General features: G+C 59.9%; 46 protein-coding genes and 2 pseudogenes (1 of these 48 running past the window's edge). 22 read left to right on the forward strand and 26 right to left on the reverse strand.

Annotated elements, in window-relative coordinates; translation table 11 throughout:
• The 5 genes from MLD24_RS16405 to mtgA all read left to right on the forward strand — a co-directional run.
• Nucleotides 1-554: the 3' end of a bifunctional protein-serine/threonine kinase/phosphatase gene (locus MLD24_RS16405; RefSeq protein ID WP_248168128.1), read on the forward strand. Its footprint begins 1,198 nt before the window's first position; the window shows 554 of its 1,752 coding nt (coding positions 1,199-1,752); the start codon falls outside the window, past its left edge; it ends in the stop codon at nucleotides 552-554.
• A 30-nt stretch (nucleotides 555-584) separates the two neighbouring features.
• Nucleotides 585-1,034 (forward strand): cyanase, encoded by a 450-nt coding sequence (gene cynS, locus MLD24_RS16410; RefSeq protein WP_248168063.1) that lies wholly within the window; start codon nucleotides 585-587, stop codon nucleotides 1,032-1,034.
• Between the two features lie 156 nt (nucleotides 1,035-1,190).
• The gene (locus MLD24_RS16415) at nucleotides 1,191-2,195 is read left to right on the forward strand and encodes an alpha/beta hydrolase family protein (protein ID WP_248168065.1); all 1,005 of its coding nucleotides are present in this window, start codon (nucleotides 1,191-1,193) and stop codon (nucleotides 2,193-2,195) included.
• Nucleotides 2,188-2,538, forward strand: coding sequence for a DUF1294 domain-containing protein (locus tag MLD24_RS16420; RefSeq protein WP_248168067.1), 351 nt, complete (start codon nucleotides 2,188-2,190; stop codon nucleotides 2,536-2,538). Before MLD24_RS16415 ends, MLD24_RS16420 begins: the two co-directional genes overlap by 8 nt.
• Before the next feature lie 3 nt (nucleotides 2,539-2,541).
• On the forward strand, nucleotides 2,542-3,237 hold the full coding sequence (mtgA, locus tag MLD24_RS16425; protein ID WP_425562347.1) for a monofunctional biosynthetic peptidoglycan transglycosylase: 696 nt from the start codon (nucleotides 2,542-2,544) through the stop codon (nucleotides 3,235-3,237).
• A gap of 21 nt (nucleotides 3,238-3,258) precedes the next feature.
• On the opposite strand, the gene MLD24_RS16430 is transcribed toward mtgA, so the two are convergent.
• Genes MLD24_RS16430 through MLD24_RS16440 form a run of 3 tightly spaced genes read right to left on the reverse strand, consistent with a single transcriptional unit; the run spans nucleotide 3,259 to nucleotide 4,892 of the window.
• A complete protein-coding gene (locus MLD24_RS16430; protein ID WP_248168070.1) occupies nucleotides 3,259-3,438 on the reverse strand; it encodes a hypothetical protein in 180 nt (59 codons plus the stop codon).
• A 13-nt stretch (nucleotides 3,439-3,451) separates the two neighbouring features.
• Entirely contained in the window at nucleotides 3,452-4,453 is a 1,002-nt protein-coding gene (locus tag MLD24_RS16435; RefSeq protein WP_248168072.1) for a ribonuclease Z, read from the reverse strand.
• Between the two features lie 10 nt (nucleotides 4,454-4,463).
• A complete protein-coding gene (locus MLD24_RS16440) occupies nucleotides 4,464-4,892 on the reverse strand; it encodes an HIT family protein (protein ID WP_248168074.1) in 429 nt (142 codons plus the stop codon).
• A gap of 227 nt (nucleotides 4,893-5,119) precedes the next feature.
• On the opposite strand from MLD24_RS16440, the gene MLD24_RS16445 reads away from it, so the two are divergent.
• Nucleotides 5,120-6,895 carry an acyl-CoA dehydrogenase C-terminal domain-containing protein gene (locus MLD24_RS16445; protein ID WP_248168076.1) on the forward strand — a complete coding sequence of 592 codons (1,776 nt, stop codon included), beginning with the start codon at nucleotides 5,120-5,122 and terminating at the stop codon, nucleotides 6,893-6,895.
• A gap of 234 nt (nucleotides 6,896-7,129) precedes the next feature.
• Here the strand turns inward: MLD24_RS16445 and MLD24_RS16450 are convergent, their stop codons facing one another.
• The gene (locus MLD24_RS16450; RefSeq protein WP_248168077.1) at nucleotides 7,130-7,732 is read right to left on the reverse strand and encodes a cysteine hydrolase family protein; all 603 of its coding nucleotides are present in this window, start codon (nucleotides 7,730-7,732) and stop codon (nucleotides 7,130-7,132) included.
• A 154-nt stretch (nucleotides 7,733-7,886) separates the two neighbouring features.
• Between MLD24_RS16450 and MLD24_RS16455 the strand changes: the two genes are divergently transcribed.
• Nucleotides 7,887-8,876, forward strand: coding sequence for a GlxA family transcriptional regulator (locus tag MLD24_RS16455; RefSeq protein ID WP_248168079.1), 990 nt, complete (start codon nucleotides 7,887-7,889; stop codon nucleotides 8,874-8,876).
• A gap of 142 nt (nucleotides 8,877-9,018) precedes the next feature.
• Here MLD24_RS16455 and MLD24_RS16460 read toward each other — a convergent pair whose 3' ends face one another.
• The gene (locus MLD24_RS16460) at nucleotides 9,019-9,762 is read right to left on the reverse strand and encodes a substrate-binding periplasmic protein (protein WP_227174746.1); all 744 of its coding nucleotides are present in this window, start codon (nucleotides 9,760-9,762) and stop codon (nucleotides 9,019-9,021) included.
• A 213-nt stretch (nucleotides 9,763-9,975) separates the two neighbouring features.
• Here MLD24_RS16460 and MLD24_RS16465 point away from each other — a divergent pair, with 213 nt between their 5' ends.
• Complete coding sequence (locus tag MLD24_RS16465; protein ID WP_227174749.1) at nucleotides 9,976-10,416, forward strand: hypothetical protein; 441 nt, start codon at nucleotides 9,976-9,978, stop codon at nucleotides 10,414-10,416.
• Nucleotides 10,417-10,460: 44 nt separating this feature from the next.
• Nucleotides 10,461-11,495, forward strand: coding sequence for a hypothetical protein (locus MLD24_RS16470; protein ID WP_227174751.1), 1,035 nt, complete (start codon nucleotides 10,461-10,463; stop codon nucleotides 11,493-11,495).
• 240 nt (nucleotides 11,496-11,735) lie between these two features.
• Here MLD24_RS16470 and MLD24_RS16475 read toward each other — a convergent pair whose 3' ends face one another.
• From MLD24_RS16475 to bfr, 3 genes are all read right to left on the reverse strand, one after another.
• Nucleotides 11,736-12,176, reverse strand: coding sequence for a hypothetical protein (locus tag MLD24_RS16475; RefSeq protein ID WP_248168081.1), 441 nt, complete (start codon nucleotides 12,174-12,176; stop codon nucleotides 11,736-11,738).
• Between the two features lie 279 nt (nucleotides 12,177-12,455).
• Nucleotides 12,456-13,097, reverse strand: a complete 642-nt coding sequence (locus tag MLD24_RS16480; protein WP_227174758.1) for a hypothetical protein — start codon at nucleotides 13,095-13,097, stop codon at nucleotides 12,456-12,458.
• A 221-nt stretch (nucleotides 13,098-13,318) separates the two neighbouring features.
• Nucleotides 13,319-13,789, reverse strand: a complete 471-nt coding sequence (bfr, locus tag MLD24_RS16485) for a bacterioferritin (protein ID WP_248168083.1) — start codon at nucleotides 13,787-13,789, stop codon at nucleotides 13,319-13,321.
• A gap of 177 nt (nucleotides 13,790-13,966) precedes the next feature.
• Here bfr and MLD24_RS16490 point away from each other — a divergent pair, with 177 nt between their 5' ends.
• The gene (locus tag MLD24_RS16490) at nucleotides 13,967-15,550 is read left to right on the forward strand and encodes an ankyrin repeat domain-containing protein (protein ID WP_248168085.1); all 1,584 of its coding nucleotides are present in this window, start codon (nucleotides 13,967-13,969) and stop codon (nucleotides 15,548-15,550) included.
• Between the two features lie 17 nt (nucleotides 15,551-15,567).
• Here MLD24_RS16490 and MLD24_RS16495 read toward each other — a convergent pair whose 3' ends face one another.
• Nucleotides 15,568-16,266 (reverse strand): FMN-dependent NADH-azoreductase, encoded by a 699-nt coding sequence (locus MLD24_RS16495; protein WP_248168087.1) that lies wholly within the window; start codon nucleotides 16,264-16,266, stop codon nucleotides 15,568-15,570.
• A gap of 121 nt (nucleotides 16,267-16,387) precedes the next feature.
• On the opposite strand from MLD24_RS16495, the gene MLD24_RS16500 reads away from it, so the two are divergent.
• The 3 genes and pseudogenes from MLD24_RS16500 to MLD24_RS21750 form a co-directional block, all read left to right on the forward strand.
• Nucleotides 16,388-17,305, forward strand: a complete 918-nt coding sequence (locus MLD24_RS16500; protein WP_248168130.1) for a LysR substrate-binding domain-containing protein — start codon at nucleotides 16,388-16,390, stop codon at nucleotides 17,303-17,305.
• Between the two features lie 236 nt (nucleotides 17,306-17,541).
• Nucleotides 17,542-18,264, forward strand: a pseudogene (locus MLD24_RS21745) (PAS domain-containing protein); the annotation flags it as partial.
• A 102-nt stretch (nucleotides 18,265-18,366) separates the two neighbouring features.
• A pseudogene (locus MLD24_RS21750) lies at nucleotides 18,367-18,807 on the forward strand (methyl-accepting chemotaxis protein); the annotation flags it as partial.
• A 7-nt stretch (nucleotides 18,808-18,814) separates the two neighbouring features.
• Here MLD24_RS21750 and MLD24_RS16515 read toward each other — a convergent pair.
• Both MLD24_RS16515 and MLD24_RS16520 read right to left on the reverse strand, forming a co-directional pair.
• Nucleotides 18,815-20,530 (reverse strand): extracellular catalytic domain type 1 short-chain-length polyhydroxyalkanoate depolymerase, encoded by a 1,716-nt coding sequence (locus MLD24_RS16515; RefSeq protein WP_248168089.1) that lies wholly within the window; start codon nucleotides 20,528-20,530, stop codon nucleotides 18,815-18,817.
• A gap of 167 nt (nucleotides 20,531-20,697) precedes the next feature.
• A complete protein-coding gene (locus tag MLD24_RS16520) occupies nucleotides 20,698-21,888 on the reverse strand; it encodes a multidrug effflux MFS transporter (protein WP_248168091.1) in 1,191 nt (396 codons plus the stop codon).
• 232 nt (nucleotides 21,889-22,120) lie between these two features.
• On the opposite strand from MLD24_RS16520, the gene MLD24_RS16525 reads away from it, so the two are divergent.
• On the forward strand, nucleotides 22,121-22,984 hold the full coding sequence (locus MLD24_RS16525; RefSeq protein ID WP_248168093.1) for a hypothetical protein: 864 nt from the start codon (nucleotides 22,121-22,123) through the stop codon (nucleotides 22,982-22,984).
• A gap of 6 nt (nucleotides 22,985-22,990) precedes the next feature.
• Here MLD24_RS16525 and MLD24_RS16530 read toward each other — a convergent pair whose 3' ends face one another.
• From MLD24_RS16530 to MLD24_RS16560, 7 genes are all read right to left on the reverse strand, one after another.
• Nucleotides 22,991-24,577 carry a flavin-containing monooxygenase gene (locus MLD24_RS16530; protein WP_248168095.1) on the reverse strand — a complete coding sequence of 529 codons (1,587 nt, stop codon included), beginning with the start codon at nucleotides 24,575-24,577 and terminating at the stop codon, nucleotides 22,991-22,993.
• 59 nt (nucleotides 24,578-24,636) lie between these two features.
• Nucleotides 24,637-25,488 (reverse strand): SDR family NAD(P)-dependent oxidoreductase, encoded by an 852-nt coding sequence (locus MLD24_RS16535; RefSeq protein ID WP_248168097.1) that lies wholly within the window; start codon nucleotides 25,486-25,488, stop codon nucleotides 24,637-24,639.
• 46 nt (nucleotides 25,489-25,534) lie between these two features.
• A complete protein-coding gene (locus tag MLD24_RS16540) occupies nucleotides 25,535-26,473 on the reverse strand; it encodes a metal-dependent hydrolase (RefSeq protein WP_248168099.1) in 939 nt (312 codons plus the stop codon).
• Nucleotides 26,474-26,868: 395 nt separating this feature from the next.
• A complete protein-coding gene (locus MLD24_RS16545) occupies nucleotides 26,869-27,714 on the reverse strand; it encodes a DUF72 domain-containing protein (protein ID WP_248168101.1) in 846 nt (281 codons plus the stop codon).
• A 51-nt stretch (nucleotides 27,715-27,765) separates the two neighbouring features.
• The gene (locus MLD24_RS16550) at nucleotides 27,766-28,251 is read right to left on the reverse strand and encodes a DUF6942 family protein (RefSeq protein ID WP_248168102.1); all 486 of its coding nucleotides are present in this window, start codon (nucleotides 28,249-28,251) and stop codon (nucleotides 27,766-27,768) included.
• Nucleotides 28,252-28,354: 103 nt separating this feature from the next.
• Nucleotides 28,355-29,971, reverse strand: a complete 1,617-nt coding sequence (locus tag MLD24_RS16555) for a M28 family metallopeptidase (protein ID WP_248168103.1) — start codon at nucleotides 29,969-29,971, stop codon at nucleotides 28,355-28,357.
• 195 nt (nucleotides 29,972-30,166) lie between these two features.
• Complete coding sequence (locus tag MLD24_RS16560) at nucleotides 30,167-31,048, reverse strand: LysR family transcriptional regulator (RefSeq protein ID WP_248168104.1); 882 nt, start codon at nucleotides 31,046-31,048, stop codon at nucleotides 30,167-30,169.
• Nucleotides 31,049-31,268: 220 nt separating this feature from the next.
• On the opposite strand from MLD24_RS16560, the gene MLD24_RS16565 reads away from it, so the two are divergent.
• Complete coding sequence (locus MLD24_RS16565; protein ID WP_248168105.1) at nucleotides 31,269-31,940, forward strand: type 1 glutamine amidotransferase domain-containing protein; 672 nt, start codon at nucleotides 31,269-31,271, stop codon at nucleotides 31,938-31,940.
• A 60-nt stretch (nucleotides 31,941-32,000) separates the two neighbouring features.
• Here the strand turns inward: MLD24_RS16565 and MLD24_RS16570 are convergent, their stop codons facing one another.
• The gene (locus tag MLD24_RS16570; RefSeq protein WP_227174810.1) at nucleotides 32,001-32,207 is read right to left on the reverse strand and encodes a cold-shock protein; all 207 of its coding nucleotides are present in this window, start codon (nucleotides 32,205-32,207) and stop codon (nucleotides 32,001-32,003) included.
• Between the two features lie 254 nt (nucleotides 32,208-32,461).
• Entirely contained in the window at nucleotides 32,462-33,535 is a 1,074-nt protein-coding gene (locus MLD24_RS16575; protein WP_248168107.1) for an AraC family transcriptional regulator, read from the reverse strand.
• A gap of 159 nt (nucleotides 33,536-33,694) precedes the next feature.
• Between MLD24_RS16575 and MLD24_RS16580 the strand changes: the two genes are divergently transcribed.
• A complete protein-coding gene (locus tag MLD24_RS16580; protein ID WP_248168108.1) occupies nucleotides 33,695-34,570 on the forward strand; it encodes a metal-dependent hydrolase in 876 nt (291 codons plus the stop codon).
• A gap of 12 nt (nucleotides 34,571-34,582) precedes the next feature.
• Here MLD24_RS16580 and MLD24_RS16585 read toward each other — a convergent pair whose 3' ends face one another.
• Both MLD24_RS16585 and MLD24_RS16590 read right to left on the reverse strand, forming a co-directional pair.
• The gene (locus MLD24_RS16585; RefSeq protein WP_227174816.1) at nucleotides 34,583-34,987 is read right to left on the reverse strand and encodes a VanZ family protein; all 405 of its coding nucleotides are present in this window, start codon (nucleotides 34,985-34,987) and stop codon (nucleotides 34,583-34,585) included.
• 186 nt (nucleotides 34,988-35,173) lie between these two features.
• On the reverse strand, nucleotides 35,174-36,304 hold the full coding sequence (locus MLD24_RS16590) for a hypothetical protein (RefSeq protein ID WP_248168109.1): 1,131 nt from the start codon (nucleotides 36,302-36,304) through the stop codon (nucleotides 35,174-35,176).
• A 201-nt stretch (nucleotides 36,305-36,505) separates the two neighbouring features.
• Here MLD24_RS16590 and MLD24_RS16595 point away from each other — a divergent pair, with 201 nt between their 5' ends.
• Together MLD24_RS16595 and MLD24_RS16600 are read left to right on the forward strand one after the other, a co-directional pair.
• A complete protein-coding gene (locus MLD24_RS16595) occupies nucleotides 36,506-37,522 on the forward strand; it encodes an MBL fold metallo-hydrolase (RefSeq protein ID WP_248168110.1) in 1,017 nt (338 codons plus the stop codon).
• A 140-nt stretch (nucleotides 37,523-37,662) separates the two neighbouring features.
• Nucleotides 37,663-39,303, forward strand: coding sequence for a BCCT family transporter (locus tag MLD24_RS16600; protein ID WP_248168112.1), 1,641 nt, complete (start codon nucleotides 37,663-37,665; stop codon nucleotides 39,301-39,303).
• Nucleotides 39,304-39,329: 26 nt separating this feature from the next.
• Here MLD24_RS16600 and MLD24_RS16605 read toward each other — a convergent pair whose 3' ends face one another.
• On the reverse strand, nucleotides 39,330-39,500 hold the full coding sequence (locus MLD24_RS16605; protein ID WP_248168114.1) for a DUF2897 family protein: 171 nt from the start codon (nucleotides 39,498-39,500) through the stop codon (nucleotides 39,330-39,332).
• A gap of 62 nt (nucleotides 39,501-39,562) precedes the next feature.
• Between MLD24_RS16605 and MLD24_RS16610 the strand changes: the two genes are divergently transcribed.
• The 3 genes from MLD24_RS16610 (at nucleotide 39,563) to MLD24_RS16620 (ending at nucleotide 42,092) form a co-directional block, all read left to right on the forward strand.
• Nucleotides 39,563-40,228, forward strand: a complete 666-nt coding sequence (locus MLD24_RS16610; RefSeq protein WP_248168115.1) for a DNA-3-methyladenine glycosylase I — start codon at nucleotides 39,563-39,565, stop codon at nucleotides 40,226-40,228.
• A 42-nt stretch (nucleotides 40,229-40,270) separates the two neighbouring features.
• Nucleotides 40,271-41,152 carry an oxygenase MpaB family protein gene (locus MLD24_RS16615; protein WP_248168117.1) on the forward strand — a complete coding sequence of 294 codons (882 nt, stop codon included), beginning with the start codon at nucleotides 40,271-40,273 and terminating at the stop codon, nucleotides 41,150-41,152.
• A gap of 178 nt (nucleotides 41,153-41,330) precedes the next feature.
• Nucleotides 41,331-42,092: an SDR family oxidoreductase gene (locus MLD24_RS16620; RefSeq protein WP_248168119.1), complete on the forward strand. Its 762-nt coding sequence runs from the start codon at nucleotides 41,331-41,333 to the stop codon at nucleotides 42,090-42,092.
• A gap of 5 nt (nucleotides 42,093-42,097) precedes the next feature.
• Here the strand turns inward: MLD24_RS16620 and MLD24_RS16625 are convergent, their stop codons facing one another.
• A complete protein-coding gene (locus MLD24_RS16625) occupies nucleotides 42,098-43,147 on the reverse strand; it encodes an acyltransferase family protein (protein WP_248168121.1) in 1,050 nt (349 codons plus the stop codon).
• Nucleotides 43,148-43,317: 170 nt separating this feature from the next.
• Nucleotides 43,318-45,117: an NAD(P)/FAD-dependent oxidoreductase gene (locus MLD24_RS16630; RefSeq protein WP_248168122.1), complete on the reverse strand. Its 1,800-nt coding sequence runs from the start codon at nucleotides 45,115-45,117 to the stop codon at nucleotides 43,318-43,320.
• 358 nt (nucleotides 45,118-45,475) lie between these two features.
• Between MLD24_RS16630 and MLD24_RS16635 the strand changes: the two genes are divergently transcribed.
• Entirely contained in the window at nucleotides 45,476-47,410 is a 1,935-nt protein-coding gene (locus tag MLD24_RS16635; protein ID WP_425562348.1) for a sigma-54-dependent Fis family transcriptional regulator, read from the forward strand.
• Nucleotides 47,411-47,443: 33 nt separating this feature from the next.
• Here the strand turns inward: MLD24_RS16635 and MLD24_RS16640 are convergent, their stop codons facing one another.
• Nucleotides 47,444-47,854, reverse strand: coding sequence for a putative signal transducing protein (locus tag MLD24_RS16640; RefSeq protein ID WP_248168126.1), 411 nt, complete (start codon nucleotides 47,852-47,854; stop codon nucleotides 47,444-47,446).
• Nucleotides 47,855-48,163: the final 309 nt, after the last annotated feature.

Raw genomic sequence — 48,163 nt, forward strand, 5'->3', positions numbered from 1 at the left:
AGATACTGCATCAGGATATCCGTCCCGAGAACCTGATGATCGACACCCGGGGCACGGTAAAGATCCTGGACTTCGGCTCGGCCCGCGTCGCCGGTATCGCGGAGGCCTCTGCGATGAGCAGTCGCAGCGACCGGCCAGGCACCGCCCTGTACATGGCGCCGGAATACTTTCTGGGTGAGGTGGGCACGACCCGTTCCGATCTCTACTCATTGGGTGTGCTGGCCTATCACCTGCTGAGTGGCCGCTTCCCCTACGGCAACCAGGTGGCCAGAACCCGGACCGCCGCTGACCAACGCCGGTTGGGCTATCGCTCGGTACTGGATGATGAGCGCGCCATTCCGGTATGGGTCGACGAAACCCTCAGAAGAGCCGTTCATCCCAACCCGGATCGCCGCTATCAGGAACTGTCCGAATTTATCCATGACCTGCGCTCACCCAACAGCGCCTACCTCAACAAGACCCGACCGCCACTGATTGAACGCCATCCGGTGCGGTTCTGGCAGGGCGTGGCTGCGGTGCTTGCCATTGTGGTGGTGCTGTTGCTCAACCAGTGAAAATCGAACTGAAAGGAAGAGGAACCGATCATGATTCATAACCGGGAAGACGTGACCCAACGGATCGTTGCCACCAAGGTGGCCAAGGGCCTCAAGTGGAAAGACGTGGCCGCTGAAATCGGCATGTCCAAAGAGTGGACCACCGCAGCGTGTCTGGGGCAGATGAGTTTCAACAAGGCCCAGGCCGAAACTGTCGGACGGATATTTGAGCTGCCGGATGAGGCCGTCGCCTGGCTGCAGATTCCGCCCTACAAGGGCTCATTGCCATCGGGTATCCCGACGGACCCGCTGATCTACCGTTGGTATGAGGTTGTCAGTGTTTTCGGCACAACGATCAAGGAACTGATACATGAAGAATTTGGCGATGGCATTATGAGCGCCATCGACTTTTCTTTTGATGTCCAGCGTGAAGAGGACCCAAAAGGGGATCGGGTCAACGTCGTGCTGTCCGGGAAGTTCTTGCCCTACAAAAACTTCTGACGGCCAGAGGTGATCCGGAGTTGATCAGAGGCTCCCTTGCCTCTGCGACACTGGACAAACCGCATTCCCCATGCAGTAATGCCGGCTGATGCCACAAGTGCTCCCCGCAACAAGTTGGGCGAGCTGGCGTTCAGAGTCTGCAAGAGGAAGGGAAGAATGCTGTTAAGCACAGGGCAGGAGTCCGGAGTGTTGCGTCGTAGGGGGAGTGGTGCCGTTGCGGTTCTGCTGCTTCTGATTGGTGTGCTGTTTGGCCCGGCTGCCTACGCGGCGCCGGGGGCTGAGTCTGTCGAAGTCAGGGTGGCACCAAGGTCTGATGGCTCCCATGTTACCTACTACCTGCTGGAGAAGGCCTCTCAGGCGCCCAGCGAGGTACTGTTGCTGGTCCTGCAGGGCTCGGACTGCAACAGCGTACTGAACAACGAGTCGATCCTTACCGGCTACCGGAATGTCTGGCCTCAGGCAGACCTGCTGCTGGTCGAGAAGTACGGCATCGACCACAGCCTGGCCTACAGTGCGGAGCCGGAACGCGCCGATTGCCCGGCCGATTACGTCCAGCATGACAGTCCCGGCCAGCGACTGGACGATCTGCAGTTGGTGTTGGAGACGGTTCGCCAGCAGGGCAACTATCATCATTACGTGGTGTTGGGCGGCAGTGAAGGCGCGGTGATCGCCAATCTATTGTCCGCCCGCGTGCGCTTTCTCAGCGCCACGGTTGCCTTCAATGGTGGTGGTCGCTTCTTTCTTGACGACGTATTGCACAGTATCGCTGCGGAGCATGACAGTGCGGAGGCCGCCGAGGGCAGCCTGCAGGAGTTTCGGGGGTTCGCAGCCTTTGTGCGGAACAGCGAACCGGTCGAGTTGAATGTGAGTGGCCACGGTTTCGATTGGTGGCAGCAGATGCTCTCTCTGGACCAACTGAACGTCCTGCGGGGTGTGAACTCGCCAGTGTTGCTGCTGCAGGGCGGTCAGGACCGCTCGGTAGCGCCGGCAAAAGTCGATGAACTGGTGGCGGCGGTGCGTCAATCGGGCCGTACGAACGTCGATTATCGGGTGTATCCGACGTTGGATCACCACTTTCTGGATGCCCAGGGTAACAGCAAGGTCGATAGCGTGGTGGCAGATATCCGTGCCTGGTTAGGGGAAACGTTAACAGGTGGTTGATGGACGTGTGATCGCCATTTCCGAAGCCTGGACACTCGAATGGGTGGCCTTGGCTTATGTTGGGCTAAGTCTGCTGTTGCTCGGGCTTTATGGCTGGGACAAACGGGCAGCTCGTCTTGGCCGCCAGCGGGTGCCTGAAAAACGGCTGCAACTGCTGGCGCTGATTGGCGGGTGGCCGGGTGGCTGGCTGGGCCAACAGCTGTTTCGGCATAAAACCCGAAAACTGAAGTTTCTGTTGGTGTTCTGGTTGATGGCGCTGATCAACCTGTGTGGCCTGATCTGGCTGCTGTGGATGCTCAGGCGGGACTGGTTCCGGCCGCTGATGGTGTACTTGGAGCCATAAGTGATGGCAAGACGTTCTATCGCCGGCCGATTGCTGAAGTGGGTGACCCTGGGCGGGATGGCTTTGGTGCTGTTTATGGTCCTGGTCATACTGCTGTTTCGGGTCGTGAATCCGCCCACCTCCGCCTTCATGGTGAGTCATCAACTGGCTCATCCCGGACAGTCGGTGCAGCAGCAATGGGTGACTTTCTCTGACATTTCACCCTGGATGCCACTGGCCGTGGTGGCCAGTGAAGATCAGCGTTTCCCTCATCACTGGGGCGTGGATTTCGTGGCTATCCGCGAGGCCCTGGCGGAGTACCAGGCCGGTGAAGGCCTGCGGGGCGCCAGTACTATTACCCAGCAAACTGCCAAGAACCTGTTCCTCTGGAATGGTCGCAGCTTTGTAAGAAAGGCGCTTGAGGCGGCGATGGCCTTGGGGTTGGATGGCTTGTGGCCAAAGAAGCGGGTGCTGGAGGTGTACCTCAACATTGCCGAGTTCGGCACTGGCATATACGGCGTAGAAGCAGCCAGTCAGGCGTTCTTCGGAGTGCCCGCGCGGCAGCTCTCGCAGGCCCAGGCTGCCCGCTTGGCTGCGGTGCTGCCCAATCCCAAGGTGCTGGATGCAGGCGCACCGTCGGCTTACGTGCAGGAGCGGGTGGTCTGGATTCGTAGCCAGATGGCAAGACTGGGTGGACTGAGCTATCTCGAAGGGTTATGACCCGAGGCGCTAGCCACCTGCTCAGTGGGCCTTTACTTTCTGCGTACCACAGCGTTCACAGCGGTAGATCGTCACCAGTTTGCCCTGTTTGACGTCAAACTGCTTTTCCTTACACACCGCCCACTTGTGATAGCCGTGCTGGCACAACCCCTTGCGAGGCGTTTTTTTCTCAGGTTTCTTGAACGGAAGAATGGTTGCCATGGTTCACCTGTGGTTACGGTTCCGGGGGCCTGGGGTTCTGGCCGGCAGCGTCATCCTGTCGGGTCAGTGTCAGATCCTTGTTCAAGCAGTAGGTCTCGAAGTCACGAGCCAGGAACAGCTGACCGTTGAAGTGCTGCATGGCCTCGGCGGCCAACTGGTTGATGTGTGGCGCGCCGCCGGGGCCGGATTGGTAACGGGAGCTGAAGTGAGTAAGGACCAGGTTGGGTAACTGGGCCTGCTCGGCAAACCGGGCCACCTGTTCCGCGGAGCTGTGCTGTGGCCAGGGGCCGACCCGATCCGCAACATCCTGGGTGTAGGTGGCCTCGTGAACCAGCACGTGACAATCCTTGCTGGCTGCTGCCAACAGGTTCGGGTCATCATTGTCACCGGCGACAATCAGCCGACGGGCCTGCCGAGGCACCTGGGTGTAGTCGTCACTGTGGATCAGTCGACCGTCGTCCAGCAGCACGTCATGGCCTTTCTGCAGTTCGCCCCAGTCCGGGCCGGCCGGTATTCCCTCCTCGATCAGCTTGTCCCGCAACAGCTGCCGTTCCAGTTTCCGCTCGGTGAACACATAGGCTCGACAGGGCACCCGGTGGGACAGTGCCACGTTGGTCACCGTGACATGATCGTCTTGCCAGTGGAAATCCGCTGCCTCGGAATCCAGGTAATTCAGGGGGTAGCTGAGGCTGGAATCGCTGTTCTCGATCACCGCCTGGATCATCCGCTGGACCTGCGGCGGGGCTATGATATCGAGCGCCTGGGTACGGCCCAGCATGGAGGCACTGGTAAGCAGCCCGGGCAGTCCGAAGGTGTGGTCACCGTGGATGTGGGTAATGAAGATCGCCCGCAACTGCATGACCGAGTAGCGCGTACGCAGTAGCTGGTGCTGGGTGCCTTCGCCGCAGTCCACCAGGTACCAGGGCTTGGGACCGTTGGGGGCAAGGGCGAGCCCGGTCACGTTACGGGACCGGGTCGGGGTGCCGGCGGATGTGCCGAGAAACGTGAATTCCATGGTTTGTGGCTTAAACGCCTTCGAGGTGTGGACGAATCTTCTCTGCCAGTGCTTCCAGCCTTTCCTGCTGGGCGGGGTTGGTGGCGTGTGGTGTTGCCCGCAACTGGCCAATGGAGGTTGGAACCACGTGGAAGTGGACGTGGGGAACCGTCTGCCCGGCGCCTTCGCCATTGAGTTGCATGATCAGCGTACCCGGCACGTCGAGGGCGGCTTCGATGGCCCTGGCGATCTTCTGGGTGGTCTGGATGCAGGCGGCGGCGCCTTCCGGTGACAGGTCGTGAAGGGTTTCCGCCGGTTCCTTGGAGATGATCAGGGCATGGCCGTCTGCCTGGGGCATGATGTCCATGAAAGACAGGGTGTGGTCATCTTCATAGAGCTTGATGCAGGGCAGCTCGCCCCGGAGGATCTTGGCAAAGATGTTGTCGTTGTCATACGGCATAGCGTGAGGTCCTTGGCTGCTATCAACGAGGTGCCGTCGCAGTCTATGGCGAATGCGGTAACAGCGTCCAGTTTGCAATCCTCAATCCAGCCTTCCACAACCCGGCCTTATTGCCGAAATTGCGAAATTTTCTCCGGATTCTCCCTTCCGCAGCAAACCGCTGCATTCAAACGACCGTATGAATGCAGTGTTTCCACTCGCAATGGCCATAAGAAAGGAGTGTATCCATGCCATACCAAGCACCCGCGAATGACCTTCGTTTCCTGCTGTTTGATGTATTGGGAGCGGATAAGCTGCACGAACTGGAGAAATACGCCGATGCGACGCCGGACCTGATCTCGGCGGTGATTGATGAGGCCGGCAAGCTGGCGGCGGAGGTGATTCAGCCGACCAACCAGACCGGTGACCGCCAGGGCTGTCGTTACGACCCCGAGACCCGCACGGTGACCACGCCTGACGGCTTCCGCGAGGCCTACAGCCGATTTGTGGAAGGTGGATGGACCGCGTTGGACGCACCCATCGAGTATGGCGGCCAGGGCCTGCCTCATACCCTGAAGTTTGTGGTGGATGAGATGGTGTGCTCCACCAACCTGTCCCTGGGGATGTACCCGGGGCTGACCCACGGCGCGATCAGTGCGCTGTATGCGCACGGTTCGGATGAACTCAAACAGACCTACCTGGAAAAGCTGATCTCAGGCCAGTGGACCGGCACCATGTGCCTCACCGAGCCCCAGTGTGGCACCGACCTGGGCATGATCCGCACTCGGGCGACCCCCAACGACGATGGCAGCTACCGCATTGAGGGCACCAAAATCTGGATCACCGGTGGCGAGCATGACCTGGTCGACAACATTGTCCATCTGGTATTGGCAAAACTGCCGGGCGCCCCTGATACCACCAAGGGAATCTCACTGTTCGTGGTGCCCAAATTCCTGCCGGAGTCCGGCGAGCGCAATCCGGCCTTCTGCGGCGGTCTTGAGCACAAGATGGGGATCAAGGGATCGGCTACCTGCGTGATGAACTTTGAGGGCGCCAGGGGCTGGCTGGTGGGTGAACCCAACCAGGGCATGAAAGCGATGTTCACGATGATGAATGAAGCCCGCCTGATGGTGGGCATGCAAGGCCTTGGGCTGGCGGAGATGGCGTATCAGGAGAGCCTGGCGTTTGCCCGTGAGCGACTGCAGAGCCGGTCTCTGAGCGGTCCAAAGAATCCGGATGGCCCGGCAGACCCGATCATCGTGCATCCCGACGTGCGCCGCATGCTGATGCGCCAGAAAGTGCTGAACGAAGGCATGCGGGCGCTGGCGCTGTTCACCGGCTATCAGCTCGATCTGTCCGTTGCCCACCCCAGCGAGGCGGTGCGGGAGAACGCCGATGATCTGGTGCAACTGCTGACGCCCGTGGTTAAGGCGTTCCTGACCGATGAAGGATACAACAACACCAACTGGGGGCAGCAGGTGCTCGGTGGTTCCGGCTTCACCGAAGACTGGCCGCTGGAGCAGCTGGTTCGGGATGGCCGGATTGCCCGTATCTACGAAGGCACCAACGGCATACAGGCGATGGATCTGGTAGGACGCAAACTGTCCCTTAAGGGCGGCCAATTGGTGCGGGCGCTGTTTGCGGAGCTGACCGGCTACCTGAAAGAGCAGCCGGACGCGCCGTATCGGGAGGCCCTCAAAGGGGCGATTGGCAACCTCGAGCAGGCCACGGTGTGGCTGGCCAGCAACGCTCCGAAAGATCCGGAGCAGGCCGGCGCGGCAGCGTCGCCGTACCTGCGGCTGATGGCCCTGACCGTCATTGGCTATCTGTGGTCCCGCATGGCCGGAGAAGCCGAGCGTCAACTGACCGCCGGCCAGGGCAACCAGCCTTTGCTGGAGAGCAAGCGGGGTTCCGCCCGCTACTTCTTCGAGAAGCTGCTTCCCGAGTGCGACTGGCTGCTGCGGGACATCCAGACCGGCAAAGGCAGCCTGATGGGCTTCGAAGACCAGCACTGGACCGGCTGATCTCAGGCCCCGATACCGCTGGCTCCTGGCGAACCACCATCACGTCGCTCCGGCACCCTGGGGCTTCGTGTGGGTGGTTCTACAGGCTTTCATAGCTACCGCTTTCTGCACTGTTTTGAGGGACCCTGCTGTGGTAGCTGTTTGAAGTGCTGGCGGAACACTGGCTGAATGATCATCGCCAATAGCAAGACCGAAATCTCACCCTCCGGCCCTGAGAGAACTATTACGGCCTCTTCAGTCCGGCACGTCAGCCACTGCCGGCACCACAACCGCGGGTAGGTCTGACAGTGCCGCCAGGGCTGCGTCGTGGATCTGGGCGGCGGCAACCGCCTCGCCGGATAGTCGGGATGGGAGTGCCCGGGTGGCGGTGGCTGCGCCGACCACTGTAGCACGGAAGCCAAGGGAGAAGGCGCCTCTCGCCGTTGCGTTCACACACATGTGAGACATGAACCCCACTACGATCAGCTGTTCGATGCCGGCCTGCTTTAGCTGGTCCTCCAGATCGGTCTGCACGAAGGCGTTGGGGAAGCGTTTGGTGATGACCACTTCGTTTCCGACCGGGGCAACGGGATCGGCGATCTGGCCAATCTCCTGCTGGAGATCGAATGGCGAGCCGGGGCCGGAATCGTGCTGTACATGGAGCACCGGCCGACCAGCGGCGCGGAAGCGCTCCAGCAGGACGCGGCATTGCTCCAGGGCCGGCTCAATGCCTTCGAGTTTCATCACCCCCTGGCGATAGGTGTTCTGGGCGTCAATGATCACCAGGGCGGATTGGCCAATGGCGCTGGGGGTGTTGCCGAGGCCGGAAAGGTCGCGAAGGGTGGTGGGTTCGGTCATGTCGACTCCTGGGATTGGTTGCTCTGCTTGTCTTGGTGGTGGACTCCGTTGGGGGCACTTGCCCGTTCTATCGGTGCCCATTGGGAGGTGGCCCTATTATTCGGGGAAGCGGACTTCTATACTGCGGGCAGAACCGGCATAAAAAAGGCTAAAAGTGACAAAACCCGCGATCCACATAGGCATTGCCCATTACCCGGGGGCGCTGTTGTCTGCGGTGCAGGGGCTGGCGGAGCAGTTCTTCCTGGCAAACCGGATCTGTCGTGAGCGGGGTATGGGGGAGATCTTCCAGACCATCGTCTTTGACAGTCGCCAACTGGGCCGCGAGGAAGGTGGTAGCGCGGAAGAGGGTAGCGAGGAAGGGGGGCTGCCTGACACCCTGCAGGTCGTGATCCTGCCACCCTGCCTGGATGATGACGCCTACCTGGAGCCACCGCCTCCACTGTTGGACTGGATTACCCGGCAGCATCGCGGTGGAGCGATCATATGCTCGGTGTGTGCCGGTGCCTTTGTGCTGGCACAGACGGGCTTACTCAATGGTCGCCGTGTCACCACCCATTGGGCCCTGGCGGATGCCTTTGCCGCGCGCTTTCCTGAGGTGCGTGTTGATAGCGGAAAACTGTTGATCAACGACACCGACATCATCACCGCTGGCGGCCTGATGAGCTGGGTGGACCTGGGGTTGGAGTTGGTGGCCCAGTTCAGCGATTCCCAGGTGATGCGCCAGTTGGGCAAGTATCTGATTGTGGACACTGGTGCCCGGGAACAGAGTTACTACCGGAGTTTTACGCCAAAGCTGGATCACGGAGATGAGGTGATTGTGCGTGTCCAGCACCAGCTGCAACGGGAGTTTTCACAGCCTTTGAAGGTGCGGGATCTGGCCATGCAGGTGCATCTGACTGAGCGTACATTCCTCAGGCGTTTTGTCAGCGCTACCGGCCTTAAGCCCACCCACTATATCCAGCGACTGCGTATCCAGAAAGCGTGTGAGCTGATTGAGACCAGTGCCCTGGCATTCGAACGTGTTGCGGAGAATGTAGGGTATGAAGACCTCAGTGCCTTTCGGAAGACCTTTATCAGGATCACCGGACAAACGCCGAGGGAATTCAAAAAGCGGTTTGTTGGTATTGGCCCCGGGGCTACGTAATGGCACCGTGACAGCGGAGGATGGCGCCTGAGGACAGAGCAGCGAACGATGACAGGGCGGAGCGGCGATGGATGCCGTGGGCAGAACAGCAGGTGGCTTTGATTGCGCCACCTGCCTGCGCTATCTGGGGAGGAAGTACGACCTAGAAACCGTAGGACCGGGAGATGGTTTGCATCTCGCCCGAGTTCACCAGGCTCTCGTAGCTTGCCTGCAGGGCTCGGATGGTTTCCGGATCAGTCCCTTTGTGGATCGCCAGGTACATCGGGGTTTCGCGGAAAACCAGCACCTTCTCAAGGCCGGTGACGTCTGAGGCGTCCGCCGCCAGGTAGGGGCCGGCCAGACCATCAGCCACCCAAAGGTCGATCTGGTCCTGCACCAGGCGACGGGCATTGAGGCCGTTGTTGCTGATCGCCGCAACGTTGAACCCTTTCTCGGTCAGGTAGTTGGTCATGATGTCGCCTTTGTAGCCACCGATGCGGTAGTTGCGGGCGTCATTCAGATCGCTGAGGCGAATGCTGGAACCTGGCTTGGCGAAAAGGCTCCATTCAATGTTGGCCAGGGGACCAACCCATTCGAACATTGGCTCCCGTTCTTCTGTTTTGGAGACACAGTAGATGCCGTGGTTGGGGTGCTGCTCGGTCCGGTTGAGACCGTAGCTGAGATCCCGCAACTTGATGCTGTACTCAATGTTGGCCTGCTCAACCAGCGCGGTCAGTACATCGGTGCACAGACCGGTGATCTCCGCCTTGGAGTGCGCGAACGGCTGACCGTTGGTGGTCATGTTGTAGGGAGGGTATTGCTCGGTGTAGAGACGCAGTTCGCCGGTGGCGGTTGCGCAGCCGGCCATCAGCAGCAGCGCCGCTGCAAGTCCGAATGTCTTTCTCATGATGTCAGGTCACTTATCAGGATGGATGGTTTGGGACGCCGGTATGGTAAGTGAACAAATATCCATCAGAATAGCTCGGGTTCTTCTTGTTTACATCCTCATTAATTGCTGAATGACTGTGGCGAACGTCGTATTCCTGACCAGCGCAGGTTGACCTGCCGGAAGGGGTCAGCAAGAATCCAGATCGTATGGCATACGGATATGGGCCCCAAAATGGAAGTGTATTCTGCTTTTTCGCTTTCCCCTGTCTCAGACACCCTCTCCTCCCTGATTGATGAAGGGGGGCGCGAGCTGTGCCGGATTGCCGGCCTGGTTCTGGAGAAATCCTTCCGGCTGGCCGATGGTCGCTTCCTGCTGGTCACCACCGATGACTGTCCTTTTGAAGAAGGGATACACATTACGTTGCTGCGCAGTGATGGCCAGATTGATGAAAGTCTCGCTCGCGTCGTTCCATACCAGCCCGCCGTACTTACCGGAATTTCGTCGCTGGCCGACGATACGTTAGAGATCACAATCAGCAATCAGGAACGCTTGGTTGTTACCGTTGATTTCAGTGGCCATCGAGCCCCGCTGCAGTTCTCAAAATGCGGTTTCAAATCGGACCGGAAGTTGTTCGAACCAAGGTATCTGAGTGTTTCGCCTGCTCAGGCCTGATCGTTCGTCATCGTTCTTTGGAATGGCAATTAAGGAGATAACAAATGGAAGTGAACGACCAGTTGGTGAGTGACCACCAAACGGAGCATGCCATCCGGCAAATGGAAGTACAGGCGGTGAACTTTGCCTATCGTTTGACGAATGATTTCAACGTGCGCCAGGAATACATGCGAAAGACCCGTGAGGCTGCCGATAACCTCCGGGCTGCATACAAAAACGGCGATATCTCCGCCCGGGAAGCGGCCAATGCCGCCAACCAGATGCGTAATGAGATCATGGAGTTTGCCCGTTCAAACTCCAGTGATCTGGGGCGTGCCAAGGCGAAGGCGCTCAAGGCCAGAGGGCTGGATCTCGATCTGTTGGTTGAGAAATATGCGAATCGCCGTTATAGCAAGTCGTTCACAGCTTTGTCTGAAGCTGAGCGCGGGCGGGTTTACCTCGACATCGTTGACAGCTCTGGTCGCTCCAACCCCAGGGTGAACGCTGGCGTTCGCCGGCTGGGCATGGCCAGCAAGGGGCTATGGGTGCTGACGGCCTGTCTGGCGACCTACAACATCGCAACGGCGGAAAACAAGACCAAGCAGGCAGGGCGGGAAGCTGCGAGTATCGGTGGCGGCTTTGGTGGTGGCGCAGCCGGTGGTGCCGTGGCGGGAATCTGGTTTGGCCCGGTGGGCGTGGCCGTTGGCGTTGTGGTTGGAGGTACTCTGGGCGCCATCATGGCGGATCAGATCTATGTGGAGGTTGCCGGCCCTGACGGTGAGTTTGCCCGCAACTTCATCCCCCGTTTTACCAGTGTCTTTGGTGTTGATGAAGAGGGGATGGCAAAGGCCCTGCATCGTGAGGCCCGGTACGAGCTGGGCAAGGTACGCAGCGTCTTCCGGGAGCTGGTGGACAAATACAGCACCGATGCCGACGACGTTGCGCGATACTACATCGCCCAGATTCGCCAGACCCGGGGAATTGCGTTCAGGGCTCTCCAGCAGGATATCGGTTTACGGAACCTGCTGATCCGAATTCTGGACGATGGCTGGACCACCGCTGATGAGAAGCGGGACATCGAGTTTCTGCAGCGTCTCTGAATCGACCGCCTTGCTGGTCGGACACCATCTGTCCAGCGGGCGTCCCCTTTGTATGGGGTCACCTGGGCTCTGTCGATCCGAAAGATAATCAGGTGGGACAGCGCGTAACGAAACACTGGCGTGCCCTGATTTACTGTTCACCCTCACTCTTCTGACGTCAGGTGCGATTATATCGCCCAAGAGCCTGTTATTGCAGGCCCTACGGGCTTGCTGAGGCGATCGAAGTCACGAACTCAGGTGCTACAAAATATCCGGGTGGCGATCTACGTGCCAGCGGAAGTGCAGAGCTTCAAAGGGTAGGTTGCTTCGTAAGCGTGCAGCGACGAAATACTTGGAGTCTTCCGGGTATGGGGGTATTGCTGCAGAAGCTGAATCAAACATTCCGAAATTGACGGACAGTCTCCCCTCATAGAGTTCTGTGGTTCCCGTGGCCGTAACTTTCACCTCATTTCCCTGATTATCCAAAAGAATTACATCAGGTGAGACGACCGCTCCGTTTGCTTCTCTGAAGAGGTCAAAATAATGAGCGCTGTCGGATAGATCATGATCCAGATTCGGGTCGTATTTTTCGTTGCTTACAACGATATGAAAACGTTGAAGTCCCCGCCTGTTCAATTCGAGGGGAGAGGCAAACTCGATGGTTTGCCATTGCTCATCCACGACCATGGTAAGACGAATCACTTGATCTTCGGGAAACTGATCGGTCGAAGCCGAGCAACCTGAAGTAAAGGAGGCTGACGGCTACGAGTAGTAGGGCGGTAGGAATTTTCACTAGGACGCCTCCTGAAGGTCTCCGGCCCGGCAGTGTGGGCCTGGCTTAATCCAACAGGGGCTCCAGCGACGGAAAACGCGCGAATAAGTTCGCTGTAAAAAAAAATGTGACGAAGGTTCGTTTCCATAGACATGTAAGGTACCACGTCCCTCAGGTGCGATGGCACCCGAGGGACGGTCCGTTTCTTCTCAGCGACGCTCGATCGACTGAATTCCACCATTGTCGTGCAGGCGGGTCAGTTCGGCCTGGGTGAACTCCGCGTAGCCTGAGTAATAGCTGTCCTGGGAGGCTGCGCCCGAGCTGATGTCCTTTCGCAGACCTTTGGATTTGTTATACACCGTATCGCCAATCTGGAATATGACGGCCTCGGGGGCGACCTTGGCGATCCGCATCAGACCATAGCGGTAGGGGCTTTCGGTGTCGTCAAATACGTCCCGAACATCGATGATGTAGTAGTCATGGACCTGTGGCGCGGCGATATAGGCGGCTTCCTGCTGGTTGTCCTGGTAGATACCGAAGGCGATGGCAATGACGGCAACGATGGCCAGCGCCAGTCCACTGAACATCGGCAGGGTGTTCTTTTTGGTGAAGACGGCCTTCTTCAGCTGAGTGGCTAGGTCGTTGGGCAGTTCGTTGCCAACCAGGGTCTTCTTGCAGTGGGTGCACTCGATGCCGACTTTCTGCGACGTGACGCAGGTCGGAATCTTGTAGAGGTGGAAGTAACGCATCAGGCCAAAGCTGTTGAACTGGTTGCTCTCACAACTTGGGCAGTCGATCCCTTCGATCAGTTGGCCAGCAATGACCTTGTTATTGGAACCCCAGACAAGCATAGGTGTCTCCTTCAATTCCCTTGAATATGATGACATCAGGAGACGCGCTGGCTGGGTAGGACCGGCACCAGCCGGTGTAGCCACGACGAACTCCCTTTCGCCATTGATTGTCGGCAGACACCTGTCCTGTGCTGCCGGCGGCTATTATCCCCGTCGGTTGCGGCGGGGACAAGGTGCGGGCGAGATTTCGTGATTCCCCTGCTAGACGATCAGCAGCGTCGTTAGCCCGCCTGGGATTGCAGGTAGTTCTGCAGGCCCATGCGGTCGATCAGGCCGAGCTGCTGCTCCAGCCAGTAGGCATGGTCTTCCTCGGTGTCGGCCAGCAGGGGCTCAAGCACGGCACGGGTCTGGTAGTCCTTTTCCGATTCGCAGAGCTCGATAACATCTTTTAGCGCCTTATCAACGTCGTACTCCAGTTGCAGGTCGTTCTTCAGCATGCTGGGCACGTCGGTGCCGATGTTGAGGCCATCCCGTTTGGTCATGTCGGGGGTGCCTTCGAGGAACAGAATGCGCTCGATCAGCGCCGATGCGTGGTCCTTCTCCTCGGTGAACTCGTGGTCGATGCGTTCGAACAGCTTGGTCAGTCCCCAGTCCTGGTACATCCGCGAGTGAATAAAGTACTGATCCATCGCCGCCAGCTCGCCGGCCAGTAGTGCGTTCAGGGCGTCGATGATGTTCTGTTTGCCTTTCATGGTGAAGTCTCTCCGTTATGTCCCGGGCATGGTTGCCAATACTGTATCCCAAGTTCCCTGGTGGGTGTTTGATCAACATCAGCTAATCAGTGGCTCCTGGAAGTGCTGGAGCTCTGGCTTTCAGCCACCAACGTCGTTATGTTCAGGCGATCTCAGCAATGGATGGCAATGAACATCATGACGTTTCGACCCTGGATCAGAGTCCTCGCATCCTTTTTTCTGTTTTCCCTGCCGGCTTTGGGGCTGGGTGAGACGTTCACCTACCACGGCATGGCGGGTAGTGATCCCGTCTCGATGATTCTGGCGATCCAGTCAGACGGTCGTGCCGAGGGGCGCTTCGAGCATGGCAGTCAATCCGTGGCAGTGACTGGCGTCCTGGTCGATGGCGAGCTGAAGCTGACGGCTGATGGTGATCCCGATCGGCCGGACGAGCGTTTCCTGGGACGTTACCGGTCACAGTCGCAGCGTTTTGGCTGGCCCCCGGAGGATGCCCTGGAGCACTATCCGGTGACGTTGTCCGGGGAGTGGGCCGTCGGTGACCAGCGTCGAGCCTTTGAGCTGGCGCTGGAGCCTTTCGGTGATGGGCGACTCAGTTGTGAGGAAATGCGATCCCAGCCTGAACGGGTATTCCGGCAACAACCGGACCTCGGGTCGGGCCATGGCTCGCCATTGAGTGTGGAGTACGATTGCCCGGAAAGCCTGCTGAAGCAGGATTTCCTCAAACGCCTGCATGAACTTGCCGAGACCCTGAACGGTTCGGAGAATCTCAGCCTGATCTGTGGCGGCACGATCGAGTATGCCAAGAACCGGTATTTCCTGTTCCGGTTGCTGAAAGCGGGGTTTGTGCCGCGACAAAACCCTGATCAGCGGCAATGGGGGCCATCGCGAGACGAGATGTTGAACTACCTGGCGTATTGGTCCGTGCAGAGTCTCTACAATCGGCGTCTCTACGAGGCGTTTGTGGACGAAATGGCGCTGGCGGAGCGCCGGCTGGCCCAGCACTATGCGGCCACCTCCGGGTTGAACGCCGACGAAGCAGCCCAGGCAGCGGCCAACGGCATTGAGCTCTACCTGAGACGGGCGGCCGGAGCTGCACCGGCCCGGGATCGCCGGCCGCCGCCGTTGCTTGCGGCCTTGCTGGCCGGGCCGACAGACTTGCAGGCTCTGGACCGGTTGATTCGCGACAGTGACCCCCGGACTTTGTCCCGGGCTTTGAGCGCCGCTCTGATACTGGAGCGTGGCGACGTCACCATCAACCGGCTGTTGACGGCTGTGCCTGATCTCAACCACAGCCACAATCCTGACCCCGGTTACGTTCAGAGTAGCGAGCCCCCTTTATTCGCCAGCCTGACCCAACCGGAGCGTGTGCGGCAACTGCTGGCAGCGGGTGCGCAGGTGGATAGCCAGAGCGGGTTTGGCAAGACCGCGCTGTACTACGCCATCCAGTTCAACCGCCTGGACGTCGCCGAGCTGTTGATTGCCGCAGGGGCGAACGTGAATCACCAATACCCGAGTGCGGAAGCGCTGGACAGTGGCGAGCGACGTTGTCGCTACAGCATTCGCCGGGGACTGCGAACACCGCTGATGCACGCCGCCCAGCATGCCGGGCCGGAAATGCTGTCAATGCTGCTGGAGGCCGGCGCCGACCTGGGGTTGAAGGACGATCTGGGTGACACGGCGATGGCCTATGCCGAACTTGGCGGCAAGCCGGCCAACGCCGATTTCCTCAATCGTCACCTCATGCTGCAACCGGCCCCCTGAGGCGGAGCCGGGAACCGTCAGGCCGGCACTGCGGTGGTGTCGGCAAGTTCCGCCAGCAGTTGATCCGCCAGCGCATCCACCTTCTTGTTGGCATTGGCGACCGATGCCGCCAGCAGATCGCCACCGGCCTCCTGATACTCAATCGCCACCCGGTGGATACGGTTGATGCCGATAAACTCCAGTACCGTCATCAGCGCCGGTTCCAGGTGATTCATGTGAGCCAGCGGGCCGCCTGGCTCAAACCCTTCGCCACCCCGGGCGGAGAGGATGATGGCCTGGCGAGGCCGATCCGCCAGTAACGGCGTGAATGGGTCCTCCGGTTGGCTGGGATCGAAATCCACGGTACGGCCGACGCGGACGATCTGGTCGACCCACGCCTTGAGGGCGGCGGGCATGCCGAAATTGTAAAGCGGCGAACCAATCACCAGCACATCGGCGGCCACCAGTTCATCCACCAGGCGGTCACTTTCCGCCAGCACGTCGGCCATCCACGGTTGTCGGCGCGCTTCCGAAGCGAAGGCGGCTTCAATCCAGCGCTGGTCAATGAAGGCCGGGGGCGAGAGGCCGACTTCCCGATGGGTGACCGGGTCGTTCGGACGTTCCTCCCGCCAGCGGTGGATAAAGCGATGGCTCAGGTTGCGGCTGTGGGAACCGTGTTCGTCACGTCCGGCCAGGCCCGGGCGGGCACTGGCGTCGATGTGCAGGATACGGGGCATGGTGACTCCTTAATGTCTGAGTTGAATTCAGGTGCTTGTGTCAGCAAAATCAGGCTATCGCTCAGTCAACATTGGCGACAAACGATCATTTTTTCTTGATACAGATGAGTTGGATTCATCCATTATGTCCAGACGTTTGCCATCCCTGTCTGCGTTACGTGCCTTTGAGGCGGCCGCCCGGCATGAGAGTGCCAAACTGGCGGCTCAGGAACTTTCTGTCACCGCGACGGCCATCAGCCATCAGATTCGTGGACTGGAAGAGTCGCTGGGGGTAGCGCTGTTTGTCCGTAAGCCTCGCCAGTTGATCCTGACGACCCAGGGGAAAGAACTGCTGCAGGTGCTTGAGACGGCTTTTGACAACATCAGCCAAGCCGTTGAGCGCCTCACTGTCACGCCCAGTCGCCCGGCGGTGACACTCTCCACCACACCTGCCGTAGCAGCGCGGTGGCTGCTGTCCTGGGTCTGCATGCTGCGGGTGTCCCATCCGGAGATTGACCTGCGTATCCATGCTTCCCATGAGCCGGTGGCGTTGGATGGCGTCACGGCGGATCTGGCGATCCGTTATGGTGATGGTCAATGGCCCGGCCTGGTGGCAGAGAAATTGTTCGACAACTACTTCGTGCCCGCCTGCAGTCCACATCTTGGGCTACAGAATCTGGCGGACTTGCCGAAATACCCTTTGATACATTTTCATCCCCAGGGCGCCTCGGTGACGCCGATGGACTGGGCCGGCTGGCAGAAACAGGCTCAGGTACCTGGTCTGGATGTGACCGCGGGTCTGGAGTTTTCGGACGAGACCCATGCCATCGCCGCCGCCGTTGGCGGGCAGGGAGTGGCCCTGATGAGTCTACCGTTAATCGAGGACGAACTGGCAGAAGGGCGGCTGGTGCAACCCTTTGGTCCGGAGCTGGAAGGCAAGCCGTTCTACCTGGTGTACCCGGAAACCCGCCGCCAGGACCCGGTGATCCTGGCGATCCGCGACTGGGTGCTGAACGTGCCTGGTGGTCTGTGCACCTTGGCGCCCACTCGGGTGTCATGATCGGCCATGAGTGATCGGCGACAGGTCACGCAACCGTATTACTGGCAGCAAAGGCTCTCCGGGCCTAGTCTCAACACTGTGTAGCCGCTGTCGCATTTTAGTTGTCGCGACAGTCTTCAGCGTCGTCAGCGGATAGGCCGCAGGATCTTTAGACGACTACCGCCACAAAGGATCATACCGCCATGTTTGGCAGAGAATTGCGTAAAGAAAACGCCGAATTGAAAGAAGAGCTCCATATGCTCCGCCAGTTGGTGGACGACGTGTCTCAGGAGTTGTTGGTACTGAACTTGGATGTCCGGGGAGTAATCACATCTCACAACCACAACTTCCTGATCGAAACCGGTCTGGCTGAGAAAGACCTGGTCGGCCATCACATCAAGGACCTGGTTCCCTCGTTCCTACGCAGTACTCCTCATTTTGACCGGATGATGTCGGCCCTGAGCAATCATGCGGTCTGGGTAGGGGCCTGGCAGATTCAGAACAACCGGGGGGAGCATCTTTGGTTGCGCTCTACTCTCTGTCCGATCAAGAGTGTGGATGGCAAGCTGGATCATTTCACGATCTTTGCCAATAACCTTACTCGCACCATCGAGGGTTCCCGCGAGCATGAGAACCTGATCCAGGCCATGCAGCGTTCCACCGCGGTTATCGAATTTGATATGTCTGGCCATGTGTTGGCGGCCAACGACCTGTTCCTGAACTCAATGGGGTACTCACTGAGCGAGATCAAAGGCAAGCACCACCGGATATTCTGTCCTCCTGAGGTCTACAACTCACCGGAGTACGAGCGCTTTTGGGAGCAGCTTCGACACGGCAATTTTATTGCAGAACGCTTTAAGCGGGTCGACAAATACGGTCGAGATGTGTGGCTTGAAGCGTCCTACAACCCTTTGATGAATGCACGCGACGAATACTACAAGGTGGTCAAGTTTGCCACCGTGATCACTGATCAGGTGCAACAGGAGCAGGAAGTGGCCAGGGCTGCTGGTGTGGCCTTTGAGACCTCCCAGGCAACGGATGCCAGTGCCAAACGGGGCATGGAGGTGATGCAGAACACCGCTGCGGTGATGGGGCAGTTGGCGGAGCAGATGGTCAAAGCCGCTGAGGGCATTGGTAATCTGGACAAACAGGCCCAGATGATCAATGCCATCATGCAGAACATCAGCAGCATTGCCGAACAGACCAACCTGCTGGCCCTCAACGCCGCCATTGAGGCAGCCCGCGCCGGCGATCAGGGCCGCGGGTTTGCCGTGGTGGCGGATGAGGTGCGACAGCTGGCGTCACGCACCTCGGAGGCGACCGATGAAATCTTTGGCGTTATGGGGCAGAACCAGAGCCTGACGTCAGATGCGGTCAGCATCATCGAAGGTGGCAAGAAGCAGGCCGAAGAAGTCCGCGAACTGGTGGACGAAGCCAGCGACGTCATCAATGAGATTCAGGACGCCGCCAAGCGTGTTGTCGATGCGGTCTCCCAGTTCGCAGACCGATTGAACCAATCCTAGTGTCCCGCTACGGGCATTGGCCGCTCTGGTAGTGACCAGGTGCGGTCTCTCTCACCCACGAGGACAACCCGGCCACTGCCCCCAGGTAGTCATCCCCGCCGTAGCTGAAGTAACCGCCTGCGTAGTAGGCCCGGCCGGCAAGGCTGTGGTTGAGGTTGGTGTCCTGCCAGTCGGTGCAGACGGTGTCGCCTGGATTGCTATCGTCGCCGCAGGCGGCCGGTTCGCTGCTGTACCAGCTCCCCGGGACGCCTTCATGAAGTGTTACCTGGCTCCAGGTATCGAACGACCCGCCGATATCGATGTTATCTCCGCTGGCGTAAGCCCGTAGATTGGAGGTGCCGCCAGCATAAGCCCGCCCTGTTGCGATGTGGGTGTCGGGCGAGGCAGTGGCTTGCTCACAGGTTTCAATGGGCGTGTTGGGATCGACGACCGTGACGGTTCGCTCCCGGGTTGTGTTGTTGTCAGCGCTGTCGGTGGCCGAGTAGGTGCAGAAGTAATCACCAACTGTGGTGGTGTCGACGTCGCTGCAGTCTGCGGTGACGCTGAGCTGACCGTCTTCGCTGTCTTCCGCCGTCGCTCCGGGATCGGTGAAGGGCTCGCCCAGGTTCACCGTCATTGGGTTGTTTCCAATCAATGTGATCACTGGGAAGCCGCTGGTACTGCCATTTTTCGGGTGACGGTCGAAGAAATCCCAGACGATGTCGGGATAGCTGGGGCCAACCCGTACTGACCACTTGCCGTTGTTGCCATGCTCTCCGCCGATCCAGTAGTGACCATGATCGGTGTCTTGCAAGTTCGGTGTGGCCAAGGGGCCGTCCAGGAATATGGTTTCCACCAGTGAGCGTTGGCCGGCCTGACCGTTCTCGGTATAGCGGGTGTGCTGGCATTGATGGCGGTCCTGATAGTACGGAGAGCAGGCCGTTGACGAGGCTTCGCTGTTACCCTGGGAGCTGCCGTCACTCCCAAACACCTGCAGGTGGCCGTCCCGGATGTTGTTGGCCGCTGTCTGCAAAACCGTACAGTCATTGGCGTTCTGAAGAACCATCAGTGGGATGGGGTAGTCATCGTCCAGCTCAGCCGCCATGTCTGAGGCCACCTGTGACACGCTGTGGAAAGACGCGCTGCCCGGGCATTGGCCAGTCAGAGATACCGAGGCGGCATCCTCACCGTAGGGCAGTCCAGAGGCGGCGGCTGCAGCGGCCCAGTATTCGTTGTGTGCAGTTGCAGCGACAACCGCCATGGCGCCGCCAGAGGACAGGCCGGTGATGTATCGCCGCTCGGGATCGATGGCAAACGCGTCCTCAACGGCAAGGCCGATTTGATGCAGATCTTCGACTTCTCCGCGGCCTTGGTGACGATGATGATCAAACCAGAAGCCCCAGCAGTTTTCATTGCGCAGACCGTCATAGCTGCTGATGAACGGGGCGACCAGCACGAAGCCATACTGGTCCGCGGCTGCGGTAAGACCCCAGTCAGCGAGCACGTCGGCGTTACTCTGTTTGCAGCCGTGCAGAGCCATCACCATCGCTGCCGGCGTGGTGAGATTGTCCGGGACATAGACCTGGTAGTCCCTGGCGCGGGACTGGCTATAGGCCTGTTGTGGCAGGGTGTAGCTGTAAGTCTGTCCGGCCATTGTCGGAGCGCTCGTCAACGACAGCACCATGGAGACAACGACGAGAGCCAGCAGGCTGAGCTGTGTCAGCCGGGTTGGATAAACAGTCATTGGCAGTTCCTTCTTGTTGGTTTTGTTTCCGCCACCAGAATGAAGAAAGAACCGTGCCAGATTGGCAAGCCGTTGATTGGCTGAGGGGAAGGTATTCGGCTGGTCTTAAGGTGACCTGTCAGCCGGACACCGGTGTCTGGAAAGCCGGACTGGCCGGTTTCGCAGGGTCAGGTTGCAGCCAGTTCCCTGGCAACCGCCCGCGGTGCACCCAGGGCAAGCAGGACCGCACCGCAGGAACAGGCCAGCATACTGACCACGATGGGCAGCAGGGCGTGGCCGCCAAACACCGAGGACAGCGCGCTTATGCCGCCGGCAATGGTGAACTGGGACGCGCCCAGAAGGGCTGCGGCGGTGCCACCGAGGTGGGGGAAGAACTCCAGTGCGTTGGCCATGTTGTTGGGGACAATACCGCCCTGGCAGCCAATTGCGCCAATGATGCAGGCTACCACCAGCCACAGCGGTCCATTCATTGCCACCACCGCGACCAGGGCCACCAGTGCGGCAAACTGCATGATCACCTGCACCCGCAGCAGCACCACGGATGAGAACCGACGCAGCAGTGGCCGATTGATCAGGTTAAGGGTGGCCATCAACACGATGTTGGCGGCAAACAGGATCGAGAACTGACTGTTCGACAACCCAAACCACTCCTGGTAAATGAACGAGGAGTGAGTAATGAACAGCATCATGGTGCTGAAGCACAGCACCTGGATGCCAATGAATCGCATGGTGGTGCGGTGTTTCAGCACCAGCAAGTAGTTGGTGACCAGAGTCTTAACCGGGGTGGTCGCCCGGGGACGCGGTTGTAGCTTGGGAAACAGCGCCAGTTGCAGAGCCAGGACCAGGAACACGGCGTAGCCCGCGAGCACCAGAAAGATGCTGTGCCAGTCGCCAAACGACAGCATCATCGCGCCGAGGGAGGGAGCTGCGGCCGGGGCGATGAACATGATCAGGCCGATCATGCCAAACAGACGTGCGGCATCCTGGCCGCCAACCTGATCCCGTACAATGGCAGGCACCGAGACGGCACAGAAGGCGCCGCCAACGCCCTGGGCAATCCGCCATATCACCATGTCGGACAGGGAGCCGGCCTGGGCGACCATCACACCGGTGATGGCAAAGATGGCCAGACCGCCGAGCAGTATCGGACGACGACCGTAGCGGTCGGAGAGTGGGCCGCCCACCAGCTGTGCAAGGCCGAGGGTGGCGACATAGGCGCTCAAAGTCAGGCCGACATCACTGTGGGGAATGCCGAAACCGTCCGCGATGCTGGGAAAGGCCGGCAGGTAGGCGTCCAGCGCCAGCGGGCCGAGGGCCACGGTCATTCCGAGCAGTAGAGCAAGGTGAAAATGAGACAAGGGCTACCTCCTTAGTAGGTAGATAGCTAACAGTATTTGCCCGGCTGCGGCAATGAGCAGTTTCCGAAAAGTCTTGTGTAACAAATGGTTGTATTGACATAAGGCGGATGCCGCAGCAGCGGAATGGTAACCCTACAACGGCTCCGGCTTCGGTAGAATACGCGTTAATCTGAGTCTCCTTAATGGCTCGTTGAATAACCCATACGAGACACTCGTGAGGAAGTGTGTGTTGATGAACCGAAACTCGTTGATTGCCGGTCTGCTGGCAGCCGCCACCCTGATCGGTGGGTGTTCTAACCCCGAGACACCGCAGGAAGTGTCCCAGCTCTTCTGGCAGTCGGTGATCGAGAATGACGCCAGTGATGCAGACGACTACTCCACACTGGTGAACGAAGCGGCTTTTGATGGCTTTGAGCGGGACTGGCGGGGCGTGACGGTTCAGTGGGGCCGGGTGGTTATCGATGGCAATGAGGCCCGCATCGAAACGGTGCTTGAGGGCATGGCTCGCCAGACGACTCCGCTGGAGACCACCACCTACCTGGTCCGCAAAGGCGATGAATGGCTGGTGGACTATTACCGCACCGGCGATGCCCTTGCGCAAGGACCACTGTTTGAACAGGTGATTGGCAAACTGGAGCAGCTGGGCCAGGATCTCCAGGCCCGCTGGTCAACCCAGTCCAGTGAGCTGGCGGACGAGATCGAACGCATGACCCGGGATCTGGAAAAGCAGGCAACCCTGGCGAATGAGCGTTTCACCCTTCTGTTGGAGGATTACGCCGGCAAACTGGAGCAGCAGCTGGAAGCGTTGTCCCGCTCCATTGAGGAAGCTTTGGAACAGCACCCGTCTTCAACTCCGGAAGACCGGCGTCGGCTCAACCAGGCGGTGATCCGGCTGGATGATCAGAGCCAGCGCCTGCAGGAGCCCGATCTGCAATCGGTGGCCATGACCACCCAGGTGGCCGCCGAGACCCGGCTGACCCTGGCCCAGCTCGGCGATGAGTTTGCCGGCTATAAAGCCGAATGGAACCAGCGGGTCAGTGACATGGAGAATGAACTGGCGGCGCTGCTCCGCCAGTTCACCGGCGCGGAGAGCTGATCGCTCTTACCCGGTCACCGCTTCCGCTTTACGGCGACGAGTGCGGTTCGATTTCACCGGTTTGGGCGCTTCGGCCTGGCCGTAAGTGAGATCGTAATCCTCCAGGTTGAACACGTTCAGGCGTCGTTTCAGTGCCTGCAGTGACCAGGGCCAGGCGGCGAAGTTACGGCCGTTCTGGTCCAGGTAGTAGCTGCTGCAGCCGCCGGCGTTGAAGACCGTGGTCTGCAGGTTCTTCTGCACCCGCTCGTTGTGGGTCTTCAGTACATCGGATTTGATGGTGAGCTTGCGGATGCCCCGGTCGCGGATCTTCAGCAAGCCATCAATGATGTAGTCGAGCTGCGCTTCCGCCAGCTGGATGAACGAATCGTACACCAGCACATTGGGTCCAAGGATCAGGAAGGCGTTCGGGGTGTTCTCGATGGCGGTACCGAGGTAAGCCTCCGGGGAGCTGCTGGCCCACAGGTCTGCCAGGCGTTCGCCACGGTCGTTGAAGACCTTCTGGCCAATGGGCGGGTGAGACACATCAAACCCGGTGCCCCAGATAATCACGTCCACTTCCCGCCGCTCACCGTTGGCGGCGATCACCGTGTTGCCCTCAACCTTCACCAGACCACTGGCAATCAGTGAGGTGTTGTCCGCCTGCAGGGCCGGGTAGTAGTCGTTGGCAAACAGAATACGCTTGCAGCCGATGTCGAAGTTCGGCGTCACGGCCTTGCGCAGGGCCGGGTCTTTCACCTGTACTTTCAGCAGTTGCCGCGCCGCAACATTCACTGGCTTCAGGAAGGCCGGGTTGCGCAGGCCGAAATTGATCACATTCAGTGAGCCGGCCACCGCTTTGCGCCAGCTTTGCTGGATCACGGGGAAGCGCTCAATGGCCTGCTTGCTGCTCGCCCCCAGCGCTATGTCCGGCTTTGGAAGCACCCAGGGAGCGGTGCGCTGGAACACCGTCAGCTCTTTGGTTTGAGGCTGGATCTGGGGGACGAACTGGATCGCGGATGCGCCGGTGCCGATGACCGCGACGCGTTTGCCGGTCAGATCCACGTCATGGTTCCAGCGGGCGGAGTGGAACATCTCGCCCTTGAAACTCTCCAGGCCGGGAATGGCCGGTATCCTGGATTCGGTGATCGGACCGGTCGCGAACACCACGGTGCGGGCGAGGTATTCGCCGTTGCTGGTATCCAGGCGCCAGAGACCGACATCGTCGTCCCAGGCAGCCCGTTCAAGGGCGTTGTTGAACTCGATCAGAGGGGTGATGCCAAACTCATCGCTGACCCGCTCCAGGTAACTGAGAATCTCGGGCTGCTTGGCAAACAGGTTACTCCAGCGGCTGCTGGGGGCAAATGAGTAGGAGTAGAGCGACGACGGCACATCACAGCCACAGCCCGGGTAGGTGTTTTCCCGCCAGGTGCCGCCCACGCGGCTGGCTTTCTCGATGATCTTGAAGTTGTGGTAACCGGCCTTGTTGAGCTTGATGGCGGTGGCAAGCCCGGAGATGCCTGCGCCGACGATGAAGGTGTCGTAGATCCTGGCGTTGTCGGACGGGGAGGTTCTGGCGGCTGCTCGCCGGGTTTTCTTGGGTGTGGAAGTAGCCATGGGTTGAAACCGTATTGGGTGACTGGGGAGTTAATTAGAGACTCCTAAGGGAGCGTCCGTTATTTGAAGAGCCGGTACGACAGTCCCAGGAATCTGGTGTAGAGCGCAGGTGATGCGCGCTTCATCATCCAGAACAGCTTGGCGTCAATCTGCGGCGTGGTGTAAAGCTGTCCGCGATCGAGCCGGTCCAGGGTCAGGCGGGCCACATCGTCACTGGTGGTCATGGCGTAATTCATCAGCGCATGGTCGGCGAGTTTGGAGTAGCGGCCGGGAATGCGTCCGTTCTTGATGATGTTGGTTGGCACCAGGGTCGGGCACAGCACGTTGACCCGGATGTCGTACTTCTTCAGTTCCGCCGACAGGGTTTCCGACAGCGCCAGCACCCCGGCCTTGGTGACGTTGTAGGCGCTCATCTCCGGCGCCGCGGTGTAGGACGCGGCGGACGCGACGTTGATGATGGCGCCCCGACCGAGTCGCTTGAATTGCGGCACGAAGTAGTGGCAGCCATGGATCACGCCCCACAGATTGACGTCGGTGCACCACTTCCAGTCCTCCAGTGTCAGCTCGTCGAAACGGCCGCCGAGGCCGACGCCGGCGTTGTTGATGACCAGGGTGGCGGGTTGGCCGAAGAAGGTTTCCGCTTTCTCCGCCAGGGCCTTCACCTGCTCGGCATCGCCCACATCGCACTGCACGGCGTGACCCGTGGCGCCCGCCTGCCTGATACGGTTGACGGTTTCCTCCGCCGCTGCGAGGTTGATATCGGAGCACACCACGGAGCCATGGCGTTTGGCCAGTTCCAGGGCAAAGCTGCGGCCAATGCCGCTACCGGCGCCGGTCACTACCGCATAGGCGTGGCTGCTCGGAGCGGGCTTTCGGTTGAACAGGGATTTCATGCTGAACGGTGATTTCATAGAGGCAGATCCTGAAAGGGGTGACCAAGAGCAAAGCGGGCGTGAGTCACGCCCGCACTGGCGGTACCACCTGTTTGACGAAGTAGGGGGTTAACAGGCCGGTTTCCGGATGCAGCAACCGCTCTTTGTAGTACTCGAGGTATTCGCTGGTGTCGTGATCGTTGGGGTGGAAATCCGGCCGCAGGTAATCGAAGACGTGGCCCAGGGTGCTGCCATACACACCGTTCTTGCGGCCGATCAGCAGGCCCAGACTGCGCTTGGCATCTTTCCAGAAGCTCAGGCTTACCAGGTTGCGGGGTTTGCGCAGGAACGGAATGGCGACGCCACCGAGCGGCACCAGGAACCAGATGGTGAACAGCGCCAGCGCGAACCCGCTGATTCGCAGCGGATAGCTGCCGGACAGCTCCTGGTAGACGTCGTAGGCGATGTCCTTGTGCTCTGCCTCTTCCAGCATGTGCCACATCCACAGGCCACGCTGCTTCTCATCTTCGCTGTGAAAAAAGTGGTCTTCGTGCTTCATCATGAATTCCGCCAGCACTGCGGTGAAATGCTCGATACCCGCCATCAGCGACAGTTGCAGGCGATGGGGGAAGCGTTTGAAGCCATAGTTGAAAACGTTCTCGGCCAGAAAGCGGTAAAGCGGCACCGGAAAGCGGTGCTCCTTGAGAATCTCGTTCCACTCTTCATGGACTTTCGAATGCAGCGCCTCCTGGCCAATGAGGGAGGTGACCCGCTGTTTCAGCACCGGATCGGTGAGAAAGTCCCGGTGGTAACGGGCGGTGTCGATGACCAGGTCCTCGCCGTAGGTCAGGAAGATCGACAGCGCCTCGAAGTAGGCGGAGGCCAGTTCGGCATTCAGGTAGAAGTTCGGGTCCGCATCCTGGGCATTGAAGTCGAACTTCATGTGGCGAATGGGCACTTCCGGCTTTTCTGCGGTCTGGGCACTGGCTTGGGATACCGGTTGAGCTGCGGTCGCGGTCGTCATTGGGGAAACCTGTCCTGAATCGTCATCATGGGTGTGGCCAGACGCTGCGGAAGGGGGACCGGTATGAACGTCTGGCCTGGGTGGCACAATCAATACACTCCTTGCAGGCTAAGCTGATCAAATGTTCGGATTCAATTCGGAACCCGCGTTGTTAAAGGCTGGGAGAATCCGCTGATGAGTCGTCTGGCAGACCCCGCCATACCGCACGCTGTAGCGGTTTTCGGTAGGGCGGTGACGATTGTGTCTGAGGTGGGAGAGGTGCTTACCGAATGCTTGTTCGGGTATTGTTTTAGCGGATGACCGATCCTGTCGGTTGCAGATCAGGCCGTTTGGCCCGAAAGGTCATTGTCGATTGGCCGCAACGGCGCCCTAGAACATTCCCCTAGAGCGCCCCCCTAGAACAGCCCCAGCTGGGGCGCTTCTGTGGTGAGTTGCAGTTCGGGTACTCCGGGGGCCCGAGCGTGCAGGAGTTCGCTCCAAAGCGCTGCCAGTGACAGGGCGTCGCCATTGTCAGGCATGTGCATGAATACATAGGGGGATCGCCCCTGCTCCAGCCACTGGCCAACCCGCTCGACCCAGGGGGCGAGAAAGGCCCGGTTTGATTCCAGATCCGGGTGGCCGATGTAGCGGACCATCGGTGGCGCGTCCACCGGTAGCAGGTGGACCGGAACACGGGGTTTCTTGCGTTGGGCGTCGACAATAACGTCCGAGTCTGCGGTGGCGGAGAACAGGGCGCGACTGTCAAGACAGACCCGGGCGGTGTTACGTTCACGCAAGCCGCGATTCAGGTGGCGTTCGGCTTCGCCTTTCTGAAAGAACGCCGGATGCCGTACTTCCACCGCACATCGCAATGGAGACGGAAGGCTCTCAAGAAACTGCCAGAGGTTGTTCAGGTGGGCGGGGCCAAAAGCGGCGGGCAGTTGTAGCAGAAATGGGCCGAGAACATCCTGCAGGGGCGATAGTATGGTCAGAAAGTCGGTAACCGTTTGGCCGACGCCTGACAGCAGCCGATCGTGAGTGACCTGCCGCGGAAACTTGAATACGAACCGAAAGTCGTCCGACACCTGGGCCCGCCATTGCCGGCATTGCTCCTGGCTGGGTGTGGCGTAGAACGTGGTGTTGCCCTCGACGCAATTGAGTACCCGGCTGTAGCGGGACAGTGGGGACGGCCCCGGGGCCAGTTGGCTGTTCCATTTCGGGTCCTGCCACTGGGGGCTGCCAAGGTAGTAGGGAAGGGACATGACGCTCTCTGCTGGTGCCATTACGGAGACGGAGTATGCCGTGGTGTGTTCTCAGGCGCCAACCCCGGTGGGGTAGAAGCCCTGGGCGTCCAGGGCCCGGCGGACCTCTGCCACCATCACATTCGGTAGTTGCCGGTAGTCGGGATAGGGCGTCAGCAGCAGGTGGGCCTGATTGTCGATGGCGATAGCGGAGCCTGGCGTCAACGGCTGCGCCTGATGGGTGTCGATCCCGAACCGGGCCAGGTTGTCCTGGCCACCGATCCAGTGCCAGCTTGGGGGTGTTGCCTCCAGTTCAGCGCTGAAACACAAAGCGGTGTCCCCGAACAGGGTCGTGTCCCGGTAGGTTCGCCAATCATCCGGTTGCGGACTGGCAACCTTGGCGAGCAGGGTGATGATCTTACGCCAGTGATTGGTGTTCCGGGCTATCAGGTCCCGGGCATCAGGACGTTCAGCCAACTGCGGCAGGCCATCTGGTTGGTGGGGGAGATAAAGCCGGAGTTTCGGGGCCGTTGAGCCGATACGGGTGATCTCTGTCATGTCGATGCGCTGGGGTTTTCCTGCCGTGGGTCTTCGTGGGTGTAATGCACAGGGGGCTGCCAGAAGGCAGCCCCCTGTGCTGGAGGGACAGGTTAAACCGATACTACCGAATCCACTTGTCGCCCCAATGGGTGGCTGTGCGCTGCTGTGCTGAGCGAAGCACGCCAACGACCGGAGCGCTTTCCTCGGCGGCGTCGATCTCATCATCGATGAGCTCCGTGGACAGGGACAACCAGCTGGTGACAAACGCCGCGGCGTCGCCGTTCAGCTCCAAGGCCAACTCATCAATGTTGGTCAGGTCATCGCAGCCGGAATGATAGCAGGGATCAAAGGCCACTCCCGCTTCGCCACCGAACTTGGCGGCCTGCTCCTCGGTCTTCAGTACCTCTGCGCCAGTGAACAGGCCACCAAAGGCGATTCCGTCCTCAAAGAACTGGGCGTAGTCGGAGCGGAAGCTGATCTCGGTACCCTCAAAGGCGATGCCCCGCAGGTCAAAGTAGCGCTCGAACAGGGCCTCGGTGGCCGCCGATCCTGGCGGTCCCTGAAGCCCGAAATCGGAACCGTCGCCATCATAGATGAAGTTGCCAAAGTTCGGCGAACCAATCATGTCGTAATTGAGGTAGACCTTGATACGGTCCTTTTCCGCCTGGGACAGATTATTGACGTAGTAGGTCGACCCGACCAGGCCGGCTTCCTCGGCACCCCACCAGGCAAAACGTACCTGGTTGTTGGGAAAGGCGTGCTTCATCTGAAGCGCCAGCTCCAGCAAGGCCGCACTGCCCGATCCATTGTCGTTGATACCGGCACCTTCATAGACCGAGTCCAGATGGGCGCCGGTCATCACCACGTTGTCGGGATTGCCACGGCTGGTTTCGGTGATCAGGTTGAAGGTCTCGGTCTGCTCCCGGACCACATCGGTGACCACGCGAACCTCGACGTCACCGGCTTCAACCCAGGCGGCGCCGGTGTCGTAGCTGGCGAACACGGCGGGAATGCCGCCGGCGTAGTCATCGCCCAAAGTGGCGTTGAGCAGGCCCTTGCGATCCTCGGTATCGCCCTGGTTGAAGATCACCACTGCGGCCGCACCGGCATTGGCTGCGTTTGAGGCTTTCTGGCCAAAGGTGCAGGCCCCGCGCTGTACGACCGCAACGGCTCCGGCCGGGAAACCGGCAAAGTCCGCGGCTTCGCAGCCGCTGGTGGAGGTGTTGCCGAGCCCGAGCTGGACATCAACTCCAACCGCCAGGCCAGATATATCGCCGGGTTCGGTTTGGGATAGATAGGTGAAATCCTGATCCCAGACGTAGCTCTGCGGCACCGGGGCCAGCGCCTCGAGAATGCCTTCGCCCTGCGGGTAGTAGGCATTGAACGGGAAGGGCTGGATTGAGACCTCGTAGCCAACGCTTTCCAGGGTGGTCCTGAGGTAGTCGATGGAGGCGTCATAGCCCGCCAGGCCGGCTGCCCGGTTGCCGTCATTGGCTTGGGCAATGCCGTTCAGGCGATCCAGATGGTACTGCACGCTGGAGGCCTGCATACACCGTGGCAGGCCGAACGGCGTGCTGTTCAGCAAGCCAAAACGACATTCAAACGGGCCGAGCTGCCCGGGACTCCAGAAGTCGTTGAGGATGTCCGATGAGGCGTGCTGATTGGGTGCTGCGTGTGCCGAGAAGGTAAAGCAAAGAGAGGTTAAAGCCAGGGTACGGCTGATCGTGCTGATAGTCATTGTAGTTCTCCAATCCTGGGAGTTTTTTGTCGGGGAGCTTGTAGACGCTCCCTGAACCCGCTTGTGGCGGGCGTTCAGCACAGGAGCCCGAAAGGGTAACTTCCGGGGTTCCCGGGCACCGTGACTTCCTGAGGTGCCAACGAACAGACTAGACGTGGATTTCTGGCGCTTCCAATTATTTGCAGCTTGCGTGTGTTATTCCTCCCAGTCGCGGAAGTATTCAAGCAGATGATCGATGGCGAGCCTGGCCCTCAGCGGCTGGAAGCGACGGTTGTGGTAGACGATCCAGCTGCTGCTGCCCTGGCTCCAGTAGGGCTTGAGCACCGGCACCAGGTTGCCGTTTTTCACGCTCCCCAGAAAACTGCTCCTGGGCATGTAGGCGATACCCAGGCCCTGTTTGCAGGCCTGGACGATGGCGTGGGCGTTGTTGCTGCGCCAGCGACCGCGAACCCGGAATTCGAAGCGTTGGTCGTCCCGCTCGAATCGCCAGAGGTCGTTGTTGGTGACCAGGCAGCTGTGATGACGGAGTTGATCCGGGTGGGTTGGCGTGCCGTGCCTGGCAAGATAGTCGTCACTGGCAGCGGCCATCATGGGGCGATCCAGCAGCTTACGGGCAACCAGACCGGAGTCCTGCAGGCGACCAAAGCGAATGGCGAAATCAATGCCGTCGTCCACGAAGTTGACCATGCGGCTGTTGAAATCCATGTCGATGGTCAGCTCCGGGTGGTGGCTGGCAAAGTCGAGCAGGGCGGGTGCGACGTACTGCTCTGCGAAGGCTCCAGCGGCGCTGACACGGAGGGTCCCGCTTAGCGTCACCTGCTCGGCACTGACCTGTTCATTGGCCTGCTGCAGTCCGGTCATCAGTTCCTTGCAGTGTTGGTAATAACGCTCTCCGGCACTGGTCAGGCTCACCAGCCGGGTGGTCCGGGCGAAAAGGGCTGCTCCCAGGCGAGCCTCCAGCCGGGCTACCTGTCGGCTGACATGGCTGGTGCTGACGCCAAGTTGTCTGGCCGCTGCCGAAAAGCCCTGGCAGTCGGCCACGGTCACGAACTCGGGAATGCCTTCAAAGCTGTCCATCAGAGCTATCCTTCAGAGCTGTCCATCAAAGCGACACCTGGAATCGGTGCTGCCAAGTTTACTGTTGTTATATGGCAATAGTCATTTGTCGTTTTCGGTGATTATCAGTTGGATGGTGACTAATTACACTTGGTCGGAGCCCTCTTAGGGAGAATCGAAACGGCATTCCCGGATGCCTGCAAGCCAGAAACTGAGTCAGACACAAACAGGAGAATGCGCCATGAAAAAAGTACTGATCTTTGTGACCAATCACGCCACCCTCGGCGAAACCGGCGAGCCTAACGGCACCTTTGCGCCGGAACTGACCCACGCCTTGAAAGAGATCCTCAACGCCGGTTTTGACTACGATCTGGTGTCCATCAATGGTGGTAAGGCGCCCTTGTATGGCACCGATATTGAAGGGGATGAGGTGAACCGCGAGATTCTGGCCGATGATGCCTTCCAGAATCGGATCAACAACACCCTGCCGGTAACGGCTGTACGGGTGGAAGACTATGACGCCATTTTCTATCCTGGGGGTTTTGGCCTGTTGTCAGATCTCGCAACCAATGACACGGTCGCCAGGCTCAGTGCACAGCACTACGAAGGGGGCGGTGTTCTGGCGGCGGTATGCCATGGCCCGGCCGGATTGTTGCCGATTACCCTGAGCAATGGCGAGAAGTTGCTGGCGAGCAAGGCGGTGACCGGTTTCACCCGGGAAGAGGAAGTGGATTACGGTACCCTGGACAAGATTCCATTCCTGCTGGAAGAGTCGCTCGCCCGTACCGCACGGCAGTACAGCAAAGTCCAGCCCTGGCAGGAACTGGTGGTGGAGGATGATCGGGTGATCACCGGCCAGAACCCCGCCAGCGCCCACGCCGTTGGTGCCGCCCTGGTTCAGCGGCTGGCCTGAGCAACAGACAGGCACAAAAAAAGGCAGCCGAAGCTGCCTTTTTTATTCGTTGTCGCTGATTTACAGCGGAACAACGTTCTCTGCCTGAGGGCCTTTCTGGCCTTCAGTTACAGTGAATTCAACCTGTTGGCCTTCGGCCAGGGTCTTGAAGCCACTGCTTTGAATAGCGCTGAAGTGAACAAAGACGTCCGGACCGCCTTCACGGGTGATGAAGCCGAAGCCCTTGGATTCGTTGAAGAACTTGACGGTGCCAGTGATAGTAGACATAGATATAAATCCTGAAATCAAATATTTTATTGTGTTGCCGTCATCAACAGGATGATCGGCTAACGGATGCGGGAACTAATAAACAGGCGTGATCAGAAACAGGACGGTGTACTACTACTGGGAACGTCTTATTCGTGAACTGCTTTGCTAACTCTTTCCTACGAGCATTACTCTACTCCGATTTTTCTGAATAAGCCAAGCTTTTCTTTGTAGGCAAAAGCCGTAATGTCGAATGGCTGCTTCCGAAACCGGCATCACGGCCTGGCGGGCCTGCCCTGCCGGCTGCGCCACTGGCTGGGTGTGAGGTTGTTCCAGGCCTTGAAGGCGCGGGTGAAATTGGCGGGTTCGGAGTAGCCGAGTAACCCGGCAATACGGTGGATGTCCAGTTCTGGCATCAACAGCAGCTGGCGACTGTCCCGTTGGCGGGCTTCTTCCAGCAACTGTTTATAGTTGTAGCCCTGTTCCTGCAACCGTCGCCGCAAGGTTCGTGGCGACAGACACAACTGTGCGGCGACCTGCTCGGGGGTGGGGTATCCGGTCGGACCGGGGGTCAGTGCCGTTCGGGTTCGCTGCAGTACGTCGCTATCGCTGTCCATCAACGCGCTTTCCCGCTCGCACTGGCTGATGGCCTGGGCCAGTCCCTCCGGGTTGGCGGTGGGGAGCGGCTCGTCCAGCCAGGCCCGGTCTGAGCGAATCAGCAGCCCAGCCCGGGGCATGCCGAAGCGCACCGGTGGCAGGTCAGGGCGCCAGGTCTCGAAGCCGGCGGGCGCTTCACCCTGCAACCAGAGTTCCTGGTACACCGACAGCGACGGTGACACCAGCTGCAACCCCCGATACATGCTGGTCAATGTCGAGCTGAACAGGGGCTCCCGCAGGTTGACGGAAATCGGCAACTCCGGCACCAGCTCCAGCATCAGGTCGAAGCCCTCTTCCGTAACCATCAGCAGCACGCCACGCCCCCGCAAGTGCCAGAATTGCTTGAGGATCTGAGTAGCCTGTCGGGCGGTGTCAGCGCACATCAGGGCGTAGCCAAGGCTTCCGTGCGCGGTCAGTGGCAGTCGCAGGCCCGCCTGGAAGCCCAGGGTGGCGTCGCCGGTCAGTGCCAGTGCGGATTCCAGGATGCGCGAGCTGGCTGCCAGGGACAGGCGACCGGCGGGATCATCCAGAACATCGCCTGCCAGACCCGCGCGAGCGAGCACCCGGTCACCGCTTACACCCAGCGACTCGGCGATCTCCACAAACATCCGTGGGTAGGTGACAGGCTGGTTGGCCTGGTGAACCCAGGCTGGTTCTGCTGCTGCGTGAGAATGGGGGGTATTGCGGGACACGGTTGGCCACCAATGACAAGAGCTTTGTCCAGCCAGCATCTCACGCACAAGTGCGGCCAACCATTACTTTAGAGGCCATAGCGCAGCAAGCAGTGGCATGCCCATTGACAGAACGACCACTGAAACAGAACAACAACGAGCTGATCGAGGAGAGCTGAGATGAACGCTGTTGCCAATGCGATTGCCCGGGTATCCAGAAACACCCCGCGCACGGTTGCAACGCCAGCCGGCCTGGTACCGACCGTGCGTCGGCCGACATTTGACCTGGCGGCGGATGTCCCCAGGTACTGGTGGGACAACAATCCCGTCAAAACCCTGCTGTTGGCGGCACTGTCCTCCGGCTTTCCCCCGGGGGAAAAGTTCTTCATCGATTCGGTGCGGTATTACCAGGATCGAATCCGCGATCCGGAGCTTCAGAAGGCGATTCGGGGATTTATCGGGCAGGAGGCCCATCATTCCCGGGAGCACAAACAGCTGAATGGTTTTCTTGAGGAACGTGGGGTTGCTTTGGGTCGGCTGGAGCGCGAGGTCGAAGACTTCATGAACTGGATGCGTCGCAACTTCAGTCCCGAGCGCCAACTTGCCCATACCGTGGCTGTCGAGCATTTCACGGCGTTGATGGCTGAGGAATTCCTGCTCAAGTATGACGCCCTGGATGAGATGGACCCGCGGATGGCGCCAATCTGGGCCTGGCATGCCATCGAGGAGTCGGAGCACAAGGCGGTTGCGTTCGATGTCTACCGAGCCATCGGAGGCAGCGAGGCGGTGCGGCTCTCGGAAATGCTGGTGGTGAGTGTGGTGTTCCCGGTGTTCACCAGTCTTCACGTGCTCCAGTTGATGAGGGAAGACGGTCAGCTTGGCAATCTCGGAGCCTGGGCCAGTGCCGCAAACTACCTGTGGGGACGTCCGGGGGTATTTCGGCGGCTGTTACCGTCCTACTTCAAGTACTACAGTCCGCGCTTCCACCCCTGGAATCACGATGCCCGTGACCTGGTCGAGAAGGCCAAACGGCGCTGGCTGGGAGCCAACGCCTGACCTTCGGCCGGGTCAGTCGGACAAACGGTTGCCCGACGCTTTACCCTGGCAGCGAAACACCAAAGCGCTGGCCAGGGTAAACAGCAGAATACCGATTGCATCTGCCAGCAGATCCTGCGCATCCAGGGTTCGGTGGGGTAGCCAGGCCTGACTTAACTCCTCTCCCACTGCAAACACGGTGACAGCAAAGGTGCCAAAGTAGACCCGCAGTGGCCCGACATTCAGAGTTTTCAGCTCTAGTGCCAGATTCAACACGAACGTCATCAGTCCGTAGAGCAGCAGGTGGGCAAGTTTGTCCTGGAAGGGCAACAGCCGCACCAGCTCCAGGGGCAGTCGGCTACCCGTGTCAGCCAGATAGATAATCCACAACAACAGCGCAAACAGAATCAGGGCAAGCCAGCTCAACGGTTTTTTCATCAGTCCACCACAGGTCGGAAGAAGGCAGCAGCGTCGCTCCCTAGATCCAACCATGTTGCCGGCCCGGGGTGGCAAAGCCGGGCCTGGATTGTGATGAAATGTGGCTGGCCTGCCGATGAGTTGCGTTTGTTTGAGCCGCGGGCGCCATTTCTTATCTGATGGCTTAACGTTCGCCTGAACGTGGCCTTACCACCCCATTCGGCGGTCGGAGTTGAAGATGAATACTGTCGGAATGTGGGCCAGTGAAATGCCCAGCAGCGTGACTGTGCCGGCGATGAACTGGTCAATCAGTACGCCGACATCGAACGACAGCGTCAGGTAGCTGTTCAGGCTGAAGAGCGAGACCCCGTAAAGACACACGAAGATCAACGGCAGTTTGAATATGTAGTCGTCGAAGAGTCGCACCCGTTCGCCGTGGGCCAGCAGGTACAGCAGCAAAGCTGGTATCGCGATGTTGATGGCCAGGGTGGGGATGCTTTCGGGCAAAACGAGGCGGCTCGCAAACACCATCAATAGCATCAGTATCGGGTAGCCTACGAACGTGGCTAGTGGGGGGCGCTTGCGTTTCACCCGCTGGATCAGTTCAGACGGCGGCGGTACCTCGTGCTTGCAGGCGTGGCGGTAGAAACGTTTGTAGTGGGCATTGGCCAGGGGGCGTGAGGTCCACCATGAGCCGGTGTTTGCCCGGAACAGGAAGGGGCGGATACTGACGTTGCAGTCTTTCCGGCTGCGTTGGTCCAGTTTTGCCAATTGTGGCTGGAGCTGGTCGGCATCGCCCCGCAGGTCCACCACGATGATGTCGTAGTTGACGGCGGTAACCTGCTGACGGAAGTCCTCTGCCTGCTCTTCCGGGGTTTCATCCCACGGGTCGATGTTCAGCTCGTGCTGGATGATCGGAGCCAGCGTCGTCAGCGTTTCCCGGGTAATGTTGGCGGGCAGGCTGTTGTTGAAGACCAGCACGATCCGGCAGGTGCGGCTCCCCCACAGGCGAACCAATACACGGGCGGCGCTGTCGGCCAGGCTGCGTAACTGCTGGGACGCGAGCAGGACCTGTTCGGAAACACAGTCCGCCTCCAGCAACTCGGCAACGCCGCCGATGGGGCCGCCGACAAGTGGTTGCTCACGGTAGTGGGCAATTTCTTCTGCGATGAACTCACGTTCAACCTGAGTACGCTCCTCATCGCTGTCAGCGGCGCCCAGTCGCGCCCTGAACGCATCGTCTTCCGGCAAAGCCGGAAAGGTCTCCCTGTCCACCAGCACCGCGTAGCCTTTCTCCAGCAGCAGGCGCTGGGCAATTCGGTCTGCGTATGAGGTCATCCTTCCTCCCTGAATCTGTCGTTCCGTGACGGGACACTGATGCATCCTGCTCCAGCGTCATTGTAGGGCGGCTTGTTGATGGATTCATCCCTTGAGCGAGCGAATTGCGGCATTGGCCACCGGACTATTGTCGGCCTGGGATCGGCCAGGGAGCTTTCGTATAGTGGGCGGCAATAATGAACAAGAAACAGGAGTTGTAGGATGACGTTTCAGACTTATAGGGATATCGGCTTCGGTCTCACCCGTATCGATACCGGCATGGTCCGGGATGAGCTGGCCGCCTGCTATCTGATGAGCGGTGTCGCGGATGCAGAGGCGTGGCACCGGGAAGAAGCACTGAGAGAGGCCGATCACGCGATCATCGAGACCGGTACCCACAACACCGTGCCGGCGATTCTGCGGTTGCTGGATCAGCGTGGCATTGATCGCTCGCAGGTGCGCTACGTCATTCCCACCCATGTCCATCTCGATCATGCCGGCGGCGTTGGTGGGCTGATGCAGGCGCTGCCGGAGGCAACCCTGCTGGTCCATCCCCGCGGTGCCCGACACATGATCGATCCTTCCCGGCTGAAAGCAGGGGCGACGGAAGTATACGGTGAAGCGGCGTTCGCCGAGATCTATGGTGATGTCCTGCCGGTGGATGAGCGCCGTGTGAGAACCATGAACGATGGCGAGCAGGTCAGAGTGGGGGATCGTCAACTGGTGTTCTACGACACCCCCGGCCACGCCCGACACCATTTCTGTGTTCACGATCCCGCGTCGGCCGGCATCTTTACCGGCGATACCTTTGGTCTGAGTTACCCGCAGCTGACGACAGCGAAGGGGCCCTTCATCCTGCCAACCACGACGCCGGTACAGTTTGACCCGCCGGCTCTGAAAAGCTCCATTGAACGGCTGTTGTCACTGTCGCCGGAACGGGTCTATCTGACGCACTACGACCGGGTGGACAACCCCATGCCTCTGGGAGAAGCGCTGCTTCGCCGTCTGGCGGATTTTGTCGAACTGGCCAATACCGTTGATGCACGTTGTGATGCAAGTTGTAGCGAGCCCGGTGAGCTGGAGGCGGCCTTGCAGTCAGCCATGACCCACTATGTTGATCAGGAACTCGAGGACCATGGGCTGTCTCTGAGCGAGGACCGACGCCAGGCGCTGCTGGGTATGGACATTCGACTGAACTGCCAGGGACTGGCCGTGTGGCTGCAAAGCCGGCGCTCATAGACGACTCCTCACTTGCAACGCCCCGGGTTCAGAGCGTATTACTGTCACCCGCTGAATCTCATGGGGTCGCCACCCCGGTGCGTATGACGTAGCCGGGGCGGGGCGGCTGTGAAACCGTCAACCATAGGGACTGGAGTGCGATGAACGGTCGTCCGGGCTGGGTGTTCTTTACTTCACTTGTCATTCTTTCGGGTTTTGTCGGCCTTGGTGCGCTGGTGCCCGAGCGCCTGCTGGCGTGGGCGCACCTGGCGCTGGATTTCACGACCCTGCACTTTGGTTGGCTCTATCTCTTTGCCACCACCGGGTTCCTGGTGTTTTGTGTCGCGGTTGCGATGAGCAACTACGGTCGCATTCGCTTGGGTGCCGATGGTGAGGCCCCCGAGTTTCCCTATCCGGCCTGGCTGGGGATGATCTTCTCCGCCGGTATGGGGGTGGGGCTGGTGTTCTGGGCGGTCGCCGAGCCAATGAGCCATTTCATGCAGCCGCCGTTTGATTCCGCGGCTGCCCGCACGCCGGAAGCGGCCAGTCTGGCCATGCGCTACTCGTTGTTCCACTGGGGCTTTCACCAGTGGGCCAACTTCGCGGTGGTGGGGCTGGCTATTGCCTACACCCGTTTCCGGCTCGGCCGACCGGGGCTGATCAGTGAGACCTTCCGCTCAACGCTGGGGAATCGGGTGGACGGTGCCAGCGGCAATGCCATTAACATCCTGGCGGTGGTGTCTACAGTGTTTGGTGTGGCCACCACGCTGGGGCTGGGGGTCATCCAGATCAACAGTGGTCTCGGGGCCGTGGCGGACGTCGGATTCGGGGTCAGTCAGCAGTTGGCGATTCTGGCCGGCGTGGCCATCATCTTCCTGCTGTGTTCGTTAACGCCCCTGGAAAGCGGGGTGCGCTATGTCAGTGATGCCAACATGATTCTGGCGGCCCTGCTGTTGGCGTTTGCGTTCTTTTTTGGCCCGACCGATTTCATCACCGCAGCCATGACCAACGCGATTGGTGACTACTTTGCCAACATGGTGGGCATGAGCCTGGTGATGACGCCGTACACCGGCGACGACTGGGTTGAACGCTGGACCATTTTCTACTGGGCCTGGGGGCTGTCCTGGGCTCCGTTTGTCGGCAGTTTTATTGCCCGGATCTCCCGCGGCAGGACCATTCGCGAGTTTGTGTTCGGGGTGATCGGCATGCCGGTGCTGCTGAGCACGGTGTGGTTCTCTACCTTTGGCGGCGCGGCCCTGTACTTTGAGCTGTTTCAGGGCGCGTCGCTGGCTGAAGCTGTTAGCGCAGAGATTAGTTCCGGCCTGTTTGCGACACTGGAATACCTGCCCTGGAGTGAGTTCATCAGCCTGTTGATGCTGGTGCTGATCGTGCTGTTCGTGATTACCTCGGCCAACTCGGCGACGTTTGTACTGGGGATGTTCACCAGTCGGGGGGTGTTGACGCCCAAGCGCTGGTCACGACTAACCTGGGGGCTGGTTCAGGTCCTGGTGGCCGGTGTCCTGCTGCTTAGCGGCGGGCTGGCAGCGCTGCAGAACATTTCCATCCTGGCGGCGTTTCCGTTCATGATCCTGATGATCTTCATGGCGGTGGCGTTGCTGAAATCCCTGCGCAATGAGCTTCGTCAGTACGAACTTCGGGAAGCCATGACCCAGGAGCGCATTCGCCGGCTGCTGGATGAATCGGATCAGTTGGGTCGTTCTGCGGACGAAGTTACCGGTTCTGATCAGCAGGTACCCGATGCTGGCCAGGAGCCGTCATTGCAGGGAGAGCGAGCGGGATAACCGGCCCGCTCGCCATGATTGCTCCCCTAAACTCTGTCATCATCGTCCTGTGCGTCCAGTTCGGCTTTGCGCTTGCGGATTTTCTCCAGTTTGTCTTCGGGGATGCGCATGCTGTTGGCGCTGTCCCGAAGCATGAACAGGCTGCCCAGAATCATCGCGAGGGCGAGCAGCAGGATGATCCATCCGATCATTGGCATGGCGGTGGCTCCTTGGCGTTTTTCATATAGTCTCACAGGTCAGGGAAGTGAGGGGAGAGTACATGGGGTTCCAGAGCATCTATCAGCAGGCGGCAGCCCGCAAGGGTGGCGAGGCGGCATTGCAGGCGCTGATGCCGCGAGTCGCGACCGCGGATGAATTGGCGGCGCAGGGTGATGACCGATACCTGGCGGAGATAACCCGGTGCATCTTCAAGGCCGGGTTTGTCTGGCGGGTAATCGACAACAAATGGCCGGGTTTCGAGGCGGCCTTTGAAGGGTTTGTGCCGCTCTACTGGCAACAGGTGCCGCCGGATGTGCTTGAGGCACTGGCGCAGGATGAGCGGATCGTCCGTAACATGCAGAAGATTCGTACCGTACCGGACAACGCCCGGATGATTGTTGAGGTCGCTCAGACTCACGGCAGCTTTGGTGCTTTCCTCGCCCAGTGGCCATCCAGCGATCAGGTTGGCCTGCTGCAGTTTCTCAAGCGCGAAGGCGCCCGGCTGGGGGGCAACAGCGCCCAGTATTTTCTGCGCTTTGTCGGCTGGGATGGCTTCATCCTGTCTGGCGACGTGATTGCCGGCCTCAGGCGCGAGGAGCGGCTGGATGCGTCACCGGGCAGCAAAAAGGCGTTGGTCCAGGCCCAGGCCGCCTTCAATGACTGGCATCAAGAGACGGGCTTGCCGTACAGCCACCTGTCGCGGATTCTCTCTTTCACGGTGGACTAGTAGTCCATACCATCGGCTCGTGGCAAGACAGGAGCACCTGCAATGGAGCGGATACGTCAGCGATTTGAAAAGCAGGTGATCGGTTTGACCTGCCTGGCGTTGGGAGGGATCGATTACGAGTCCCCGAAAGGGGACCCGGGGTTGTTTGGCCCCGGCAGTCTGTGCTGGCAGGTGCATGGGGATTTCCCGGCCATGCTCTGCGGGGGGATCAGTGCGCTGATGCTGCAGATGTTGCACCCGTTGGCACTGGCGGGCGTCTGGGATCACTCCACCTTTCGTGAAGACATGATTGGTCGCCTGCGTCGAACCAGCCAGTTCATTGCCGGTACCACCTTTGCCTCCCGTGCCGATGCGGAAGCCCTGATAGCCAGGGTTCGACGCATCCACGCCGGAGTGGTTGGCACGGCCCCGGATGGCCGTGCTTACGCCGCCAGCGACCCGGAACTCCTGGTCTGGGTTCACGTAGCGGAGACCCGCAGTTTCCTGGCGGGTTATCTCCAGTATGTTCAGCCATTGAGTGAAGCCCAGCAGGATCAGTATTTCGATGAGGTCGCCCGGATTGCCGAGGCGCTGGGCGCGACCGATGTGCCTCGATCCCGTCAGGCGGTGGAGGCCTATCTTGAGCGGATGCGCCCGCAACTGGTGTTCGATGATCGCACGGCAGAGGTACTTACCCTGTTGTTCCAGGCACCGGCGCCCTCCCTTGCCACCGGCCTGGCCGGCAAGGTGGTGACCCGCGCGGGACTGGACCTGCTACCGGACTGGGCCCGCACGATGACCGGTCTTGCCGTTAGCCGCTCTCGTCGGCGGGCGATTCAGCAGGCCATGCGTGGCGTGGCCCCGGCTATGCGTTGGGCCCTTCGCAACAGCGCCGCCCACCGGGCCCATCGACGCGTTGACGCGACTCAGGACGCTTCTGATTAATGCCGGGTCGCCACTGTGCGGCCTTCGGACCAGCGGTGATACGGCGTTAACCTGACGTGCATTGATTGCCTGCTGCATCAACACGGCTTATAGCCTGGCATCAATACATTGGATTTCCCCGTCGCCCCTTCTGGTTCTATTCTGCCTGCTCTACCCATTCATCTCAGGGACTAACAACATGAGTCAGGACTTTTCCAACAGAGTGGCCGTGATTACCGGTGCCGGTGCCGGCATTGGCCGGGCAACGGCACGAGCTTTCGCTTTTCAGGGAGCTGCGGTGGTCGTGGCGGACATCAACCAGGCTGCGGGCGAGTCGGTGGTGGAGGAGATTCGCGCCGAAGGGGGCCAGGCCATGTTCGTGGCTTGTGATGTCACCCGGGACGAGGAAGTGCAGGCGTTGGTGACAGAAACCGTGGAACGCTTCGGGCGACTCGACATTGCTTTCAACAACGCGGGTATTGAGATTGAGCAGAGTAAGCTGGCGGATGGCGAAGAGGCGATCTTTGATCACATCATGGACGTGAACGTCAAAGGTGTGTGGCGCTGCATGAGGCACCAGATTCCGGCCATGCTGGCCCAGGGGGGCGGAGCCATCGTCAATACCGCTTCCATTGCCGGACTTGGCGCGGCGCCGAAGATGAGTATCTACAGTGCCAGCAAGCACGCGGTGATCGGGCTCACCAAGTCAGCGGCGGTGGAATACGCCAAGAAGGGCATTCGCGTAAACGCCATCTGCCCGGCGGTCATCGACACTGACATGTTCCGCCGCGCCGCCGAGAGCGATCCCCGCAAGGCCGAGTTTGTGGCCAGTCTGCACCCCGTTGGGCGGCTGGGAACGCCTGAGGAAATCGCAGCCGCGGTGCTTTATCTGTGCTCGGACCTGGCCGCCTTCACCACCGGCGTTGCATTGCCTCTGGACGGTGGCACCACCGCAGTCTGAGCCTGTCAGCCGGGGCAAGACTGCGGGGCGACTGACGGGCGCTGGGCCCGACGGTTCCGAAACCAGGCCAGGCAGGGTTGCTCAATGCGGTAGTGGATCAGTGTAGCCAGTGCGAATGCGGTGCCAAGGGCCAGCAGGATACCGACTGGCCCCAGCAACCCGTAGGCGTAGGCCCAGCCGATGATGCCATAGCCGATGTTCTGGTGGACCAGGTAGAGGGAATAGGACAGGCTGCCGAGCCAGAGCAGGGGGCGGTTGGCCAGCCAGGGCAGGCGCCCACTTACAGCGAGCCAGAAGACCCCATAGCAGCCCAGTACGAAGACGTTGAACGGTGCCTTGTACGCGATCAGGCAATGAGCAATGGCAAGCACCAGCAGACACTGGTCAAACCGGTCCGGCTGCAACTGCCGGTATTGGCGGTACAGGATCATGCCGCTGAAGAACAGCGGTGCGTACTTGATGAACATCAGATCCTTGAGCCAGAAGTCGATGGGGGCAGAGAGTTCACTCCACCAGATCAGGCCTGCGTAACTCAGCATCAGCCAGCCGGTAATCACCCAGCGAATCCGCCGCCACTCGCCGAGTCCGAAGAACAGCAGTGCAATCCAGGCGTAGAAGGTCACTTCCACCACCAGGCTCCAGTAGGCACCATCGACATGGGGCTGGCCGAGGTACTCGTGCAGCAGGGTGGTATTGAGGATCGCCTGCGGCAGGCTGACTGCGCGGTCCGCCGGGCCCAGGATATGAACCATCAGGAAAGTGAGCAGAATCCCCGTCCAGAGCGCCGGTAGCAGCCGCACGCCCCTGGCGAGTGCAAACCATCCGGCATGACGGGTGCGCTCAAGCGTCATCAGAATGACGAAGCCGCTGATAATAAAGAACAGATGTACCCCGTAACGACCGAACTCCAACAGCCCGGTTGCACTGTCTGCAAGGGCGAAGTGGTGACCATAAAGCTTGTCGTAATAGGGGATGTAATGGAACAGCACCACGCCGAGGGCAGCGAGCCCACGCAGGGCGTCCAGGCTTTGCAGGCGAGGTTGGGGTGAAGTCATGGCGTCGTTGCCCGGTCCAGTGAATGCGGGTGGGGCCGTTGGCTGGCTCCCCGAAGTTCGTATAGTAGGCCGGTAACGCCAGATCGCCCAGTGAGATTCCCTACCATTCGCTTGCCTGAAGCATACCGTGTGGTAATGGGGCTGGCCCGGGAGAGCCAGCCCTGGGGCCATCAGGCCAGATGGTGTACCTCTTGTAGACCATACACCGGCGTGTCCAGCCCTTCCTGGCGGGCCTTCAGCTGGAGCGCCAGATAGAGCGAGTAGTGCCTTGACTGATGCAGGTTACCACCGTGGAACCAGAGCGCGTCCTGTTGCGTTGGCTTCCACATGTTGCGGAGCTCCCCTTCCCAGGGACCAGGGTCCTTGGTGGTGTCCGACCCCATCCCCCAACACTTGCCGACCTTGTCGGCGACGTTCTGGGAAATGATCCTGGCGGCCCAGCCGTTCATGGAGCCAAATCCGGTGGCGTAGACAATCAGGTCCGCAGGCAGTTCGCTGCCATCGGTGAGAGTGACAGAGCGAGGGTTGATTCGCGCGATACTGGTACGGCTTTTCAGCTTGATCTCTCCCTGCGCCACCAGCTCGGAGGCTCCTACATCGATGTAGTAGCCGGAGCCACGACGCAGGTACTTCATAAACAGTCCCGAGCCATCATCGCCAAAATCGAGCATGAAGCCGGCGTCCCGCAGTCGCTGATAGAAATCGGCATCCTGCTCGGCGACCTGCTGGTAAACGGGAATGTGGAATTCCGGCATGATCCGAAAGGGAATGGATGCAAACGTCAGGTCGGCCTTTTCAGTGGTCATGCCGTTTGCCACCGCTTCTTCCGAGTAGAGTCCGCCGAGCACCCGCTCCATCAGGGTATCGGATTTGATGATGTGGGTGGGCGAGCGCTGGATCATGGTGACGTCGGCGTCGTTCTCCCACAGTGCAGCACAGATATCGTGCGCGGAATTGTTGGCACCAAGCACCACGCACTTCTTGCCCCGATAGGCTTCGGCGCCAGGGTGACGGCTGGAGTGGTGTTGCTCACCTTCGAAGCTGTCCATGCCCGGGATGTCAGGGATATTGGGGATACCGGACATGCCGGTTGCCAGCACCAGCTGCCTGGGTTTCAGGGTGACCGGCTGACCATCGCGGATGACCTCGACGGCCCATTCGCCTTTCTGCTCATCGTAGCGGGCACCCAGGCATTCGGTGGAACTCCAGTAGTTCAGTTCCATCACCTTGGTGTACATCTCCAGCCAGTCGCCGATCTTGTCCTTGGGAGCAAACACGGGCCAGTGGTCAGGAAACGGCAGGTAGGGCATGTGGTCGTACCACACCGGATCGTGCAGGCAGAGTGATTTGTATCGGTTGCGCCAGGAATCCCCGGGGGTCGGGTTGCGCTCCACCACAATGGTGGGGACGTCCAGTTGCCGCAGACGGGCTGCCAGACCAATGCCACCCTGGCCACCACCGATGATGACGCAGTACGGCTGTTGGCTGTACCCCAGCTCCCGTTCCTCCTGCTGGCGGGCTTCCAGCCAGGTCTGGCGAGTCTTGCTGGCACCATGCTGGGCCCCCTTGGGGCGACGGAACTTGCGTTTCTCCGGGAAGTCTTTGAGCTCCTGCATGGTGGTGAGCAGTGTCCACGCCTGGCCATCTCGCAGCCTGAGGTGGCCCTTGCCCCGGGCGTCCCGGGTTTCGAACGTCAACCAGGCCTCGATGACGCCGTCCTGTTCGGTTGCCGGCTCGCTCAGTTGCCAGTTGCCCGGCTGAATGTGAGGTGCGGTCTGGCGAATCATGTGTCGAATGGCCTGGCGGCCCTCCAGAGTTTTCAGGTTCCAGGTCATCGCGACCAGGTCTCGCCAGTAGCCGTTCTGTTCGAACAGGTCCGCCGCCCGTTCGGGTTCGCCGGACGTGAGGATTTCGTCAAAGCTGGCCAGCCACTGCCGGGCCTGTTCCGTTGCGTTGGTTTGGCTGTTCATGGTGGTTCTCCAATTAGATCTTGTTGTTGTTCATGAGGCACACGCTCTTTGACTCAGCAGGTGCTGTGCCAGAGCGTAGGCGGAGGGCGCGAGGTAAACGCTAATGCTTTGATCTGTAATGGCTACATTGTTGCCCGCCGTGTTTTTACAGGCGGGGTGCAAGGCCAGGAAGGGAGGGGGGCTGGTTACAGCTGTAGCGTGCGGAATGGGTGTGCGGCGTTACAGGTGTAACGCTGGCGACTGGTACCAAGGGAGGATGTTGGCAGGCGGTTATCGGGTCTATTCTGAAGCTACGTGCGGCCGTCTCCAGTCGACCCAGAACAACAACATTTGCACGATCCAGGAGCCCGACATGCTGATGCAGCCTCAGGCGCGGCAGCGCCATATTGATACCGTCCTCAACCTGGCCCGTTCGCAGGGAGCTGCCGGCACAGCGCCTGCGCTGATCGGCCGTTCCTGGCAGCGTTGCATGGATGATTACGGCCTGGACCCAAGCCGTCCCCGTCAGGCTCGGATCGTCACCAGCCAGACTCTGCGGGAGCATCAGGACAGCGTCGATGAGCTGCTCGCCGTGGCGCGCTCGGCGGTGGAGCAGCTGTATACCCAGGTGGCTGGTCTGGGGTACGTGCTGTTGTTGACGGATCATCGTGGTATCACCGTTCAATACTTGGGCAATGATCGCCAGGATCAGCATCTGCGCCAGGCCGGTCTCTATCTCGGCGCGGACTGGAGCGAACAGTATGCCGGTACCTGTGCAGTGGGCACCTGCATTCAGGAGCAACAGGCCCTGACCTGTCATCGCAACGATCACTTTGATGCCACCCACATCCAGCTCACCTGTACGTCGGCGCCGATTTTTGATCCTGCCGGTCAACTGATGGCGGTGCTGGATATCTCGGCGCTGGAATCCCCCGAAGATCGCAGCAGCCAGATGTTTGCGCTGCACCTGACCCAGCTTTATGCCCGGCTGATTGAAGACGCCTACTTCCTGCGACGCTATCGCCGCCAACCGGTGATTCGTTGTGGTCCCTCCCGGGAGCTGGTGCGGGTCAATGGCTCCTGCCTGTTCGCGGTCGATGGCGCCGGTCAGGTGGTGGCCGCCAATACCGCCGCGCGGGAACTGATGCCGCCGGGGGATCGGGTGGCCATGACGGCGGTGTTTGAGTGTGAACTGGAAGACCTGTGGCGGATTCCATTTGAGCAGGACGACCAGGTTCGGTGTTTCCGGCTTCTGGATAGTGGCGATGCGTACTTCGCGGAGCTGATTCTACCCCCGGCACGCCTGCTCTCGACCGGGAGCGCTGATGATCGTATCGCAAGTATTGAGGCTGTTCCGGAACTGGATCAGCTGGCCGCGGATGACCCGGTGATGCGGCGGACCCTGGGACTTGCCAAACGGCTGAGAATGCGGGACGTGGGGCTGCTGATTCTGGGGGAGACTGGAACCGGCAAGGAAGTGCTGGCCCGGGCGATCCATCGATCAGGCCATCGTGCCAAGGGGGCGTTTGTTGCCGTCAACTGTGCGGCGATTCCGGAGTCACTGATCGAGAGCGAGCTGTTTGGCTATGCACCTGGCGCCTTTACCGGTGCCCGTGCCAAAGGAATGCAGGGGCTGATCCAGCAGGCGGACGGCGGCACCCTGTTTCTGGATGAGATTGGTGACATGCCGTTGCCGCTACAAACCCGCCTGCTGCGGGTGTTGGCGGAGGGCGAGATTCTGCCGGTTGGTGCGGATCGTCCAATCAGGGTCGACTGTCGGGTGATTGCCGCCACACACCAGGATCTGGGCAAACTGATCGAAGCTGGCCAGTTCCGTGTGGACCTCTACTACCGGCTTAATGCTGCCACCCTGAAACTTCCGGCCCTGAGGCAGCGGGTGGATCGTTCCTATGTGATTCAGCGGGTTCTGGCGGAACTGGTTGAGCAGGGCCGGTTGCCGCAGGTCCGAATTCGCGCTGATGCCATGACAGCACTGCTCGGTTACCACTGGCCAGAGTTGGTGAACGCCTTGGCGTTCGCGGAGGCAACCTGTGATAGCGACGAGATTACTGTGGCGGATCTACCCGAGGACTGCTTTGGTTCCAGTGGTTTCCTGCAATCCGCGTCGGCTCCGGCACGGGCAAGCCGATCGCCTCTGGAGGCGGCACTGTGGGCCAAACGCTGGAACATATCGGCCGTGGCGCGCCAGTTCCAGGTGTCCCGGCCGACGGTTTATCGCTGGATGCGGCAGCAGGGGCTTGTTCAGCCTCAACGCCTGAGCGGAACCCGTGGCGTCGACAGCGTGGACAATTAGTCAGTGTCTGCCCGAGCGTCGGTTGAGCCGATCTCAACTAGGGTTGTTCCCGGTTTCTGAGATCTGGCCGCAGCTCTCACAGCGGATACCGGCACGCACCGGAAAAAGCGGAAATTGGATGCCCAGAAACACCAGGAATGCGCACCGACGGCCAATCTGGTGATAGTGGGTGTCACAGCTGCCGCAATAGGGGCAGCGAGTGGAGGAGGTCGGCTCAAGGTCCTCCAGGTCTGGTTCACGGTTCTCCGCCAACACCGCCGCCGCGTCTGCCTCAAAGCCCTGGGGAACCTGCAGGCGCACGCCACCAAGGGCATTGGAGTACAGCCATTGCATGTTGATGGTGTGCTCGTCCATCACGAAGGCGGGAATATCCTCCGCCTCCAGTCGCGCTCTGGCCAAATGGGCCTCGTACGGCAGACTGTAACGGGCAACGGTAATCAGCATTGGCAAGCGGCTCTGGGACCCATAGTGATTCTGTGACCGCCAGCGACGTTGGTTGGTTCATTTGGCTCGTCCCTGAGCCCCGTTGTTCTGGTGAGCTCCGTTGTCCTGATAAGCCCTGCTGCTCTGATAAGGGTGGATCTAACCAAAAGTTGCCCAGTCAAAGTAGTCGCTGACATCCAGGCCATCAAAGGGCCCCGGCGGTTCAACGGGCTCTGGCTCTGGCTCGGGGTCCGGCTCCGGTGCCAGTGGCCGGAAGCCAGGGGCGCCCGGGTCGAGGATCACGCCATTGACCTGGCCGTCGTCGTCGAA

The sequence above is a fragment of the Marinobacter xestospongiae genome, assembly GCF_023156385.1.
In the GTDB taxonomy this organism is placed as follows: Bacteria; Pseudomonadota; Gammaproteobacteria; order Pseudomonadales; family Oleiphilaceae; genus Marinobacter; species Marinobacter xestospongiae.

Bases quoted from the DNA above. Each gene is read 5' to 3' on its own strand.
- cynS (WP_248168063.1), top strand. From the start codon at position 585: ATGATTCATAACCGGGAAGACGTGACCCAACGGATCGTTGCCACCAAG.
- MLD24_RS16415 (WP_248168065.1), top strand. From the start codon at position 1,191: ATGCTGTTAAGCACAGGGCAGGAGTCCGGAGTGTTGCGTCGTAGGGGG.
- mtgA (WP_425562347.1), top strand. From the start codon at position 2,542: ATGGCAAGACGTTCTATCGCCGGCCGATTGCTGAAGTGGGTGACCCTG.
- MLD24_RS16430 (WP_248168070.1), bottom strand. From the start codon at position 3,438: ATGGCAACCATTCTTCCGTTCAAGAAACCTGAGAAAAAAACGCCTCGC.
- MLD24_RS16435 (WP_248168072.1), bottom strand. From the start codon at position 4,453: ATGGAATTCACGTTTCTCGGCACATCCGCCGGCACCCCGACCCGGTCC.
- MLD24_RS16440 (WP_248168074.1), bottom strand. From the start codon at position 4,892: ATGCCGTATGACAACGACAACATCTTTGCCAAGATCCTCCGGGGCGAG.
- MLD24_RS16445 (WP_248168076.1), top strand. From the start codon at position 5,120: ATGCCATACCAAGCACCCGCGAATGACCTTCGTTTCCTGCTGTTTGAT.
- MLD24_RS16450 (WP_248168077.1), bottom strand. From the start codon at position 7,732: ATGACCGAACCCACCACCCTTCGCGACCTTTCCGGCCTCGGCAACACC.
- MLD24_RS16460 (WP_227174746.1), bottom strand. From the start codon at position 9,762: ATGAGAAAGACATTCGGACTTGCAGCGGCGCTGCTGCTGATGGCCGGC.
- MLD24_RS16465 (WP_227174749.1), top strand. From the start codon at position 9,976: ATGGAAGTGTATTCTGCTTTTTCGCTTTCCCCTGTCTCAGACACCCTC.
- MLD24_RS16470 (WP_227174751.1), top strand. From the start codon at position 10,461: ATGGAAGTGAACGACCAGTTGGTGAGTGACCACCAAACGGAGCATGCC.
- MLD24_RS16480 (WP_227174758.1), bottom strand. From the start codon at position 13,097: ATGCTTGTCTGGGGTTCCAATAACAAGGTCATTGCTGGCCAACTGATC.
- bfr (WP_248168083.1), bottom strand. From the start codon at position 13,789: ATGAAAGGCAAACAGAACATCATCGACGCCCTGAACGCACTACTGGCC.
- MLD24_RS16490 (WP_248168085.1), top strand. From the start codon at position 13,967: ATGACGTTTCGACCCTGGATCAGAGTCCTCGCATCCTTTTTTCTGTTT.
- MLD24_RS16495 (WP_248168087.1), bottom strand. From the start codon at position 16,266: ATGCCCCGTATCCTGCACATCGACGCCAGTGCCCGCCCGGGCCTGGCC.
- MLD24_RS16515 (WP_248168089.1), bottom strand. From the start codon at position 20,530: ATGACTGTTTATCCAACCCGGCTGACACAGCTCAGCCTGCTGGCTCTC.
- MLD24_RS16525 (WP_248168093.1), top strand. From the start codon at position 22,121: ATGAACCGAAACTCGTTGATTGCCGGTCTGCTGGCAGCCGCCACCCTG.
- MLD24_RS16530 (WP_248168095.1), bottom strand. From the start codon at position 24,577: ATGGCTACTTCCACACCCAAGAAAACCCGGCGAGCAGCCGCCAGAACC.
- MLD24_RS16535 (WP_248168097.1), bottom strand. From the start codon at position 25,488: ATGAAATCACCGTTCAGCATGAAATCCCTGTTCAACCGAAAGCCCGCT.
- MLD24_RS16540 (WP_248168099.1), bottom strand. From the start codon at position 26,473: ATGACGACCGCGACCGCAGCTCAACCGGTATCCCAAGCCAGTGCCCAG.
- MLD24_RS16545 (WP_248168101.1), bottom strand. From the start codon at position 27,714: ATGTCCCTTCCCTACTACCTTGGCAGCCCCCAGTGGCAGGACCCGAAA.
- MLD24_RS16550 (WP_248168102.1), bottom strand. From the start codon at position 28,251: ATGACAGAGATCACCCGTATCGGCTCAACGGCCCCGAAACTCCGGCTT.
- MLD24_RS16555 (WP_248168103.1), bottom strand. From the start codon at position 29,971: ATGACTATCAGCACGATCAGCCGTACCCTGGCTTTAACCTCTCTTTGC.
- MLD24_RS16560 (WP_248168104.1), bottom strand. From the start codon at position 31,048: ATGGACAGCTTTGAAGGCATTCCCGAGTTCGTGACCGTGGCCGACTGC.
- MLD24_RS16565 (WP_248168105.1), top strand. From the start codon at position 31,269: ATGAAAAAAGTACTGATCTTTGTGACCAATCACGCCACCCTCGGCGAA.
- MLD24_RS16570 (WP_227174810.1), bottom strand. From the start codon at position 32,207: ATGTCTACTATCACTGGCACCGTCAAGTTCTTCAACGAATCCAAGGGC.
- MLD24_RS16580 (WP_248168108.1), top strand. From the start codon at position 33,695: ATGAACGCTGTTGCCAATGCGATTGCCCGGGTATCCAGAAACACCCCG.
- MLD24_RS16585 (WP_227174816.1), bottom strand. From the start codon at position 34,987: ATGAAAAAACCGTTGAGCTGGCTTGCCCTGATTCTGTTTGCGCTGTTG.
- MLD24_RS16590 (WP_248168109.1), bottom strand. From the start codon at position 36,304: ATGACCTCATACGCAGACCGAATTGCCCAGCGCCTGCTGCTGGAGAAA.
- MLD24_RS16595 (WP_248168110.1), top strand. From the start codon at position 36,506: ATGACGTTTCAGACTTATAGGGATATCGGCTTCGGTCTCACCCGTATC.
- MLD24_RS16600 (WP_248168112.1), top strand. From the start codon at position 37,663: ATGAACGGTCGTCCGGGCTGGGTGTTCTTTACTTCACTTGTCATTCTT.
- MLD24_RS16605 (WP_248168114.1), bottom strand. From the start codon at position 39,500: ATGCCAATGATCGGATGGATCATCCTGCTGCTCGCCCTCGCGATGATT.
- MLD24_RS16610 (WP_248168115.1), top strand. From the start codon at position 39,563: ATGGGGTTCCAGAGCATCTATCAGCAGGCGGCAGCCCGCAAGGGTGGC.
- MLD24_RS16615 (WP_248168117.1), top strand. From the start codon at position 40,271: ATGGAGCGGATACGTCAGCGATTTGAAAAGCAGGTGATCGGTTTGACC.
- MLD24_RS16620 (WP_248168119.1), top strand. From the start codon at position 41,331: ATGAGTCAGGACTTTTCCAACAGAGTGGCCGTGATTACCGGTGCCGGT.
- MLD24_RS16625 (WP_248168121.1), bottom strand. From the start codon at position 43,147: ATGACTTCACCCCAACCTCGCCTGCAAAGCCTGGACGCCCTGCGTGGG.
- MLD24_RS16630 (WP_248168122.1), bottom strand. From the start codon at position 45,117: ATGAACAGCCAAACCAACGCAACGGAACAGGCCCGGCAGTGGCTGGCC.
- MLD24_RS16635 (WP_425562348.1), top strand. From the start codon at position 45,476: ATGCAGCCTCAGGCGCGGCAGCGCCATATTGATACCGTCCTCAACCTG.
- MLD24_RS16640 (WP_248168126.1), bottom strand. From the start codon at position 47,854: ATGCTGATTACCGTTGCCCGTTACAGTCTGCCGTACGAGGCCCATTTG.